Source organism: Curtobacterium sp. MCPF17_051, assembly GCF_003234595.1.
GTDB lineage: Bacteria > Actinomycetota > Actinomycetes > Actinomycetales > Microbacteriaceae > Curtobacterium > Curtobacterium flaccumfaciens.
In genome coordinates this window covers 55,099-111,975 of sequence record NZ_QKSE01000008.1, presented here as the reverse complement: position 1 = coordinate 111,975, position 56,877 = coordinate 55,099, and the positions used below count along the sequence as shown (strand labels likewise).

Here is a 56,877-nt window from a genome sequence, read left to right as displayed (position 1 = left end):
GTCGAGCACGCGGACCGTGTCGCCGTCGGCCGCCACGAGCTGCTCGCCCATCGGCAGCAGGACGCTCGCGTCGATCCGTGCGGTCTCGTCGACCTCGCCCTGGCCCAGTGCCTGGCGGTCGAGCACGACGGCCTCGGCCCGGTCCGGCCAGGTGATCGTCGTCATGGTCTCGGACGAGTGCACCTCGACCCGGCCGCCGCCGTCGATGGTGCCGACGGTGCGCGGTTCCGCGGCGTAGTAGTGCGTGTGGTCGCCGTGGTCGACCGTCCATGACCCGCCGTCGATGATCGTCGTGCGGTCGCCGTCGCTCGTCACGAGGAACCGGCCGTCGGTCGCCGAGTGCTCCGGTGTGTCCACGTCATCGAGTTCGGCGGTCTCCTCGGTGAGCAGGTCGTGCAGCGCGGTCGCGCCGGTCGCCGACACGGCCAGCAGGCGCACCTGGGGTTCCTGGGACTCGCTCGCGCCCGCCACGTAACCGTGCGGGCGGGTGGTGCCGGTCGAGCTGTCGGCCGACGGGGTGCCCGTGGAACAGGCGGTGACGGTGAGGGCCAGGCCGGTGGCGAGGCCGATGGTGGACAGGAGGCGCGCGGGGGCGCGGCTGGTGGTCGAGTGCTTCATGCTCCCTCTCGAGACGGTGCGGTGGATCGTGGTGCTGCCGGCGCGGCCGCGCGGGCCGGTGTGGGGATCGGGGTGCGCCGCAGGACGACGACGGCCAGGGCGCGCGAGACCACCACGCTGCCGACGGCGACCGCGGCGATGCTCGCGCCGGCGGCGGTGCCGGCGTGCCAGGAGACGAGCAGGCCGACGAGCACGGCGGCGGCACCGATGCCGGCGCCGAGGACCATCGTCGAGGCCACGTGCCGGGTCCAGGCGCGGGCGGCGGCGGCTGGCGCGAGCAGCAGGCCCACGACGAGCAGGGTGCCGACGGCCCGGTACGAGGCGACGACCGCCAGGGTGACGAGCCCGATGAGCACGACCTCGGCCAGGCGTGGGTGCAGTCCGAGCGTCGTGGCCTTGCGGGTGTCGAACGCCAGCGCGGTGAAGGGTCGGTGGAACGCCACGGCGACGGCCAGGGCCACGGCTGCGGCGATCGCGAGGCCGCCGACGTCGGCCCGGGTCACGGCGAGGACGTCGCCGAACAGGATGGCGGTGACGTCGGTGGCGAACGACCGCGAGGACGACACGATGATCACGCCGAGCGCGAGCATCCCGACGAAGAGCAGGCCGATCGAGGTGTCGTACGACAGCCGGGCACGACGTCGCAGTGCCCCGACGCCGAGCACCATCACGCCCGCGCTGACCGCGGCGCCGAGCACCGGCGGGATCCCGGTCAGGGTGGCGATCGCGACGCCGGGCAGCATGCCGTGCGAGAGTGCCTCGCCCAGGAACGCCATGCCCCGGACCAGCACCCACGTGCCGACCACGGCGCAGAGGACCGCCGCCAGGGAACCGCCGACCAGGGCGCGCACCATGAAGTCGACGGAGAACGGATCGGTCAGCCAGGTCACGGTCCGAGACGCTACATGAAAACGAGTATCGATACTGATAGCGTGCTCAGGTGCCTGCGACCGAGCCGACCGAGCCCCGATCCGCCGTCCACCTGGACCGCGTGACGGCCGTCCTCGGCGACCGGACCGTCCTCGACGCGCTCGACGTGACGTTCCCCGCCGGGGTCGTCACCGCGCTCACCGGACCGAACGGCTCGGGCAAGTCGACGCTGCTCGACGTGGTCGCGGACGTCGTGCGGCCGACCGCCGGGAGGGTGACGGGCCTCCCGTCCGACGGTGTCGCCTACGTGACCCAGTCCGTGCCGCCGACCACGCTCCCGCTCACCGTCCGCGCGGCCGTGACGATGGGGCGGTGGCGGCACCGCGCGTGGTGGCGGCCGCTCGGACGCACCGACCGTGTGATCGTCGACGCGCAGCTCGAGCGGATGGCGGTCCTCGACCTGGCAGACCGGCCGATCGAGGAGCTGTCGGGCGGGCAGCGTCAGCGCGCGCTCGTCGCGCTCGGGCTGGCACAGCGGGGCGGGGTGCTGCTGGTGGACGAACCGACCGCGGGGGTCGACGCCGAGTCGGCTGCGCTCGTGGTGGCGGCGCTCGCCGACGAGGCCGCGGCAGGGGTCGTGGTCGTGCACGCGGCCCACGACCCCGCCGCGATCGTCGCGGCCGACCGCGTCGTCGCCCTGACCTGACCGATTCCGCAAAACACCGGTGTTCGCCCGTTGAACCGCGGTCTGCACGTGTTCAACGCGCGAACACCGGTGTCTTGCGACCGGTCCCGACCGCCCCCGACCAGTCCCCGACCGGCGTCAGGGGCAGGCGACGGCCACGGGGGCGGTCGGCGTCGGGTCGGCCGCGACCGGCTCGGCGGCAACGTGGTCGGCCACGACCGGCTCGACCGCCGGCACCGCACTCGACTTCCGCAGCCCCATCGCGACGAGCACGACGGCACCGACGACCGCGACCCCGCCGGCCAGCCAGAAGTCGGCAGCCAGACCGAACGACGACACGGCGGCACCACCGAGCACCGAACCGGCGGCGATCGCGAGCTGGATCGTCGTGACGAACAGCGCGAGCCCGGTCTCGGACCCGGCCGGCGACGCCGTCGACATCCACGTCTGCATCCCGAGCGGCAGCGCACCCCACACCAGGCCCCACACGACGAGCAGCACGAAGACCCCCACGACGGAGTGGGCGAGCAGCGGCAGCAGCACGACGGCCGCCGCGAGCACGAACTTCGACGCCCCGATGGTGCCGAGGACACTGCGGTCGAGCGTGAAGCCCGCGGCGAAGTTGCCGACGATGCCCGCGACGCCGAACACCAGCAGCGCGATCGTCACGGTGTCGGGGCCGACGCCGACGAGCTGCTGCAGGTACGGCGCGATGTAGGTGTACGCGGCGAACTGGGCCGCGAAGACGAAGGCCGCGGCGATGAGTCCGACCCGGGCGCGGGGCACGCGGAGCAGCGACCCGAGCGTGGCGAACCGCACCCGCTGCTGCGCGGGGATCTTCGGCAGCATCGCCAGCTGCAGGACGAGCGCGACGAGACCGAGCGCCCCGCCGATCACGAAGCCGAGGCGCCAGCTGGCGAGCGACGACACCAGGGTGCCGAGCGGCAGGCTCACGACGGTCGCGACGGAGACGCCGGCCGTGATGAGCGAGGTCGCGCGGATCGTCAGCTCCGGCCGGACGAGTCGCCCGGCGATCCCGGCGCCGATGGCCCAGAAGCCCCCGATGCCGACACCGAGCAGCATCCGTGCGATGAGCAGCACCCAGAACGACGGCGCGATCGCGGCGAGGCCGTCGGCGACCACGAGCAGCACGGTCAGGGACACGAGCACCACCCGGCGGTCGAGTCGCGAGGTCAGGACGGTGACGACCGGTGCCGCGACGGCGCCGACGAGTCCGGTGGCGACGACCATCAGGCCGGCGGTGCCGATGCCGACGTCCAGGTCGTCGGCGATGGCGGGGAGCAGCCCGATGGGCAGGAACTCGGACAGGACGAGCACGAACGACCCGAGTGCGACGGACGTGACGCTGAGCCACCCGCGGCGCTCTGCTGACGATGTCATGGGGGCATCAAGCCGCGGAGTGCTGCGATCCATTCCCCTCGGTACCGAGTTCGCTCCACAGGTGCGCGATGGTCGCCGCGCCGTCGAGCAGGGTCCGCAGGTCGATGCTCTCGTCACTCGAGTGCCAGTGGTCCTCCGGCAACCCCGTCCCGACGAACAGGACGGGTGCGTCGAACACCCGGCCGAGCAGTTCCGCCGGACCGCCCCCGGCGTTTCCCATCCGCCCGGCGGTCTCGGTGCCGTGCCCGAGTTCCATCGCCCGCACGAGCGCGTCGAGCTCGGGGCCCGACGGGGTCACGTACGGATCCTGCCCGGTCTCCTCGGGGATCGTCAGCTCGTAGGTCACCCCGTCGGGCATCGTGTCCCGGACGAACCGGCGCAGCTGCTCGGCGACGGCCTGCACGCGCTGCCCCGGCACGGTCCGGATGCTGATCTCGGCGGTGGCCTCGCGCGGGACCACGGCTCGTGGGAACCCGGTGGGGTCGCCTGCCAGCAGGGTCAGCACCTCGATCGAGGGTCGTGCCCAGAGGCGCTCCTCGACCGAGTACCCCGCCTCGCCGGTGATCGCCCCGGTCTCGGTGCGCTCGACCCAGACGTCGGGATCGAAGTCGAGTGCCTGCAGCTCGGCACGGCGTTCGTCCGTGAGCGCGTCGACGTCGTCCAGGAACCCGGGGATCGTGATGCGGCCCTGGTCGTCGTGCAGGGCCGCGAGCACGGTGACGAGCGCGTGCACCGGGTTCGGCGCGGGGCCGGACACGGCGCCGCTGTGGACGTCGCGTGCGGGCCCGGTGACGGTGAGGGTCGCGCCCGTCATGCCACGCATCGACGTCACGACGGCGGGGTTGCCGGCCTTCCACTGCAGGGTGTCCGAGAACACGACGACGTCGCACGCCAGCCGCTCCTGCTCGGCGTCGAGCAGGTCGGCGAAGTGGCTGGAGCCGAGCTCCTCTTCTCCTTCGACGAGGAACTTGAGGTTCACGGCCGGGGTGCCGTCGGGTCGGGTGGCGAGGTGCGCGCGCAGCCCCCACAGGTGGGCGAGCACCTGTCCCTTCGCGTCGGACGCCCCTCGCCCGTACAGGCGTCCGTCGCGGAACGCGGGTTCCCACGGTGAGGTCTCGTGCCACTCCTCGGGCTTCGCGTGCCGCACGTCGTGGTGGCTGTAGACGAGCACAGTCGGCAGCGCCGGGTCGACGAGCAGTTCGGCGTACACGGCCGGTGCGGGACCGGCCTGCAGGATCTCGGTCTCGAGGCCGACCTCGCGCATCGCTCCGGCCAGCCAGTGCGCGGACCGGTCGACGTCGATCGCCCGTTCGGGTTGCGATGCGACGGACGGGATGCGGACCCACTCGCTGAGTTGCCGCACCAGGTGCTCGCGGCGCTCCTCGAGGAACCGCGCGACCTCGGCGCGACGGGTGTCGGGTTCGGTGCTGTCGGTCACGGGAGCGGACACGGTTCTCCGTTCGGTCAGGTGGTGTCGACCGTAGGAGCGGGTCCCTCCGGGTGGTCACGGATTGGCCTGGAGGCGCGGTGCGCGTCCGCCACGCGCCGCACCACCGACCCGGTGCGGGTCCGGAGCGCGGTGTGGGTCCGGGGACCCGGTGCGGGTCCGGGACGACTCAGGCGTCGAGCGCGCGCCGCGCGGCCGCGACGACCTCGGCGTCGGTGACGAAGTGCGCGGAGCCGTCGTCCCCGGCGCCCATCGGCACCCCGGCGTGCGCGCTGTCCGCGGCCGGTCGCTTGGCCGACAGGTGCACGGCGGCGGCACCGGTGGCGAGCAGCGCGCGGACGTCTGCGGGGGTGACCCCGGCGCCGGCCATCACCTGCACGGGCCCGGCGGCCTCGACCATGCGTGCGATCGTCTCGGCGCCGGCGACCGCGGTGGGGGCGGCCCCCGAGGTCAGGACGCGGGTGAACCCGAGCGCCGCGAGCGACCCGGCAGCGGCGACGGGGTCGGTCGCGTGGTCGATCGCACGGTGCAGGGTGACCTCGGCGGTGGCGCTGACCGAGCGGGCGGCGTCCACGAAGCGGCGGAGGGCGTCCTCGTCCAGGGTCCGGTCGGGGCGCAGGGCACCGACCACGACGCCGGCGGCCCCGGAGCGCAGGACCGTGCGGACCTCGCGCACCATGAGCTCGACCTCGTCGGGGGAGTGCACGAACCCGCCCGGGCGGCAGCGGACCAGCGCGTGCGCCGGGATCCCGGTCTCGTGGGTCGTCTCGACCAGGGCCTGCGACGGGGTGAGCCCGCCGAGCTCGAGCCCGACGCAGAGTTCGACGCGGTCGGCGCCGCCGTCCCGCGCGGTGGTCGCACCCGCCGGTGAGGTGACGGCGATCTCGAGTGCGGCGGTGGTGCTCATGCAGGGGCTCCGAGCGGTTCGTTGGAGGCGGGGACGATGCGGGCGCGGAGGTCCGGTGCCGTCGGGAACACTCGATCGTAGGGGAACATCGGGCGCTCGATCCTGTGGTGCCCGAGGCGCAGCAGGTCCTGGTCGACACCGCCCGGGGTGAGCGCGAGCATCCAGTCGGCGGACATGTCGAACAGCTCCGGTTCGAGGTACCCGATCTTCACGATGACGACGTCCGCCTGCCGCGGCGCCAGGTCGAGGTCGGTGAAGTCGTGCTCGTGGTGGTAGGGCTTCCGCAGCTTGGTCAGGATCGCGAAGACGCTGCCGACCTGCAGCACGACCTCCGTCTCGGCGTCGCGGTCACCGTGCTTGATCGCGTGCACCCGTCCGGTCATCGTGATCGGACCCGCGTGCACGTCGTCGACCTCGGCGCCGGCGGTCACGGTGATCGTCGCACCGACGCCGGCGTCCACCGCAGCGGCGACGGCGGCCGGTCCGGGCACGCTCGCGTAGATGACGGTCGGGCCCGACGGGTCCTGGAACTCCGGGCGGGCGAGCACCTGCGTCAGGCCCCAGGTCATGTCCCCGGAGCCGCCGGCCGTGGGGTTGTCGCCCGAGTCCGAGACGAAGTACGGCTTCGCGGCGCCCGGGGCGAGCGCGGCGTCGAGGCACTCCTCGAACGTGCCGGTGGGGGCGACGAACACGAAGTCCTCGCGGACGTCCCAGAACGCCGCCGCGAGCCGCTCGGCACCGGCGGCGACGGCGGCCTCGTCCCACCCGGTGACGACGGTGACGGCTCGGTCGCGGGGCTGGTCGGCCCACGCGTACCCGACCCAGATCGCGGCGTCGAGCACGCCCTCGGTCTGCTCGACGAGCGGGACCTGCGCGTACAGCGACTTCGCCGGCTCGAGACGGGTCGAGGTCTGCTCGCCCGGCAGCAGGACGGGGATCGGGATCCAGGCCTTCACGGGGCGCTGCGCACCGACGGGTCGTTCGGTGAGCACGTCGACGAGGTTCCGGACGGCACGCTCCTTCGTCTCGAGGGTGTCCTCGTGCGGGGCCATCCGGTAGCAGGTGACGAGGTCGACCCGGTGGGCGAGCTCGCGCGTGACGTTGCCGTGCAGGTCCATCGAGGCGGACACGATGACGTCGGGGCCGACGACCTGGCGGATGCGGCCGAGCAGGTCCGTCTCGGCGTCGTCGAGTCCCTCAACCACCATCGCGCCGTGGATGTCGTACCAGAGCCCGTCGACCGGACCCAGCGCACGCAGCCGGTCCACGATCTCGTCGGCCAGGGTTTCGTACGATGCCCGGTCGACGATCCCGCCGGGCAGCGCGTGCCCGATGAGCGCCCCGCGGAAGTCTGCCCGGTCCGCCATGGTCGCCAGGAACGGGTACCGGGCGACGGCCTCGTCCCCGCGGTCCGGGTGGAACGCGGGGGCGTGCGTCCGGGTCGGTGTGAACGTCGACGTCTCGATGGCGAGCCCGGCGATCGCGATGACCGGACGACGGGCGCCAGCGGGGGCGACGGGGACGGCGGGGGTGACGGGGCTGGTCTCAGACACGGACGCTCCTGTTCCTGGTGGTGGACTGGGGGATGGGTGCGGAGAGCTCCTCGAGCGAGGCGGCGAGGCCCCGCTGCAGGGCGAACTGCCCGGCGCCGACGAGCCCGGCATCGGCACCGAGCGACACCGGCTCGATGGCCAGGTGCTGGGTCATCAGCGGGTGGCAGCTCTCGTAGAGCTGGCTCCGCACGGCGGCGATGAACGGGTCGAGGGTCGACAGGATGCCGCCCAGGTACACGGCGTCCGGGTTGAAGAAGTTCACGTTGGCGGCGAGCACCTCGCCCAGGTACCTGCCCGCCATCCGCACGGCACGGGTGGCCTCGGGATGCGCGTCCGAGGCGAGCCGGACGACGTCGGCGGTCGAGGCGACGTCGACCCCGGCGTTCGACAGGATCCGGACCAGGGCGGCCCCGGACGCCACCGTCTCGAGGCAGCCGGTGTTGCCGCACGAGCACGGGGTGTCCCCGGCGGCGTCGATCCGCACGTGCGTGATGTCCCCGGCGGCCCCCGTCGACCCGCGGTAGAGCCGACCGTCGATGACGATGCCCGCGCCGATCGCCGATCCGGCCTTGATCGTGATGGTCTGGCGTCGAGCAGGGTCCTGCACCGTCTGTTCACCCGCCGCCATGCAGTTCGCGTCGTTGTCGACGATCGCCGGCAGGCCGAACCGGTCGCTCAGCCACGCGGCCACGGGGAACCCGTTCCACCCCGGCATCCGGCTGGGCAGGTCCACGACGCCGGCGACGACGTCGACGGGCCCCGGCAGGCTGAGCCCGACGCCCCGCAGTCCCTCGCGACCACGGTCGTCGGCGAGCCGCTCGAGCAGCGCGGCCAGGCGCTGGAGCCCGGCGGTCGGACCGTCGGAGAGCGCGAACGGGACGTTCGCGACCGACTCGAGCGCGCCTCCTGGCAGGACCACGCCGATGCGCGCGTGCCCGCCACCGACGTCCGCGGCGACCGCGTACTCGTCGACGCCGCCGATGCGGAGCACCTTGCGGGGGCGACCGCCGGTCGAGACGTCGGTGCCTTCCTCGGCGAGGATCCCGTGCTCCAGGAGCTGGCCGACGACGTGCGAGACGGTCGAGGGAGCGGCTCCGAGCACCTTCGCGATCTCGGTCCGGCTGGCGGCCTGCCCCGAGGCGACGAGCTCCAGGACGCGGGCGCTGAGATCGGCCACGACTTTCTCCAATCCGGGCGGAACGGGAACGGAACACCGGTCGGTGGTCCGTTCTGCCGCGAGCCTACGGGGCGGATCGAGCGGTCCACCCTTTCGTCCGTTCCGCAGTAACGCAGTTTTTACATCGAGATGTTTGTTTTTCCAATCGCTTTGGTCCTTGACTGTCCTCGTGCCGCTCGGCACCCGTGCTCCACCTCCCCGAAGTCCCTCGCACAAGGAGACACCGCATGTCCAAGCCCCGTCGCTGGGCGCTCCTCACCGGAGCTGCGATCGCCGTGAGCGCGCTGCTCGCCGGCTGTTCCGGAGGCGGCAACGCCTCGCAGGGATCGACCGACGAGATCGACTACGCGCTCCCCGCCAACTTCACGCCGAACTGGATCCTGCCGATCGGCACCGCCGCGCACCTCAACACGAACAACGGCTCCATCGCCCAGTCGCTGTACGAGCCGCTCGTCGCGTACGACGGGTCCACCGGCAAGATCGCGTGGAACAAGGCCGGCTCCGTCGCCACCGACGCGCAGTTCGCCGACGACGGCAAGAGCGTCACCATGACGCTCGGCGACCGGCACTGGTCGGACGGCGAGGCGATCACGAGCCGCGACGTCGGGTTCTGGTTCAACCTGATCAAGGCGAACAAGGACCAGTGGGGCTCGTACTCCAAGGGCAAGGCGCCGGACAACTGGACGTCGTTCAAGGCCGTCGACGACACGCACTTCACCATCACGTTCGACAAGGCCTACAACGCGGACTGGATGCTCGCCAACCAGCTGAGCCACATCATCCCGCTGCCCCAGCACGCCTGGGACAAGACCAGCGCGACCGCGAAGGTGACCGACGCCGACGAGACCACCGCCGGCGCGAAGCAGGTGTGGAAGTACCTCAACACCGCCGCCGGCAAGATCTCCGACTACGCCACCGACGACCTGTGGAAGACCATCTCCGGCCCCTACGGCGTCAAGACCTTCACCACGGCCGGCAAGGTCACCCTGACCGCGAACGAGAAGTACGACGGTGGTGAGAAGCCGTCGATCACCACGGTGAACCTGCTGCCCTTCACCACCGCCGACGCCGAGGTGAACGCCGTCCGTTCGGGCGAGGTCGACTACGGCTACATCAACGCCACCGACATGGACCAGAAGTCGTCCTTCACCGGGAAGGGCTACGAGGTCGAGCCGTGGACCGGCTGGGCGATCACGTACATGCCGTACAACTTCAACAACCCGACGATGGGCGCCGTCTTCAAGCAGCTGTACGCCCGTCAGGCCGTCCAGATGTCGATCGACCAGACGTCGCTGTCGAAGGTCGTCTTCAACGGCACCGCCACCTCGACGTACGGTCCGATCCCGCAGGCGCAGGAGTCCGACTACGTCTCCGACGTGCAGAAGTCGAACCCGTACCCGTTCAGCACCTCGAAGGCCAAGGACCTGCTGACCAGCCACGGTTGGAAGGAGCAGGGCGGCACGATGGTCTGCACCGACCCGGGCACGTCCGCCAGCCAGTGCGGCGAGGGCGTCGAGCAGGGCACGAAGTTCTCGATGCAGGTGCTGTCGCAGTCCGGTTCGACCGTGACCGACAACATGATGAGCGCGATCCAGTCCTCGCTCGCGAAGACCGGCATCGACTTCACCATCAAGACGGCACCGGTGTCGAGCGTGCTGTCGCAGACCCCGACCTGCACCTCGGACGAGGCCAGCTGCGACTGGGACCTGTCGTTCTTCGGCACCGCGGGCAGCTGGTACTTCCCGGCCTACCCGACCGGTGAGTCGCTCTTCCAGACCGGCGGTTCGGCGAACTTCGGCAGCTACTCGAACGAACAGGTCGACTCCCTGATCGACGCGACCACCACCTCGACCGACGCCACCGCCGTGCAGGACTACAGCGCAGCGGTCGCGAAGGACCTGCCGGTGATCTGGCTGCCGAGCCCCGACTACCAGATCTCGGTCGTCAAGAAGGGCCTGTCCGGCTTCGACCAGGACTCGCTCGCCAACTTCCACCCGGCCCAGTGGAAGTGGAACAAGTAAGACCGTGACCAGGGACGGGAGGCGCGGTGCGCGTCCGACGCGCACCGCGCCTCCCGTCCCTCGCACGTCTCCAATCCGACCATCGGAAGCCGCATGACCACAGCTCTCTACCTCACCAGGCGCGTCCTGCAGGCGCTCGCGGTGATCCTCATCGTCACCGTCGTGGTGTTCTGCCTGCTGCACGCACTGCCCGGCGGCCCCGCCCGCGGCGTGCTCGGCGTCTCCGCGACCCCGACGCAGATCGCCCAGTTCAACCAGGCGCAGGGGCTCGACCAGCCGCTGCCCGTGCAGTACCTGCGGTTCCTCGGTCGTCTGGTGACCGGCGACCTCGGCACCTCGTACACGCTCAACGAGCCGGTCTCGCAGCTCATCGCCGAGCGCCTGCCGAAGACCCTCGTGCTCACCGGCATCTCCGCGGTGCTCGGACTCGTCGTCGCGATCCCGGTCGGGATGCTGCAAGCGGCCCGCCGCAACGGTGCGGTCGACTACGCGGCCACCGCCCTGGCGTTCGTCTTCTACTCGACGCCGGCGTTCTTCCTCGGTCTCGTCCTGATCATCGTCTTCAGCCAGCAGTTGCCGTGGCTGCCGTCCCAGGCGCCGAGCGGCACCACCCTGGCCGAGGTGTTCCAGGACCCCGCCGGACTCGTGCTGCCCGTGGTGACCGGAGCCCTCGCGATGATCGCGGTGTTCAGTCGGTACATGCGCGCCTCGACGCTCGAGAACCTGCAGGAGGACTACGTCCGTACGGCCCGTGCCGGCGGCGCCTCGACCGCGACGATCCTGCGGCGGCACGTGTTCCGGAACTCGCTGACCCCGGTCGTCGCGATGCTCGGGTACTACCTGCCGGTGCTGTTCGGCGGCGCCCTGGTGACCGAGCAGCTGTTCAACTACCCCGGCATGGGGCTGCTGTTCTGGAACGCCGCACAGTCCTCCGACTACCCGACGCTGCTCGGCTGCGTGCTCGTCATCTCCATCGCGACCGTCATCGGCACCCTGCTCGCCGACGTCGCACAGTCCTTGATCGACCCGCGAGTGAAGGCGAGCCGCGCATGACCGCCGTCCAGATGGCCCCCGAAGCCCCGGGCGCCCCCGTCACCGTCGCGGCCACCGGGTTCCGGCTCGCCGCCCGCCGGTTCCGGGGCAACACCCTCGCCGTGATCGGCCTCGCCCTGATCGTCGTCATCGTGTTGTTCTGCTTCGTGGGCCCGTTCGTGTACACGACCGACCAGACCCACACGCTGCTCGAGCAGGCCAACCAGGGCCCGAGCGCCGCGCACTGGCTCGGCACCGACGCCGTGGGCCACGACGTCCTCGGTCGCCTGATGTACGGCGGCAAGGTCTCCCTGATGGTGGGCATCGCCGCCGGGGTCCTGGCCACCGTCGTCGGCACGCTGTGGGGCTCCGTCGCCGGGTACGTCGGCGGCTGGGTCGACGCGCTGATGATGCGCGTCGTCGACGCCGGCATCGCGATCCCGGCCCTGTTCATCCTGCTCGTCATCTCGGCGATCACGAACCCCGGGGTCGGCGGCCTCATCGTCATCCTCGGCCTGGTGTCGTGGCTCGTGCCGTCCCGCCTGATCCGCGCCGAGACCCTGACGCTCAAGAACCGCGACTACGTCCTGACGCTGCGCGCGATCGGCGGTTCGCACGCCCGAGCGATCGGCAAGCACCTGCTGCCGAACTCGGTGTCGACGATCGTCGTCGCGGCGACGTTCCAGGTCGCCGACGCGATCCTGCTGGTCGCCTACGTCTCGTACCTCGGGCTCGGCGTGCAGCCGCCCGCGACGGACTGGGGCGGCATGCTCTCGGCGGGTCTCACCGCCGCCTACTCCGGACGCTGGTGGCTCATCGTGCCGCCGGGTCTGGCCGTGATCCTGGTCGTCTGCGCGTTCAACGCGGTGGGCGACGGACTGCGGGACGCCTTCGACGTACGGGGCCGCTGATGACGACCGAACCGATCCTCGAGACGACCGACCTCGGCGTCACCTTCAGCACCGAGTCCGGCACCGTCGACGCCGTGCGGGGGGTGTCCCTGTCGGTCGCCCCCGGCGAGACCCTCGCCCTGGTCGGCGAGTCCGGCTCCGGCAAGTCCACCGTCGCACTCGCCGCGATGGGGCTGCTCTCCGGCAACGCGACGGCCTCGGGCAGTGCCGTCGTCGCCGGGCACGAGGTCGTCGGTGCACCCGAACCCGCGCTCCGGGCACTGCGGGGCTCGACCGTCTCGATGGTCTTCCAGGAGCCCGCGACCGCCCTCGACCCGCTCACCCGCGTCGGTGCGCAGATCGCCGAGGTGATCCGGAACCACCGTGACGTCTCCGCGTCCGCCGCCGCGGCCGAGGCCGTCGACCTGCTCCGTCGCGTCGGCATCCCCGACCCCGAGTCGCGCACCCGGTCGTTCCCCTTCCAGCTGTCGGGTGGGCAGCGCCAGCGCGTGGTCATCGCGATGGCGATCGCGAACGCGCCGAAGCTGCTCATCGCGGACGAGCCGACCACGGCCCTCGACGTGACCGTGCAGGCCGAGATCCTCGAGCTGCTCCGTGCGCTCGCCGTCGAGACCGGCACCGGCGTGCTGCTCGTCACGCACAACATGGGGGTCGTGGCGGACTTCGCCGACCGCGTCGCGGTCATGCTCCAGGGCGAGATCGTCGAGACCGGCGGGGTCGAGGACGTCCTGCTCCGCCCCGAGCACGAGTACACCAAGCGGCTGCTCGCCGCGGTGCCGCGGCTCGACGTGGCGGGCGATCGTCCGTCGGCTCCCGTCACCGACACGGGGACCGAGACGGCCGGGAGGCCCGGTGCGGCCCCGGTGGTCGACCTGCGGGACGTCTCGGTGACGTTCGGGCGCGGGGCGCGTGCCGTCCACGCGCTCGCGGGCATCGACATCGCGGTGCACGCCGGTGAGACCGTCGGCCTGGTCGGCGAGTCCGGCTCCGGCAAGTCGACCGCGGCCCGGGTGGCACTCGGGCTCATCAAGCCGACGTCCGGCACGGTGTCGCTGTTCGGGCAGGACCTGCGGACCGCGAAGGGCCGTGACCGTCGTGCCCTCCGCTCCGGCATCGGCGTCGTGCTGCAGGACCCGGTGGCGTCCCTCGACGCCCGGATGTCCGTGGCCGAGTGCATCGCGGAACCCCTCGCCGTGCACCGTCGCGGGATGTCCTCGGCCGACCGCCGTCGCCGCATCGACGAGGTGCTCGACGCGGTGCGGCTGCCACGGACCCTGGCGTCCCGTGCGCCGCGTGAGCTCTCCGGCGGGCAGCGGCAGCGGGTCTCGCTCGCCCGGGCGCTGGTGCTCGAACCGCGGTTGCTCGTCGCCGACGAACCGACCTCGGCGCTCGACGTCAGCGTGCAGGAGACCGTGCTCGAGGTCCTCGGCGAGCTGCAGGACGACCTGGGGTTCGCGTGCCTGTTCGTGTCACACGACCTGGCCGTCGTGCAGCACTTCGCCGAGCGCGTCGTGGTGATGCGCCAGGGCGTCGTCGAGGAGCAGGGCACCACCGGCACGACGCTGCTGCACCCCACCACCGACTACACCCGGCGGTTGCTCGCAGCGGTACCGGTGCCCGACCCGGTCCTGCAACGGCAGCGTCGGACCGCGCGCCTCGCCTCGCTCGCGGCGGTGACCGCGTGACCCGGGTCCTGGCCGGGGTCGACGTCGGCGGCACCAACACGAAGGTCGTCCTGACCACGCCCGACCTCGAGGTCATCGACCGCCTCGACCTGCCGACGCCCGCGCACGCGGGCGGGGCGGCGATCGTGACGGCCGCACTCGGGGCCGTGACGGGTCTGCTCGAGACGCACCGGGCCTCCTTGGCGGGTGTCGGGGTGGGCGCGGCCGGTGTCGTCGACCGGACCACGGGAACCGTCCTGGTCACCGGCAACTCGTTCACCGGCTGGGCCGGGTACGGCGTGACCCGGGCGGTGACGGACGCCCTCGGCGTCCCCGCGACCCTCGACAACGACGTGAACGCGTTCCTGCTCGGCGAGATCGCCACCGGCGCGGTCGTGGGGGAGTCCGACGTGCTCGGCATGACCCTCGGTACCGGCGTCGGCGGTGCGCTCGTGCTCGACGGACGGCTCTTCGCCGGCCCGCGCGGCGCCGCCGGTGAGATCGGCCACGTCCCCGGCTTCGGCGACGCCCGGTGCACCTGCGGACAGACCGGGCACCTGGAGACCATCGCGGGCGCACGCGGCATCGCCGACCGCTACGCCGAGCGCTCCGGGCGGATGCTCTCGGCACGGGACGTCGCCGTCGCCGCGCGCGGCGGAGATGCCGACGCGGCCGCCGTCTTCGCCACCGCGGGGTGGGGCCTGGCCCGTGCCGCACTGCTGACCGCGGGGATCCTCGACGTCACGACCGTCCTGATCGGCGGCGGGATCGCACGGTCATGGGACCTGCTCGAACCGGCCATCACGGCGGCGATCGCCGCGGAACCGCCGGTCAGCGGGGCGACGATCCGGCTCGCGCAGTCGACGCTCGGGTCCGACGCCGTCGCACTCGGCGCGGCGGCGCAGGTGCGAGCGCGCGTGCTGGAGCCGGAGACCGCGTAGCGGGGGACCGCCAGGGTCAGGGCACCCAGACGACGATGCCGCGCAGGTCGTGGAGCACGGCGGCGAGCCCGGCGCGCAGACCACGGGCCGCGCGGTCCTCGGTGAAGGTCTCGGGGTCGTAGTGGCTCGACGGGCCGAGGCCTTCGCCGCGGAACCCGCCGCCCGTCCAGTCCGCCGCCGTGACGTTCGACGTCGGCTCGGCGATCTCGGCACCGACGACCAGGAACTGCTGGTGGAGCGCGGTCGGCGAGACGGCCGCGAGCGGGTCGACCATGTGGTTGCCGACGGTGATGACCAGGTCGGGCTCGGCGTCGACGGCGCGCAGGACCGCGGCGATGCGGTCGTCGGCGTCCTTCGCCGAGACCGGGGTGACGGTGACGTCCTCGTCCGCGGCCCACGACTCGACGGCGTCGAGCAGGGTACGGGTCGGGGCGTCGGCGGCGTCACCAGCGTCGGAGAGCAGCACGACGTCGTAGCCGGTGGGGGCGTGCACACCGGACCACGAACCGGGCTCCGGGTGGATGGTGGCCTCGGGCGCCGGCGGCTGGTCGGGGTCGGAGAACCCGGCGCCCAGGACCCCGGCCGAGGCGTGCGCCGACGCGGTCGCCGTCGGGCCGGCGCCGCCGGTGGTGCCGTCCGACGCCCCGGAGCAGCCGGCCAGCAGGACGGCGCCGACACCGGCGAGGGCGACGGCGGTCAACAGGACGGTCGTCCGGGTGGCGATGCGGGTCACGGCACCATGCAAGCACGCCCGACGGCCGCCCCGGGCCGGTCGGGGGACCTGTCCAACACCCGTCCCGCCGCTGGTCACCGGTTGTTCACCTGCCGGTCGTCTGCGGGCCGGATCGTCTGCGCGTGCCCTCCGGAACCACCGCCGCGCTCCTGCGCGCCCGCCCTGCCCACTCGTCTCCCGCGTCCGCGCTCGTCGCACGGGTCGTCGCCGCGCTCGTGCTGCTCGGGGTGGTCGTGATCGGTGTGCTCGCGGGGGCGGCGCCGGCGTCGGCGCACGGCTTCAGCTCGGTCGTGTACGCCGACGTCACGTCCACGGAGCCGACGGTCGTGCAGGCGGAGCTCGGGCTCGAGTACGACCTGATGCTCGTCTCGGTGGCCACGAGCGAGCACGACGACACGCTGCACGAGCAGGGGCAGACGGCCTGGGACGATGGGGACTTCCCGGGGATGGTGACGGCTGCCGAGGCGCACACCGACGCGATCGGGAAGTACGTGTTCGACCGCTTCACGGTGACCGGAGCCGGCGGGCAGGCCTGCACGGGCACGCTCGACGACACCGTCACGGTCGATCTGCAGGACGAGGTGCCGTACGCCCACGTGACCGCGGACTTCACCTGCCCGGAACCCTCGGAGACGCAGTCCGGGCACGTGGTGTCGTCCGAGCTGTTCCCCGACGACGAGACCTTCGTGCGCGACACCAAGACGATCGTCACCTACGACGTCGACGACCGGACCGGTTCGGCCACCCTCGACGCCTCCCAGCGCACGTTCTCGACCGAGCAGTCGGCGGGCGAGCGCTTCTGGGAGTTCTTCCGCCTCGGCGCCGAGCACCTGCTGACCGGGATCGACCACATCCTGTTCCTCGTGGCGCTCATCGCCGGGTCGCGTCGACTGCGCGAGGTCGTCTACACGGCGTCCGCGTTCACGATCGCGCACTCGATCACGTTCATCCTCGCCGCCCTCGGAGTGGTCAGCCCGCCCGCGATCGTCGTGGAACCGCTCATCGCGCTGTCGATCGCCGCGGTCGCCGGCTGGTACCTGTGGCGGCTCTGGCGTCGTCGATCGCGGGCCGACGAGCTGGTGGTCGGTGAGCACGGACACTTCTCGCTCGATCGTGCCGGGTGGACCCGCCTGGCCGTCGTCTTCGCCTTCGGGCTCATCCACGGGCTCGGGTTCGCCGGGGCGCTGGGCATCCACGAGGCGTTCTCGTGGCAGCTGCTCGTCTCGCTCCTGATCTTCAACGTCGGCATCGAGGCCGTGCAGCTCGCGATCATCGTCATCGTGTTCCCGCCGCTCTCACTGCTGCGGCGGAAGGCACACCGGGCGTCGCTCTGGGTGACGGGCGCCGTGACCGCCGGCGTGTTCGTGATGGGGATGATCTGGTTCGTCGAACGGCTGGCGGCGGGCTGACGGTCGCAAGGGAACGTCGACAGGTCGAGCTCGTTCCTGAACAGCGACGAACCGTCACTCAGCGTTCACCAAGACGTTTTGCAGTGCATGCAGAGTCTTCCGTGCTGCACCATCCCACGTCTGAGAAACGGACCCACATGAGTCTCCTGTCCGGCGCCACTACCCGGCGCAGAACCACCACCCTCCGCGTCTGCGGAGCCGTCCTCGGGGCGGCGCTCATCGCCGGTGCCTCGATGGTCGGGACGAACGCCGCCACCGCTGCGACGAACACCCCCACCACCAACATCTCGACCGGTGGCCCGATCCACATCCTGCTCGGCGTCGGCGCGACCGAGAGCCAGCGCATCGCCTCGTGGTACTTCCCCACCAACGTCGCGCAGTCGCTCGAGATCCAGAAGACCGCGTCCATGACGGACGGTGGCTTCACCGACGCCAAGCAGACGATCGCCGCGTCGAAGGCCGCGAACACTGCAGCCGACACGAGCGCGACCGACTCGAACACCAAGAGCATCCCCGGCATCGCCGCCGAGTCGGGCTACATCAACGCCCACGCGACCATCTCGGCCCTCGAGCCGAACACCTCGTACACGTACCACGTCGGTGCGGCGGACGGTTCGGCCTGGTCCGCGTCGTACACCTTCACCACGAAGAGCTTCTCCGGCGACTTCGACTTCCTGTTCTTCGGCGACCCGCAGATCGGATCGTCGGGCTTCACCGACGACGACGGCGCGGGCTGGGCGGACACGCTGAAGTACGCCACGTCGACCGAGCCGGACGCCGAGCTCCTGGTCTCCGGTGGCGACCAGGTCGAGCACGCCAACAACGAGTACGAGTGGGGCGCCTTCGCCGACAGCAGCGACGTGCTGAAGCGCTACCCGTGGGCCTCGACCATCGGCAACCACGACGTGGGCGGCAAGGCCTACGAGCAGCACAACCAGGTGCCGAACTCCCTGAAGGTGCCGGACTTCTACCCGGGCGGCAACACGACCGCGAACTCGGGTGGCGACTACTGGTACATGTACAAGGGCGTCCTGTTCATCGACATCAACTCGAACGCCTACGCGGCCGGTTCGGACGCTGCCCACGTGAACTACGTGCGCGACGTCATCACCCGTCACGGCGACGACGCGAAGTGGACCACGCTGGTCTACCACCACTCGATCTACTCGCCCGCCGACCACGCGAACGACCGTGACAACCAGCAGCGCCGGTTCGACTTCACGCGTTCGTTCTCGGACATGGGCGTCGACCTCGTCCTGCAGGGCCACGACCACTCCTACTCGCGCAGCTACGCGATCAAGAACGGCAAGAAGGCCAACGTCAACGAGCAGCCCGCTGCTCCCGACGTCTTCTCCGGCCCCGGCGGCGTCATCTACATGACGGCGAACTCGGCCTCGGGCTCGAAGTACTACGACCTCACCACCCCGGACGCCACCCAGGGCGGCTACGGCGCGGACCCGCTCGACCCGACGGGTCAGCGTCACTTCGCCAACTCGGTCGAGAACCAGGAGCACGTCCGCACCTTCGTGAAGGTCTCGGTCACCGACGACAAGCTCGCCGTCGAGAACATCCGTGCCAGCGACTGCACCACGCTCAACTCGGCGGTGCAGCACGGCAAGGTCGACAGCTGCGGCGTGACGCTCCAGCCGACGGCCACCGCCGACCCGGCCGCGATCGGTTCGACGGTCGACAAGTTCAACCTGCACGCCACGCTGCCGACGACGACCACCACGCTCTCGGTGTCGGCTGCGACGCAGACGTACCGCACCAAGACGCCCGTCACGGTCACCGCGACCATCGGCGGCGGGGTCGGTGCCCAGCAGGGCACCGTGACCTTCCGTGACGGCAAGACGGTGCTCGGCACAGCTCCGGTGAAGAACGGCACGGCCAGCACCACGCTGCCGAGCGCCCTCGCCATCGGCAAGCACTCGGTGACGGCCTCGTTCGCGAACGCCGACACGACCTACTCGGGCACGGACTCGACGACGGCCAAGGCGACGACGGTGACCGTGTCGAAGGCCCCGTCCCGTGCCGTCCTGAAGTACAGCGGCGGGAAGGCGAGCGTGCAGGTCGGCGCCACCGGCTTCCGTGTCGACGGCACCGTGCGGATCTACGAGGGCTCGAAGCGCCTCGCCGACGTCAAGGTGTCGCACGGCACGAACACCTCGGCGCTCAAGCTGAAGAAGGGCACGCACAAGCTGCACGCCGTTTTCCTCGGCACCTCCGAGATCGCCACGAGCACCAGCCCGACCATCACGGTCGTCATCAAGTAGCACCAGGCACCAGCAAGGGCCCCGCGATCTCCATCGCGGGGCCCTTCGCCGTGTGGCCGGGGGCGGGCGACCGGTCCTACCCGGGACCGGTGCCACACCGGCTGACGGGAGACCCGAACTCCCTACCCGTCCGCTGGTGAGAGCGACCGGTCAACCTGTGGTGAGCATGCGCCAACAGGCCGGGATCGCCTAGACAGCCAGGCCAACTGCCAGGCTTTGAGCGAATGTTCAGACATTCCTAGGTGATCGCTGTGCGGAGGGCCATACTTCGAGCCACTGAGAATGCGCGCTCGTCGCCGACGTCACCCCGCCTCTCCTTGCAGGAAGAGGCCGGACCATGCACGCTCGCCATCTCAGACGCAGTTCCCTCCTGGTCGTGTCGGCGGCCGCCGCCGCCGTGTTGATCACCCTCGGTACCGGTGGTGGGGCATCGGCCGCCACGGTCATCGACGGCCCCGTCAACCTCGGAACGGCCTCGACCTACGGCGTCCTCGGGGCGAGCGCGGTCACGAACACCGGCCCCTCCGTGATCAACGGCGACCTCGGCTTGTCGCCGGGCACGTCCATCACCGGCTTCGGCGGCGCACCCGACGGTGTCGTCAACGGCACCACGCACCAGACCGACGCCGCAGCCGCACAGGCCCAGCGCGACACCACCACCGCGTACAACGTCGCCGCGTCGCTCTCCCCGACCCAGACCGGTCTGACCGAGCTGAACGGCCTCTCGCTCTCACCCGGCGTGTACTCCGGCGGCGCCCTCGCCCTGGCGAACAACGGTGCGCTGACCCTGGCCGGCAGCGCGGACTCCGTGTGGGTGTTCCAGGCCGCGTCGACCCTGACCATCGGGTCCGCCAGCCAGATCGTGATCACCGGCGGTGCCAGCTCGTGCAACGTGTTCTGGCAGGTCGGCAGCTCCGCCACCGTCGGCACCGGCGCCCGGTTCCAGGGCACCGTCCTGGCGCAGCAGTCCGTGACCGCCACCACCGGCGCGACCGTGCAGGGCCGACTGTTGGCCCGCACCGGCGCGGTCACCCTCGACACGAACACGATCACGGCATCGAACGGCTGCCCCGCGCCGGGCACCCCGTCCGAGTCGCCGACCATCACCTCGGGCACCCCGTCCGACGGCACCGTGGACGTGCCCTACTCGTCCACGGTCACCGCGACCGGCACCCCGAACCCGACCTTCACAGCCACGGGCCTGCCCGACGGCCTGACGATCGACAGCACCACCGGCGTCATCTCCGGCACCCCGACCACCCCGGGCACCTCGACCGTGACGATCACCGCGTCGAACGGCACCAGCCCGGACGACACCAGCGTCGTCACGATCACCGTCCGCGCCCCGGCTCCGGTGCCGACCGCGACGCCCACCCCGACGGCACCCGCAGTGGCGCCCACCGACACCCCGAGCGGCCCCGCGACCGCAGGCACCGGCGGTGGTGGCGGCGGAACCGACCAGCCCACCGGTGAGCTCGCGTTCACCGGCTCGGACCCGACCGTCCCGCTGAGCATCGCCGCCGCGCTGCTCGCCGCGGGTGCAACCCTCATGGTCCTGCTGCGTCGTCGCCGTCGCACCGTCGGCCGCATCTGACGAACCCCGAAGGACCCCGTGACCCCGGTCGCGGGGTCCTTCGCCGTTGCCAGCACCCCGCGAGCAGTGCACATCCGGCGACGGTGCGCAGGCGCCTCGACACGTCTACGCTCCACTGCAACGGGGTCAGGGGCGGCCTCGCAAGGGGAGCAGGGGTACGCCATGACGACTCGACGACGCACGGTGGTCGGCATCACGACCGTGTTGACGCTGGTCGGGGTGATCCTCGCACCGACGACCGCGGCCCTGGCAGCACCGGACGACGGCGCGCTCACCGTGATGCTCACCCACCCGGAGAAGCGCCCGCTGCCGATGTCGGGGGTGGTGGTCGACCTGCGGACCCCGGAGGGCGCGACCACGGCCTCTGCCTCGAGCGACGCACGCGCGCGGCTGACGTTCGACGCCGTCCCGTCCGGCACGTGGAGCCTGCACGGCGAGCGCGAGGGCTCGTACGGCTTCGACGACGTGCTCCCCGCCGAGCGCACCGGCATCACGGTCGGCCCCGGAGCGCACGAGACCGTCGTCCTGGTCGTGCGTCGCGGCGCATCGATCGGTGGGACCGCACACAACCCGTACGGCGCCGACCTGTCCGGCGCGGCCGTCGTCGTGCGCGGCTGGAACACCGGAACGGTGCGTCGCACCGTCACCGCCCGAGACGGGCACTACTGGGTGCACGGCCTGCCGAGCGACGACTACAGCGTGCAGGTCAACGCGCACGACGAGTCCCTCGACTCGTGGCCGGCGCTGCGCGGTCAGTCGTGGGGGTTCCACCGCGACCCCGGCTCCACCGCGCCGCGCTCCTACGTCCGCGTCGCGAACCAGGCGGGCGGCCGGGCCGAGACCGTGCTGGACGACGTCGGCGCGAGCTCGACCGTCGGGGTCACCCTGTCCGCCATCGTGAACCCGCAGCTCGACACCGACTTCACCGGGGCCACGGTACACGTGTACGGCGAGTCGATCGGCAGCACCTTCGACACCCGCCTGGTCTACTGGTCGCCGGGGCGCGGCGGCATCTTCGGCGTGGTCCTGAGCCCCGGCCGGTATAAGGTCGAGGTGGTCGGATGGTCACCCAGCCAGAACCGGTACGTCTCCTACTGGTACGGCGGCGAGGGCAACCGCCCGGTCGCCGACCGGGCGTCGTCGCACACCGCGGTCGTGCGGGACGAGAGCCGGACCATCTCGTTCTGGAGCACGCGCTGATCCCCGAACCCGACGCCCGAGACCGTGACGACGCGCTCACCGGATGCGTCTTCGACAACGTGCCACGGGCCTCCCGGCTCGTCGAGGACGACCTGGTCGTGGCGTTGCTGGACGCGAACCCGGTCTCGACCGGGCACAGCCTGGTCGTCCCGAAGCGCCACGTGGTGTCGTGGTTCGACGCCACCGCGGACGAAGTCGCCGCGATGACGCGGCTCGTCCGCGCACTCAAGCTGGTGCTCGACGACCGGTACCGACCTGACGGGTACAACGTCGGGTTCAACGACGGCGCGGCAGCCGGGCAGACGGTGTTCCACGCCCACCTGCACGTGATCCCACGGTACGGCGGCGACGTGCCGGACCCGGCCGGGGGCATCCGGCACACGATCCCGGGCCGGGGCCGCTACCCGACCGGCACCCGCGCGTCGCACCGGTGAGGACCGTCCCGAGGGAACCCTCAGGACACTCCGGCCCCGATGAGGTCGGCGAGCGGGACGTCGTCGCGTGCCACGGCTGCGGCGACCTGGCTCAGGGAGCGCTGGTGTGTGCGGGCGTAGCGACGGATCATGCCGAAGGCCTCCTCGACGTCGACCCCGGCCGCACGTGCGAGGTACCCCTTGGCCTGTTCGATGGCGACCCGGCTGTCGAGCGCACGCTGGAGCTGCTCCGCGGTGAGTGTCGCGTGCTCGAGGGTCCGTTGCTGCAACAGGCTGATGGTCGCGACGTCGGCGAGGGCCTGCGCGGCTCGGGCGTCGGCACCGTTCAGCGCTCCCTCCGTCTCGCGGAACAGGTTCAGCGACCCGACGGTGGTGTCCCGCAGCCGGAGCGGGATGGCGTGGACGCCCGCGTAGCCGCGAGCCCTCGATGCCTCGGCAAACCGGGGCCAGTGCTGCCGCAGGTCGTCGGCGTTCTCCGAGGTCACCAGCCGGCCGGTGGTCACGGCGGTGATGCAGGGCCCCTCACCGGCGTTGAGCTGGAGCAGACCGATGAAGCTGCTGCGCTCGCTCGTCGACGCGACGACGCGCAGCTCGTCCTGCTGGTCGAGCAGGTGGATCGCGCCCGCGGCGGCGTCGAACAACTCCACTGCCCGGTCGACCAGCGTCTGCAGGACGTCGACCACGTCGTAGTCCGCCACCAGGCTGTCGGTGAGGGTCACGAACGTCTCGACCAGTCGTGCTTCGCGTACCTCGGTCATGTGGAGCGGTCCTTCCGTCGAGCAGGCGGGACAACCGTAACCGAGCAGCGGACACGCGGACCTGTGGCTTGCACCCGGGAGCGCGGCGGCTCTAGCGTTGGAGCAGCTGCCCCAGACCCCGGCCGCCGGAACGTTCCGCCATTCCGATGACGACCAGGGAATCCATGACGACGCAGCACGCCGGTACCAGCCCGCAGCGGGAGACCAGCTCGAAACCCCTCGCCAGCGGCTACCGGAAGACCGGCTCTCCGGTCGGACCGCGGACCGGCGGCACCTCGTCCTACTCCGCGCTGCTGGCGCAGGTGAAGGAAGCCGGGCTGCTCGAGCGCCGTCGGGGCTTCTACTGGGCGCTGTTCTCCGCGCTCGTCCTGGCCACGGCCGCGTGCTGGGTCGTGTTCGCGTTCCTCGGTGACTCGTGGTTCCAGCTCATCGTGGCCGGTGCGCTGGGCGTGCTGTTCACACAGTTCGCGTTCCTGTCGCACGAGGCCGCGCACCGTCAGGTGTTCGAGTCCCAGAAGTGGAACGACCGCGCGGGCCGCTGGCTCGGCACGTTCCTGGTGGGCCTCAGCTACTCGTGGTGGATGAACAAGCACACGCGCCACCACGGCAACCCGAACACCGTCGGCAAGGACCCGGACATCGCGCCGGACGCGATCCGGTTCCTGCCGGAGGACGCCGCCGCCGTGACGAACAGGCCGCTCCGGGTGTTCGTGCAGTACCAGGGCTGGTTGTTCTTCCCGTTGCTCACGCTCGAGGGGATCAACCTGCACCGGGCTGCCATCATGTCGGTCCTCCGGGGCACCGGTGGCCGCAGCGACACCCGGGGTCGGGTCCTCGAGGGCATCCTGCTCGTGGCGCGTTTCGCCATCTACCTGACGGTCGTGTTCTGGTTCCTGCCGTTCGGGATGGCGTGTGCGTTCCTCGGGGTGCAGCTGGCCGTGTTCGGCGTGATGATGGGTGCCTCGTTCGCCCCGAACCACAAGGGCATGCCGACCATCGCGCACGACGCGAAGGTCGACTTCTTCTCCCGTCAGGTGCGCACCTCGCGCAACATCCGTGGCGGCTGGTGGGTGTCGTTCCTGATGGGCGGGCTGAACTACCAGGTCGAGCACCACCTGTTCCCGTCGATGCCGCGTCCGGCGCTGAAGCAGGCCCGCCTGCTCGTCCGTGACCACTGCGACACCCTCGACGTGCCCTACACCGAGACGACGCTGCTGCGCTCCTACGGCATCGTCGTCCGCTACCTCAACCGCGTCGGCCTCGCCGCCCGCGACCCCTTCGTCTGCCCCATGGTGACCGAACTCCGGATCCACTGAGCCCCGCCCCGCCCTGCCCCGTGCCGAACCTCCCGAACGACGCCCACCAGCTGCGGGCAGCGGTGGTCGTGAACCCGACCAAGATCGACCAGGCGCGCCTCCGAGCGGTGCTCGCCGCCGAGGAGCGCGCCCACGGATGGGCCGAGTCGCTCTGGTTCGTCACGAGGGCCGACGACGACGGACGGGCTGCCGCACGGGCCGCGCGCGACGCCCGCCCGAGCGTCGTCCTCGTCGCCGGCGGGGACGGCACGCTCCGGGTCGTCGCCGAGGAACTCCGCGGCACCGGGACGCCGGTCGCGCTCGTCCCCAGCGGCACCGGCAACCTGTTCGCACGGAACCTCGGGCTGCCCCTCGGCGACCTGGTGCGCTCCGTCCGTGCGGGCTTCGGCGGGACGGACCGCCCGATCGACGTCGGGCTGGCCGACCTGACCGACCCGTCGGGCACCACGACGTCGCACGCGTTCCTGGTGATGACCGGCATCGGGCTCGATGCGAGCATGGCCGCGGACACGAACGCGTGGGTGAAGAAGCGGTTGGGGTGGGTGGCCTACTCGGATCCCATCGCCCGGTCCGTGATCGGCAACCGGCAGATCCCGGTGCACTACGGGATCGACGACGGCCCGCTCCGCAGCATGAGCGCGCACACGATCATCGTCGGGAACTGCGGCACCCTGACCGCGGGCATCCTGCTGCTCCCCGCTGCCCGCCCGGACGACGGGATCCTCGACGCCGTGGCGTTCCGGCCGGCCGGGTGGTTCGGGTGGACCAAGGTCGGGTACGCCCTGACGCTCAACCGGTTCTTCGCGCGCACCCGGTTCGGGCGGCTCCTGGCCCGGGTGCTGCCGAACTCCCGCGCGCTCCGGTACACCCGGGCACGGACGCTACGGCTGACCGTCGACACCCCGGAGCGGGAGCAGCTCGACGGCGATGCGTTCGGCGAGGTGGTCGCGGTGTCGCTCACCACGCACCACCACGGGCTGGTCCTCCGGACGGAACCGCTCTAGCCGGTGCTGCCGAGGTCGGCACCCCGGTGCACGACGTCCTCCGCCATGGCCCGGATCCCGCGGCCCGCACCAGCAGCAGCACGTCGCAGGATCTGGAACGCCTCGTCCATGCGGATGCCCCGGCGGTAGGCGAGTGCGCCCTTGGCCTGTTCGAGGAGCACCCGGGCCTCGAGCGCGTCCTCGACCTGTTCCTCGATCGTGGTCGACACCCCGCGGTCGCGCTGTCGGACCAGGGCAGCCGAAGCCGCGTCAGCGAGCAGCTGGAGCAGTACGACGTCCTGGTCGCTGTGCCCGCGGGTATGGTCGGCGAAGACGCACAGGGAGCCGATGGTCCGGTCCCGCAGACGGATCGGCTCGGCGAACGTGCCCTGCAGCCCCCGTTCGCGCATCGTCGCCGCGAACGTCGGCCACTCCGACTCGTGCGTGGACACGTCGGGCACGTCGATCGTCTTTCCGGTCCGGTAGCAGTCGAGACACGAGCCCTCGTTCGTGCCGAGCTGCGCTTCCTCGGCCTCGCTGCTGCGCTCGCTCGTCGAGGCGATGACCTGCAGTACACCGGACCGGTCGGCCAGCACGATCCCCGCCTCCGTCGCCGAGGTCCCCTCCACGCACGCCGCGATGACACGGTCCATGGCGTCGAGCACCTCGAGGTCGGTGTCCAGGGCCGGAGTCAACCGATCCGGCAGGTTGATCGCGTCACTGGTCGTCATGCTTCGACGCTACGACCAGACCGATGGCGCACGGCTCAGCCAGTTCGCGTACCGGATCACGGCTCTCGAGTCCGCAAGCAGGCGCGTCCGTCGAAGTGCGGACTGGTGCGACCCCCGGACAGGGGGTCAGGATGACGCATCAGTTGCACAGAGCAACTGGCAGGTGCTTCACCGACAGAGGAGTCGTCATGAAGAAGTCCATCGCAGCCGCGTTCGCCGCGGTCGCCGTCATCACCGCCGGCGTGTTCGCCGCTTCGCCCGCGTCCGCGTTGCCCGTCAGCACGAAGGTCGTCGGCGGCGAGAAGGCCCCCACCACCTCGTGGGCGGTGCAGCTCGAAGCCTCGGGCGGGAGCATCCCCGCAGGCTACGTCAGCAACTGCACCGGCGAGCAGCTCAACGCCTCGTGGATCCTCACCGCCCGGCACTGCATCGACGGCATCGGTGCGATGAACGTGTACCACTCCAACTCCACCGTCAACCGCGGCGCGGCCGTCGCCGTCGACCGGGTCAGCACCTCGCCGGCGGGTGACATCGCGCTCGTGCACCTGCGGACCGCCTACTCGCTGTCCACCTACGCACCCCTCGACCTCACCGCGATGGCCAAGTCGAGCGGCACCGGCACCATCCAGGGCTACGGCCTGCGCGCCAACGCGACCCAGTCCGACGGCCTCTACCAGGCCACCGTCTCGCTCACCGGCGCGAGCACCGACGCCTTCAACGGTCGTGCCCAGCACCTCACCGGAGTGACCGGCGCCTCGAACCACGGTGACTCGGGCGGCCCACTGCTCGTGAACGGCAAGGTCGTCGCCGTCTGCTCCACCGGCGACAGCGCCGACCCCGGCGCGAACACCAAGGCCGGCTCGAACTACGCCCTGCTGTCGCAGGCCTCGTCCTGGATCCGGACCACGGCCGGCGTCTGAACCACCTGACGGACTGGAGGCGCGGTGTCAGCTGGCACCGCGCCTCCCGTCCGTCCCCACCCGTCTCCAGAACCGGGGTCGCCTGCTCGGCGTCCGTCACCCACCAGCTGAGCGCCCGTGCGGGCGCTGCGACGACAGTGGGGCCATGAGCCAGTACGAGAAGCGCGACCCGAACACCCTCTACCCGGCACCGCCGTACCCGAAGCAGGAGCAGTCGCTGCCGGGCGCCGCGTGGAAGATGGACCCGAAGCCCGACCACGGCGAGGAGAGCTACGTCGGGCTCGGACGGCTGAAGGGGTACCGCGGCATCGTCACCGGTGCCGACTCCGGCATCGGCCGTGCCGCCGCCATCGCCCTGTCGCGCGAAGGCGCGGACCTGGTGCTCTCGTACCTGCCGGACGAGCAGGAGGACGCGGAACAGGTCCGCGACCTGCTCGAGTCCGAAGGCCGTCGCGCCGTGCTGTTCCCCGGGGACATCTCCGACGAGCAGTACTGCACGGACCTGGTGCAGAAGGGGGTCGACGAGTTCGGCGGCCTCGACACCCTGGTCATGGTCGCGGGGCGCATGGAGAGCAACGAGGACATCCTGACGCTCGACACGTCGATGTTCGACTCCACCTTCAAGACCAACATCTACTCGCTGTTCTGGCTGACCAAGGCTGCGGTGCCGCACCTCGAGCCCGGCTCGACCATCGTGACGACCGGTTCGATCCAGGCGTCGACGCCCTCGCCGGACAAGATCGACTACGCCGTGTCGAAGGGCGCGATCAAGCTCTTCACCGAGGCCGTCGCGCAGCAGCTCGCGCCGAAGGGCATCCGTGTGAACTCCGTCGCGCCGGGGCCGGTGTGGACGCCGTTGCAGCCGGGTTCCGACGACGCCGAGACGGTGTCGCACTTCGGCGAGAGCTCGCCGTTCGGCCGCCCCGGGCAGCCCGCCGAGCTCGGCGCCGCCTACGTGCACCTGGTCAGCCCGGAGTCGAGCTACCAGTCCGGTTCGACGATCACGATCGCGGGCGGCACGCCGGCGTTCTGATCTGGCGTTCTGACGTTCTGACGTTCTGCCGTTCTTGCGTTCGAGGAAGGGGACCACGTGTCCGGAGTGACGCACACCGTGCTGGTCGAGTGGGACGGGGAGGACCGGTCGTCCGAGGCATCGGCCCTGTCGCGCGAGCACCTGCCACGGATCGAGGGGGTCGAGTCGGTGCAGTCCGGCACGAGCGTGAGCACGGAGGGACTGGAGGGCGGGTTCCACTGGATGCTCGTCGTCCGGTTCCGCGATCGTGCCGCGCTCGCCGAGTACTTGCCGCACCCGGAGCACCGGCCGGTGGCCGAGTTCATCGGTGCAGCGAGTGCCCGGGTCGTCGTGTTCGACGTCGAGGACGCCGAGCAGCCCGAGGAGCGCCAGGGCATCCGCGTCGGGTGAACCGACCGGGGCCGTGCAGAGCACCAGGTGCTGGTCTCTCTCGGCCTGGCTGCTCAGCGATCGCGGGCAGGATGGGGCGATGGCCAGCGCTGTCCGTCTCATCCGGTCCGACGTCCTGAGCGACGTGGCGCAGTACGCGTACGCGTCCACCGTGCCGGCTGGGACGCGGCTCGTGTTCCTTGCCGGGGCCTGCCCGCTCGCCCCGGACGGGTCGACCGTCGCGGTCGGGGACCACGCGGGCCAGGCCGCCAGGTGCATCGAGACCATGCAGGAGGCGCTGCGTGCGGCAGGTGCCTCCATCGAGGACGTCGTGAGCACCCGGGTGCTCGTGGCGTCCTCGCGGCAGGCTGATCTCGTCACCGCCTGGCAGGTGGTCCGCGATGCCTTCGGCACTCACGACGTGCCGAGCACTCTGCTCGGGGTCACGGTCCTCGGGTACGACGACCAACTGGTCGAGATCGAAGCCGTCGCGGCTGTCGCCGACTGAAGCCGGCGGGGTCACTGCGGACCCGCACCGCACAACCACAGTGACTTCGCCTCACTCCACCAACGACTGCGTCCCCACCACGATCGCCAGCGCCAGCCGCTCCGCGTCCACCGACCCGGGCACGGCCGTGTACGCCAGGATCCGCAGGTCCTCCGGCCCGACGACCAGGGTGTCGCAGTCGAGCGTGATCAGCCCGACGTCCGGGTGGTCGATCACCTTCCGGCGGGCGGTCTCGCCGAGCGCGGTCGCGCCCGAGTCCCACAGCTCGACGAACCGCGGACTCGCCGCCCGCAGGTCCCGCACGAGCTGCTGCAGCTGGCGGTCGAGCGGGTAGCGGGCCGCGGTCATCCGGAGCCCCGCCACCAGGTTCGCCTCGAACGCCGCCTGCTCCTCGGGCGTGTGCACGGCTCGGCTGCCGGATCCGACCAGGTGCCGCCACGCCGTGTTCCGGTCGTTCCCGCGGAGTGCCCCGATCGGCCCCATCAGCGCGTCGTACGGGGCGTTGGCGACGAGCAGGTTCCCCGCGGCGTCGAGCACCGCGACGGGGGTGTCCGCCAGTCGGTCGAGCAGTCGCTGCACGCTCGGTGGGATCCGCGACGGAACCACATCAGCTCCGGGGACCGCGTGCCCGGCGAGCCGGTAGAGCAGCTCGCGGTCGGCATCGGCGACCCGCAGCGCCCGCGCGAGCGCCTCGACCACCTGGGCGGACGGTGAGGTCGCCCGCCCCTGCTCGAGCCGGGTCAGGTAGTCGGCCGAGATCCCCGCGAGCTGCGCCAGTTCCTCGCGCCGCAGCCCGGCTGCGCGTCGACGCGGCCCGACGACCATGCCGGCAGCGTCGGGGGAGACGTGGTCGCGCAGCCGCCGCAGGGTGTGCCCGAAGTCCGTGTCCGCCATGTCCCCAGTCTGCGCGCGTCGAGCGGTCGAGTCCTGGCCCTGACGGTCCTACGACAACCGGGCGACTCCCTGAGGTCGGCGCCGAGCGTGACGCTGGACCCATGACAACGACACTCATCACCGGGGCCACCCGCGGTCTCGGCAAGGAAACCGCCCGCCAGCTCGTCGAGGCGGGCCACACCGTCTGGATCGGCGCCCGCGACGCCGACCAGGGCGCCGCCGTCGCCACCGAGGTCGGCGCCCGCTCCGTCCAGCTCGACGTCCGCGACGACGACTCGGTCGCCGCGGCCTTCGCCCACGTCGACGCGAACGGCGGCCTCGACGTCCTGGTCAACAACGCCGGCATCGCCGTCTGGGGACAGAGCGGCCCCGAGGCACTCGCCGTCTTCGACACGAACGCCGTCGGCACCATCCGCGCGACCGAGGCCGCGCTGCCGCTCCTGCGTCGCTCCGCGAACCCGATCGTGGTGAACCTGTCGAGCGCGCTCGGATCCTTCACCGCCACCCACGACCCGTCGAAGCCGGCGTTCACCGTGCCGGCCGTGGTCTACGGCGCGTCCAAGGCGGCCGTCTCGATGCTGACGGTGCAGTACGCCCGCGTCGTGCCCGAGGTGCACTTCGTCGCGATCGAGCCCGGCTACACGGCCACCGAGTTCGGTGGCATGCCGAACCCGCACGGTCGCCCCGTCGAGGTCAGCGCCGCGACGATCGCGGCCGCCGCGAACGCGGGCCCGGAGGGCCCGACCGGTGTGTTCCTGGAGGACGGCCAGCCGCTCGGGTGGTGACGCCGTGACGGCCAGGAGGCCCGTGGCGGCGCCGCCACGGGCCTCCAGGCCGTCGTCCGGTCGCGTCTACAGCAGCTGGCGCGCGTTGGTGGACGCGAGGTCCAGCAGCTCGTCGCCGCGGCCCGACAGCACCGTGCGGATGGCGTAGAGCGTGAAGCCCTTCGCCTGCTCCAGGGTGACCGCCGGGGGCATGGACAGTTCCTGGCGGTTCGCGCGGACCGACACGAGCGCGGGGCCGTCGTGCGCGAGCGCGGCGGCCATCGCGTCCTCGAAGTCGTCGGACACGTCGACGTGGAACCCCTTGATGCCGATCGCCTCGGCGACGGCGGCGAAGTCCGGGTTCTGCAGCTCGGTGCCGTAGTTCACGAAGCCGGCGGCCTTCATCTCGAGCTCGACGAAGTTGAGCGACGAGTTGTCGAACACGACGATCTTCACCGGGAGCTTGTTCTGCACGATCGTGATGAGCTCACCGAGGAGCATCGTCAGCCCGCCGTCACCGGCAAGAGCGATCACCTGCCGGTCCGGGTACGCCGTCTGCGCACCGATCGCCTGCGGGACGGCGTTCGCCATCGTGCCGTGCACGAACGAGCCGATCAGTCGGCGCTTGCCGTTCATGGTGAGGTAGCGCGAGGCCCAGACGACGGGGGAGCCGACGTCGGGGATGAAGACGGCGTCCTCGGCGGCGAGCCGGTCCAGCACCCGGGTGACGTACTGCGGGTGCAGCGGCTTCTTCCTGCCGGCGGGCACGGCCAGGTCGTCGAGCTTCTCGCGGGTCTTCCGGTAGCGCCCGAGCGAGTCCTCCAGGTGCTTCGTCGGGTGCGAGCCGGTCAGCAGCGGGAGGAGCGCGAGGGCGGTGTCCTTGACGGTGCCGACCAGCCCGATGTCGACGGGGTGCCGCCGGCCGAGCTGCGAGCCACGGATGTCGACCTGCACGTGCTTCGCCTCGGCCGGGAAGAACTGCTGGTACGGGAAGTCCGTGCCGAGCATGAGCACGACGTCTGCGTCCTCCATCGCGCGGTAGCCGGAGGCGAAGCCGAGCAGCCCCGTCATGCCGACGTCGTAGGGGTTGTCGTACTCGATGTGCTCCTTGCCGCGCAGCGCGTGCACGATCGGGGCCTGCAGTCGCTCGGCCAGGGCGACGACCTCGTCGTGGGCGTCCGCGACGCCGGCTCCGGCCAGGATCGTGATCCGGTCGGCACCGTTCAGCAGGTCGGCGGTGCGCTGCAGCTCGGCCTCGCTCGGCACGATGCGCGGGGTGGCCCGCTCGATGCGGGTGGCGCGGTCGTCCTTCGCCTCGGCGAGCAGGACGTCGCCCGGGATCACGAGGACCGCGACGCCGCGCTTCTCGATCGCCTCGCGCATCGCGATCTCGAGCAGGCGGGGCATCTGCACCGGGTCGGCGACGTACTCGACGTAGACGGAGCACTCACGGAACAGCTCCTGCGGGTGGGTCTCCTGGAAGTAGCCGGAGCCGATCTCCGCCGTGGGGATGTGCGCCGCGATCGCCAGCACGGGCACCCGCGAACGGTTCGCGTCGTACAGGCCGTTGATCAGGTGCAGGTTGCCGGGCCCGCAGCTGCCGGCGCAGACGGTCAGGTCACCGGTCAGGGCGGCCTCGGCAGAGGCGGCGAACGCGGCCGCCTCCTCGTGACGGACGTGCTCCCACCGGATCGTGCCGTCCTTGCGCAGGGCGTCGGTGAAGCCGTTCAGGGAGTCCCCGGGCAGACCGTAGACCCGGTGGATGTCGTTGGCCCGGAGGGTGGCGACGATGTTCTCGGCAACGGTTGGCATGTGCCCTGTCTACTCGCGACCGCTGTGCTGAACGCTTTCGGATCATCGTGAGGCCCGCTCGCCCCTGCGTGTCGGGCTTGGGCTGCGACGATGACCGGATGACCGACGACGCGCCGCTCCTCCGTCCCCGCCGACGGGAGCCCGCCGAGTACGGGATCCTGGAGCGCTCGCCGTACCCGCTCGTCTCGGTGGCGATCGCCGTCATCGCGGTCGTCGTCATCACCATCGTCGGGTTCACCCTCGGCACGGTGGACCTCGGGCTGTCGAAGGCCCTCAACGCGCTGCACACCGGGTTCGTCGGGGCGTTCAGCACGGCGGTCTACCACGTGATCAGTCCGGCACCGGCGATCGGGATCACGGTCGTCGTCGTCGCCGTGGTCTGGTGGCGCACGCGAGACCTGCGACCCGCCCTGGCGTTCGGCGGAACCATCGCGATCACGTGGGTGCCGTCCGCGATCGTGAAGGAGATCGTGCACCGCGCCCGGCCCGACGTCGCCGTGCTGCCGCACCCGTTCCCCGTGCAGCCCGACCCCGGGTACCCGAGCGGGCACACCGTCTACATCACGGCGTTCGTCATCGCCCTGATCTGGCTGCTCCGCGAGACCCGGTGGCACCGGCTCGCGCTGACGCTCGGGGTCGTGGCCATCGTGGTCGTGTTCTTCGCGGTGTCGATCGACGCGGTCCACTACCCGACCGACGCTGCCGCCTCGATCCTGTGGGCACTGGCCGTGGCGCCGGGGGTCCGGGTGGTGTGGGTCGACTGGCTCATGCCGCGGGTGCCGTTCCTGCGGCCGGGGCGGGGCTGACGCCGGGCGGTGCCGTTCCGGATCAGCGGAGCGTGCTGGTCCGGCCCCGCGCCGCGAGCAGCGCTACGACGGCCACCACGGCGGCGGCGAGCATCACGATCGCCAGCGGCGCCGCGGTGTCCGAGCCGCCGATGCTGACGAGCGGGGACACGAGCGCCGCGAGCCCGAACTGCAGGGCACCGAGCACGGCCGAGGCGCTGCCAGCGGCCGACGGCACGGCACCGAGAGCGAGTGCCGTGGCGTTGCCGAGCACCAGGCCGAGCGAACCGACCGCGGTGAACAGCGGCACGGCGAGCCAGATGACCGGCGCCCCGGAGACGACGAGCAGCGCGAACGCCACGGTCGACGCGAGCACCAGCACGATGCCGAGCGACAGCACGCCCGTCACCGAACGGGTCGCGGTGAGCTTGGCGGACAGGATGCTGACGCCCATGAGCGCCAGGGCGTTCAGCCCGAAGGCCAGGCCGTAGCCGACCGTGCCGAAGCCGATCATGTCCTGGTACAGGAACGGCGACGCGGAGATGTAGGCCATCATCACGGCGAACGCGAAGCCGAACACCGCGGTGTAGCCGAGGAACGTGCGGGAGCGCAGGGCACGCAGGGCCGAGCCGGAGCCACGGCGTTCCGCACGCAGGGCGTCGCGGTGTTCCTTCAGGTGGGTCTCGCGGATCACGGCGAGGACCGCGATGAGCATGACGACCGACAGGCCGAGCACGATCGAGAGCAGGCCGCGCCAGCCGATCGGGCCGGTGAGCAGGCCGCCGAGCAGCGGTGCGACGACCGGGGCGACCCCGCCGACGATCATCATGAGCGAGAACGCGCGGGCTGCGGACTTGCCGGTCGCCAGGTCGGAGATGACCGCACGGCTGATCACCATGCCGGCCGCGCCGCCGAGGCCCTGCAGCAGGCGGGCCGCGATGAGCACGCCGATGTTCGGCGCGAGCACCGCGGCGATGCTGGCGAGCACGCACACCGCGGCACCGGCGATGAGCGGCGGCACGCGGCCGAACCGGTCGGACAGCGGACCGAACACGAGCTGGCCCGCGGTCACGCCCACCAGGAACGCGGTGAGGGTGAGCTGGACGGCGGTGGCGCTCGCCCCGAGCTCGGTGGTCATCTGCGGGAACGCCGGCAGGTACAGGTCGGTGGCGAAGGGGGCGACGGCACTGAGCAGGCCGAGCACCAGGAGCAGCGCGGTCGTGATGCCCTGCTGCTTGGTCGTGGGTGTCGCGATCGTCGCGCGGATGGTTCCGGTGTCCGTGGTCATGGTTATGAAAGCATAACTCATCGCCGGAGATCGGTACAGTACGGTCATGCACTCCGCCGTGTCCGACCACGTCCTCGCCGAGTTCGCGGACGTCCTGCTCCGGATCGCGCGTGACATCGATCCACACGGCTCCGAGACCCTCGACATCGTGCCGCTGACCGGCACCGAAGCGCTCGTGATGCGCTGGATCAACCGCAATCCCGGCACCTCGCCCAGTGCCACCGCCGAGGCGACCGCCCTGCAGCGCAGCAACCTCAGCGTCGCACTCCGGTCGCTCGTGTCGAAGGGCATGGTCGAGCGGCGCCAGGACCCGGCGGACGCCCGGACCGTGCAGCTGCACTCGACCGCCCTGGCCCAGGAGAGCGTCGACCGGCTCCACCGGCACTGGTCCGGCAAGCTCCGCACGGCCCTCGGCGGCGACGAACGGGGTGCGGTCGAGGCGCTGGAGCTGCTGCAGCGGATCGACGACGGGCTCCGCGCGGGCTAGGCGACGGCGTCCGCGGCGGCGTCGGCGGCAGCAGCTGCGTCGTCGGCAGCGGTGTCGGCATCGTCGGCCGCCTCGTCCTGGATCGGCAGCAGGCGACGCGCTCCGTGCCCCTCGTCGCCCAGGGCATCGCCCGGGTTCACCACCGAGCAGGCCCCGAGCGAGACGCACCCGCAGCCGATGCACTGCGTCATCTCCTGCTGCAGGCGCTCGAGCTCGAGCTGGCGGGCCCGCAGCCGTGCGCGCCACCGTTCGTTCAACCGGTTCCAGTCGCGCAGCGAGGGCATGCGGTCGGCGGGCAGCGCCTCGAACTGCTCGGCGACCTCGCTGAGCGGGATGCCGAGGCGTTTGGCCACCTGGATGATCGCGATCCGCCGTTCGACGTGCCGCGGGTACATCCGCGTGCCGCCGTCGGTGCGCTCCGGGTGGATCAGGCCCTTGCGCTCGTAGAAGTGCAGGGCCGAGGCAGCGACCCCCGTGCGGCGGACGATCTCGCCGATGGGCAGCAGGTCGGTCGGCCGCGGCGCCGGGATCTCGACCGTGGTGGAGATCCTACTGCTGGAACGACTCCCAGAGCAGGAACCCGGTGAACAGCACGAACGGCGTGCAGGCGACCACGTTGAGCCAGCGGTGCTCGACGATCACCGCGGCGAACTCCCGCAGGAACGCACTCGGCACGTAGTAGGCCGCCGTGCGAGCACCGACGACCTGGGCGGGCAGGTCGAGGCGACGGGCCAGGGTCGCGGCCCGCAGCACGTGGTAGTTGTTCGTGACCACGACCATCTGGCCGTCCCGGCCGGCGGCCGTCTGCACGTCCCGCGAGAACCGGAGGTTCTCACGGGTGTTGCGCGACGCGGTTTCCGCGACGACGTCGTCCGGGTCGGCACCGTGCGCCACCAGGTACTCGGCCATCGCGGTGCCCTCGGGGCGGGGTTCGTCGTCGCCCTGTCCGCCGGACGGCACGAGGAGCGGGCGGCGTCCGGCCGCCCGTTCGGCCCGGTAGACGCCGAGCGCCCGGTCGAGCCGGCTCTGCAGCAGGGGCGGGACCTCGCCGTGCACGAGCCCGGAGCCGAGGACCACGATCGTGTCGGGCACGATGCCGTGCCGCGTCCGCCCGTAGACCACGGAGTACAGGGCGAACGCGACCAGCGACAGCGCGAAGTACCCGCAGACGAACACCATCAGCACGGCGATCGCGATCTTCGTGCCGTCCCACAGCGTGAAGCCCTCGCCGCTGCCCGAGACGAGCAGGGCGATGGCGACCGCCGGCAGCACGAACACCGCCACCCCGGCAGCGAGCGACAGCAGGTTGCCGACGCTGCGCCCCTCGGCCCGGAGCATCTGCAGGCCGTTCGCGACCAGGGCGACCCCGAGCACCACGACGGCCAGCGGCACGAGCAGCAGCACCACGGCGACGAGCAGGCTGAACCCGGGGACCACCCTGGTCAGCACGGCCACGACCGTCGCGAGCCCGAACAGCACGGCCGCCGTCAGGAACACCCCGTTGCGGAGCATCCGCGGGTCACGTCGCCGCCCCAGGACGTACAGCACCAGGAACAGCAGGGCGAAGACCGGAGCGGCGCCCAGCCCGAGCACCGTCAACCGACCGCGCGACGGATCAGGTCGGCCACCCGTGCCTCGTCGGCCTCGGAGAACTCGGGGCTGATCGCCCACGACGTCGGCCAGAACGTGCCGTCGTCGAGCGCGGCCGAGTCCTGGAACCCGAGCGTCGCGTAGCGGGCCTTGAACTTCGCGGCGTCCTGGAAGAAGAACACCGCCTTGCCGTCCCGTGCGTAGGCGGGCATGCCGTACCAGAGCTTCGGCGCGAGCTCGGGCGCGACCTCGAGCGCGATGCGGTGGATGCGCTCCGCCAGCCCCCGGTCCGACTGGGACATCTCGGCGATCTTCGCCTCGACCGCAGCCGCGTCGGCCGCTGCCTTCTCGGCCTTGGTGCCCCTCGTGCCGCGGGCGCGCTTGACCTCCGCGGCGTGCTCCTGCATCGCCGCACGCTCCTCGTCGGTGAAGGTGGTCTCGGTCTTCGTCGTCCGTGCCATCGTCGTCTCCTCGTGGTCTCGTGCACCCATCATGGGTCCGCGAAGCGAAGCATGCGAGGCCGGGGCCCGATCGAGTGCCAGGCTCGTCCCATGACCTACATCGCCAGTGACGACCGCTACGACTCGATGACGTACCGCCGGACCGGCCGCTCGGGCCTCGACCTGCCGCTGCTCTCCCTGGGGTACTGGCACAACTTCGGGGACGACATGCCCTTCGAGAACCAGCGTGCCATCAGCCGCCGGGCGTTCGACCTCGGGATCACCCACCACGACCTCGCGAACAACTACGGCCCGCCGTACGGAGCCGCCGAGGTGAACTTCGGCCGCCTGATACGTGAGGACTTCCGGCCCTACCGCGACGAGATGGTCATCTCGACGAAGGCCGGCTGGGACATGTGGCCGGGGCCGTACGGGCAGGGCGGTGGCTCGCGCAAGTACGTGCTCGCCTCGCTCGACCAGTCGCTGCAGCGCACGGGCCTGGACTACGTCGACGTCTTCTACTCGCACCGTCTCGACGCCTCGACCCCGCTCGAGGAGACGATGGGCGCCCTGCACACCGCGGTCCAGCAGGGCAAGGCGCTGTACGTCGGGATCTCGTCGTACGACGCCGAGCGCAGCCGTCAGGCAGCCGAGATCCTCCGCGACCTCGGCACGCCGCTCCTCATCCACCAGCCCTCGTACTCGATGCTCAACCGCTGGATCGAGACCGAGGGGCTGCTCGACGCCGCCGGCGAGCTCGGCTTCGGCGTCATCGGCTTCACCGCGCTGGCACAGGGGCTCCTGACCGGCAAGTACCTGAACGGTGTGCCCGAGGACTCCCGGGCGGCAGCGGGCAAGTCCCTCGACGCGTCGAGCATCACGCCCGAGGTCGTCGAGCACCTCCGTGCCCTGAACGACGTCGCGGCCGCGCGCGGACAGTCCCTCGCGCAGCTCGCCCTCGCCTGGGCGCTCCGCGACGAGCGGGTGACCTCACTCGTGATCGGTGCCTCGCGGGTGTCGCAGCTCGAGGACAACGTCGCCGCGCTGTCGAACACCTCGTTCACCGACGAGGAGCTCCGTGTCATCGACGAGCACTCCGTCGGCATCACGGACGTCGACCTGTGGGCGGGAGCCCGCGCGGGCGAGGTCTCCTGACCCGAGCGCCACGGGGCGCGGCGGCCCGGTCACGACACGTCGCGGGTCGCGTGCCGACCGGTCACGAAGTGTCGGCTGGCCGGCCCGCGCTGGCCGGTCGCGACGCGTCGTGGGTCGCGTGCCGACCGGTCACGAAGTGTCGGCTGGCGGCGCCGCAGGCGACGGTCTGCGACCGCACCGCGGACGGCCGACGGGGTGTCGTGACCGGTGCGGGGTCCTGGGCGCGGCGCGGCGGCCGGGAGGCACGGGGCGCCCCGTCACGCGCCTCCCGTCCGTCGGCCGGTCGCGACGCGTCGTGGGTCGCGTGCCGACCGGTCATGAAGTGTCGGCTGGCGGCGCCGCAGGCGACGGTCTGCGACCGCACCGCGGACGGCCGACGGGGTGTCGTGACCGGTGCGGGGTCCTGGGCGCGGCGCGGCGGCCGGGAGGCACGGGGCGCCCCGTCACGCGCCTCCCGTCCGTCGACCGGTCGCGACACGTCGCGGGCCGCGTGCCGACCGGTCATGAAGTGTCGGCTGGCGGCGCCGCAGGCGACGGTCTGCGACCGCACCGCGGACGGCCGACGGGGTGTCGTGACCGACGGGACGGCGCCCGGAGCGAACTCCTCCGGTGCGCGGCGGCCGATTGGTACCATCGACAGCGTTCGACAACACGCAGTGTGTATCTACCGGCCGCCGGCTCCCCGGCGGACAACGGCGGCACCCGATGGGTCCGCCGCCACCGAACCGGGCGGGCCGAGAAGGCACACCCCAATGCTCCAGACCCGTTCCACCGGCGACACCCTGCCCACCGGCGACACTCCGCCAACCGGCGACACCCCGCCCACCGGCGACACCCTGCCCACCAGCGACGCCCCGCCCGCTCCGGACCGCTCGCTCGTCTCGCTCGCCGGGCGCTGGTACTTCCCCGTGGCGTTCATCGCCCGGCTCCCGTTCGCGATGATGGTGGTCGGCGTCCTGACCCTCGTCGTCGCCGCCCGTGACTCCGTCGCCCTCGGCGGCATCAACTCCGCCGCCGTCGGCATCGGATCCGCGATCTTCGGCCCGATGGTCGGCGCCGCGGCGGACCGCTTCGGCCAGCGGGCGGTGCTCGTCCCCGTCGGCCTGGTGAACGCGGCGCTGCTCGGGTTCTTCCCGTTCGTCGTCAGCGGCACCGCGCCCGACCTCGCCGTGCTCGCCGTCGCGTTCTGCATCGGCGCCTCGGCCCCGCAGGTCGCCCCGATGTCCCGCACGCGGCTCGTCGCGATCATCCGGCAGCGAATGGCCCCGGCGCGGCGCGAGAAGACCCTCAGCGGCACCATGGCCTACGAGTCCGCCGCCGACGAGACCGTGTTCATCATCGGCCCGTTCCTGGTCGGCATCCTCGCCAGCGCGATCGCCCCGTGGGTGGCCGTCGCAGGCGCCTCGGTCCTGACGTTCGTGTTCGTCACGGCGTTCGCGCTGCACCCGACCGGCAAGCTCGTGGTCGGCCAGCACGCGGAGTCGACCCAGGCACCCGCACGGCAGCTGCTGCGCCCGCGGCTCGTCGTCGTGGTCGTCGGCATCCTCGGCATCGGCCTGTTCTTCGGCTCGACCCTCACCTCGCTGACGGCGTTCATGGAGACCCACGGCGAGGCCTCGCAGGCCGGCCTGCTCTACGGCCTGATGGGCATCGGTTCCGCCGGGTTGGCACTCGGGTCCGCGGCGTTCCCCCGGGCCTTCGGCCTCGGCTGGCGCTGGCTCGTCTTCGGCGTCGTGCTCCTCGCCGGTGCGGTCGCGTTCGCCGGCGCCGACTCCGTCGTCGCCGCGGGCGTCGTCCTCGCGGTCATGGGCATCGGGATCGGACCCACCCTGGTCGCCCAGTACAGCCTCGGTTCGGACCGGTCACCCGTCGGCCGGTCCGCCACCACCATGACGATCCTCGGGTCCGCCGTCATCGTCGGCCAGTCGATCGCCTCCGCCATCACCGGTGACGTCGCCGAGCACCACGGCACCGCCGCAGCGATGCTGCTGCCGGCGGTCTCCGCCGCGATCGTCGTGGTCGCCGCCGTCCTCAACCTGCTGCTCCCGCGTCGGGTCGCGACCGCCTGACCGCGAACGTGAGCGCCTGACGGACGGGAGGCCCGTGGCGACGCCGCCACGGGCCTCCGGTCCGTCACGGGAATGGACGAGGCGTGCGAACGCTCAGGACTCGGTGTCGTCGACGAGCAGGTCCTCGTGCCGGTAGTCGTCGGCGCGCAGCCCGGCGCGGGCGATCATGTGCGTCGACACCGGCACCAGGAACAGCTGGAACACCATGATCGGCAGCACGACCCAGAACGCCGTCCACGTCCACACCGCGACGACGATGGCGGCCAGCGCGAGCGCGAGCCCGAGCACCTGCGGCTTCGCCATCGCGTGCAGACGGACGAGCGGGTCCGGGAACCGGACGATGCCGACCCCGGCGCCGAGCGACAGCAGCGACCCGACGAGCAGCAGCCCGATGGCGATCCAGGCGCGGATGCCGGCGTCGTCGACGAACGACTCGATGATCTCGATCACGGCTGGTCCTCCTCGGCACGCTCGGGGGTGGTGACGGTCAGTCCCTCGTCGGACGGGTCCGCTGAGGGGGTGACGGCCCGGGCCACGGCGACCGTGGCGAACACACTCGTCGCCGAGATCACCACGAGCACGGGGATGCCGGTCAGGTCCTGGCGGATGACCATCGCGGCGGCGATCACCACGAGCACGGTGGTCAGCACCATGTCCGACCCGATCATGCGGTCGAGGATGGTCGGCCCGCGCACGATCCGGTAGACCGCCAGGGCCAGCGTGGCACCCAGCAGGGCGAGGACGAGCACGATCGCGATCCCCATCACGACGACGGCGGGGCTCACCGGGTCACCTCCGGCAGCGGCTCGGACAGCTCGGAGACGTCCTGCTTCGACCCCAGTGCGCGGATGACCATGGCCTCGATCCGGAGTGCGACGCGGCGTTCGTCCTCGACCTGATCCAGGCGCTCGGTGTCGAGCACGTGGATCAGCAGGCGACGGCGCCGCAGGTCCACGTCGGCGACGTACGAGCCGGGCACGAGCGAGATCGCGAGGGTGGCCAGCGTGAAGGTCATCTCGGACGTGGAGTGCAGCTGCACGAGCGTGATCGAGCTGCGCCGCACACCGCGGGGACGGAACGCGACCCACGCGACCCGGAAAGACGCCACGACGACGAGCCCGGACCACACGACCAGGAACCGCAGCACGTGCACGATCGAGAACCGTGCGGACAGCGGGACCGGCGGGAGCGGCAGCGCCTGGGTGACGAGGAGCGCCACGACGATGCCGCACAGCAGCGTCAGCGGGGTCCACGACCCCCAGAGCAGCGCCCAGAGCACGGTGAGCCCCGCGACGAGGGGCACGTCGTAGCGCCACGCCAGCGCGATCCGCCTGGCGTTGGAGATGCGGCGGACGTCGGTCATCGTTCACCTCCGAGCACGGCCTGCACGTAGCGGTCGGGCGACTCCAGCGACTCCGCTGCGCGGGTCGCGTAGCCGTAGAGCGGGCCGGCGACGACGGTCAGGGCGACGGACCCGAGCACCGCGACGGTGGTCACGCCGACGAGCATGCGCGGCAGGCGCACCTTCTCGGGAGCCTCGCCGATCGCCTCGGTCGCACCGGTGGTCGGACTGGAGGCACGGGTCGCGTGCGGTGCGTCGGTGACCGCCACCGAGCCTCCCGGGTGGTACGCCTCGCCCGTGTCCTCGGAGACGGTGAGCGGAGCCGGTTCCGGCGACCGCAGGTGGGCGTGCGGTTCGGCGCTCGTCGCGTGCGGGGCGGCGGCCTCGGCCGCCGGCTTCGGCCGCCAGAAGGCGGCGTCCCAGACCCGCATGAGCGCGTACAGGGTGAGCAGCGAGGTGACGACGCCGGCGCCGATGGTGACGTACGCCATCGGGGAACCGTCCTCGGCGGCGGCGCGGAACAGGCCGAGCTTGCCGATGAAGCCGGAGAACGGCGGGATCCCGCCCAGGTTGAACGCGGGGATCAGGTACAGGGCGGCCAGCAGTGGTGCAGCCTTCAGCAGTCCGCCGAGCGACCGGGTCGAGGTCGTCCCGCCGACACGTTCCATCAGGCCGGACACCAGGAACAGCGTGGTCTGCACGACGATGTGGTGCACCGTGTAGAACACCGCGGCCGCCGTACCCGCGACGGTGCCGAGGCCGACGCCCATCACCATGAAGCCGATGTGGCTGATCAGCGTGAAGGACAGCAGCCGTTTCACGTCGGTCTGCGACACCGCGCCGAGCACCCCGACGACCATCGTCAGTGCGGCGACGACGAGCAGCACCTCGTTGAGTTGTGGTCGCGGGAAGATCACCGTCTCGAGCCGGATGATCGCGTAGATGCCGACCTTGGTCAGCAGGCCCGCGAAGACCGCGGTGACCGGCGCCGGGGCCGTCGGGTACGAGTCCGGCAGCCAGAACGCCAGCGGGAACACGGCCGCCTTGATGCCGAACCCGATCAGCAGCATCGTGTGCAGGAGCAGCTGGACGTGCTCCGGCAGGTCGGCGACGCGCTCGCTGATCTGGGCGATGTTCACCGTGCCGGTGGCGCCGTAGACCAGACCGATGGCGGCGAGGAAGATCGCCGATGCGATCAGGCTCGTCACGATGTACGTCGTGCCGGCCCGGACGCGCTGCTCACTGCCGCCCAGGGTGATGAGCACGTAGCTCGCCACCAGCAGCATCTCGAACGCCACGTACAGGTTGAACAGGTCACCCGCGATGAACGAGTCGAGCACGCCGGCGGCCAGCACCAGGTACGTCGGGTAGAAGATCGTGACCGGGGCGTCCTCGTCGTCGGCGGCCAGGCCCTGCCCGATCGAGAACAGCAGGACGAGCAGCAGGACGCTCGCGCTGACGGTGAGCAGCAGTGCGCTCAGCCGGTCGACGACGAGCGAGATGCCGTACGGGGCGTCCCAGCCGCCGACCTGCACCACGATCGTGCCGTGCCGGTCGACCAGGACCATGAGCGTGGCGGCGACGGCCAGGGCCACGACGAGCACCACGACGGTGATCGCACGCTGGAGCTTCTGGTGGCGGAGGAGTCCGAGCGCGACCGCGGCACCGAGCAGCGGGACGAGGACGAGGAGCGGGACGAGCCAGGTCATCGGGTCGCCTCCTGTTCTGCGTCGGTGGTGGTCTCCGGGTCCTCGTCGGCCGGCTCGTCGCGGTCACGGCCGATGGCGGCGTCGGCCTCGTCGACCTCGACCTCGTCGGCGCGGGACAGCTGCCACGACCGGTGGATCAGGGCCAGCAGGAACGCGCTCACGGCGAAGGTGATCACGATCGCGGTCAGGGCGAACGCCTGGGGGAGCGGGTCGGTGATGCCCTCGGCGCTCGTGCCGATCGGCGGGTCGCCCGCGGCGCCGGACATCACCAGCAGCAACAGGTTGAGGGAGTTACCGAGCAGCAGGAAGCCGAGGAGCATCCGGGTCAGGGAGCGTTCGAGCAGCAGGTAGACGCCGCACGAGAACAGCACCGCCATGGCGATCACGAGGACGAGGGTGACGGTCATGTGGCGCTCCCTTCCGGGGTGGGGGCATCGAGGGCGTCGCTGACGGACTCCTCGGTGGTGTCGCGGGTCGGGGTCGAGGCGTCCTCGAGGCGCTGCCGGTCGACCTCGGCGCCGAGGCTGCGGAGGACGTCGAGCACCAGGCCGACGACGACCAGGTACACGCCGATGTCGAAGAACGTCGCGGTGACGAACTCGACGTGTCCGAGGATCGGGACGGTTGCCTCGAAGAACTCGGAGTACAGGGCTTCGCGACCGAAGAACAGCGGCACGATCGCCGTGATGGCGGCCGTCGCGACACCCAGGCCGAGCAGGCGACCGGCGCGCACCGGGGCCGCGGCGCCGAGTTCGGCGGGACCGCCGGCCAGGTAGCGGGCCGCGAGGGCGATGCCGGCGACCAGGCCTCCGGCGAACCCGCCACCTGCCGAGTTGTGGCCCGCGAACAGCAGGTAGAGCGACAGCACGATCAGGCCGTGGAACAGCAGTCGGACGACCACGTCGAGCAGGGCCGAGCGGCCGGTCGGGATCGCGGCGCTCGTCGGTAGCCAGGCGCGTGGCTCACCGTCGGTGCGCTCGCCGTTCGCGGTCAGGGTCTCCGGCAGGTCCCGCAGCCGGGGCAGGGTGTCCTCGCGCGAGTTCACGAAGATCAGGCTCGCGACGCCGGTGGCTGCGGCGACCACGACGGTGAGCTCACCGAGGGTGTCCCAGCCGCGCAGGTCGACGAGGGCGACGTTCACGACGTTCAGACCGTGCCCGAACGAGCTCGTCAGCGCGGGCAGGTCGGGCCAGAGGGGGCGTGCCGTGCGGGCGGAGGCGGCCACGACGACGACGATCGCCAGGGTCAGCCCCGCCAGACCGGCGAAGAGTGCCCGCACGACCCGGAACCGCGACGGGTTGGTCGTGGCGATGCGCGGGGGCAGCCGTCGGAGGACCAGGACGAAGGCGATCAGGGTGACCGTCTCGACCACGAGCTGCGTCAGGGCGAGGTCGACGGCGCCGTGCAGGACGAACAGCACCGAGAGGCCGTAGCCGGTGACGCCGACCAGGACCGCGGCGGCGAACCGGGTCTTCGCCGTGAGCACCGCGATGCCGGCGATCGACATCACGATCATCACCGGGATCTGGCCCCACGTGTCGGCGAACCGGACGTGGAACTCCCACGGCCCGCCGAGCACCAGGTTGGCGAGCGCCCCGGCGACGAAGACCGACAGGATCACCGTCAGGTAGTAGGGGAGCGAGCCGCGTTGCAGGCTCGCGGTGAGTCCGGTCGCTCCGCGGTCGAGCAGTCGCATGCCGTGCCGGTAGGTGCCCGCGGCACTCGGGAACCCGGCGAGCCGGTGCTGGAGCGCCTCGACCGGACGCCGCAGGGCGAACAGTGCGAGGCCCCCCACGAGGGTGATCGCGGACAGACCGAGCGCGGGCTCGAGGCCGTGCCAGAGCGCGAGGTGCGGGACCTCCTCGCCGCCGAGCGCTGCGGTCGTCGCCGCGGGCTCGATGCCGTGCGCGACCACCGGGGTGAGCAGGCCGAGTGCGAGCCCGGCCAGCGCGAGCACCGAGGGCACGACGGCGAGGCCGTGCAGGGCGTGCGGCTCGGTGGTCGCGACACCGGGCTTGCGGGCGAAGGCGCCCCACAGGAACCGCAGCGAGTAGGCCACGGTCAGCACCGAACCGACCGTCACGCCGATCAGGGCGAACCAGGCCCAGCCGGCGTCGGGGCCGTGCAGGGACTCGGTGAACCCGGTCAGCACGGCTTCCTTCGCGACGAACCCGATCGTCGGCGGGATCCCCGCCATCGACACCAGCGCGAGCACCGCGACGACCGCCAGCCACGGGCGGGCGCGCCCGAGTCCGCTGAGCCGGCCGAGGTCACGCGTGCCGGTGACGTGGTCGATCGCGCCGACCACGAGGAAGAGCGTCGACTTGAAGGCGGCGTGGGCCACGAGGAGTGCGACCCCTCCGAGGGCGACCGCGGGGGCACCCCAGCCGGCGGCGAGCACGAGGAACCCGAGCTGGGCCACGGTGCCGTAGGCGAGCAGGAGCTTGAGGTCGGTCTGCCGCAGTGCCCGGTACCCGCCGACGAGCATCCCGGCGACGCCGAGCAGTGTGATCGTCTCGCGCCAGCCGTCGAGCAGCGCGAACGCGGGCGCGAGCCGGGCCACCAGGTAGATGCCGGCCTTCACCATCGCCGCGGCGTGCAGGTACGCGCTGACCGGGGTCGGTGCGGCCATCGCGGCGGGGAGCCAGAAGTGGAAGGGCACGATCGCCGACTTCGTGAGCGCTCCGAGCAGCACCAGGACCACCGACACCGAGACGACCGTGCCGCTCGGGGGATCGGCGACGATCGCGGACAGCGAGGTCGTGCCCGCCGTGACCGAGAGCATCACGAGGCCCGCGAGCATCGCCAGACCACCGGCGGTGGTGACGACCAGGGCCTGCATGGCGGCGGCGCGACTGGCACGCTTCGCGGCGTCGTGCCCGATGAGCAGGTAGGAGAAGACCGTCGTGGCCTCCCACAGGACGAACAGCACGATGACGTCGTCGGCGATCACGAGTCCGTACATCGAGCCGGCGAAGGCGGTCAGGACCCCGGCGAACCGACCGAGCCCGGGTTCGTCCCGCTCGAAGTACGAGGCGCAGTAGACCAGCACCAACGCGCCGACGATCGACACGACCAGTGCGAGCACCCACGACAGGGCGTCCATCCGCAGCGTGACGTCGAGGTCGAGCTGGGGGACCCACCGGTGCCGTTCGACGACGCTGCCGTGCAGGGCGGCGTCGGTCTGGGCGATCGTCAGCACCGCCGCCGCGGCGGGGGCGAGGGCCGCGACGTAGAAGACGCGGCGGCCGAGGACGGGGGTCAGGGCGGGGACGATCAGGGCGACGATCGCGAACGCGACGAGGACGAGGACCATCGGGCACCTCCTCGGGGTCGGGCTGCAGTCCGGCTCACTGGGCTCTCACAGCTTACGAAGCGACCCATGTGGAGAACCTGTGCGGCCGGACAGCAGTCCGCTCAGGTCCGGCCGTGCGCTCGGGCGGGGATCTGCGTCGCGAGCTTGCCGCCGGAGACGTCGAGCAGGGTGCCGGTGATGTACCCGGAAGCGTCGCTCGCCACGAAGACGAGCAGGTCGGCGACGTCGTCCGGCGTCTCCCACCGGCGGAGCGACAGCGTGTCGAGCAGGCGGTCCTGCGCCTCGGTCGGCATCGTCGCGAAGCCGTTCATGGCCGTCGGCACCATGCCCGGTGCGTAGGCGTTCACGGTGATCCCCCACGGGCCGAGCTCCGACGCCAGGACCCGGGTGAACGAGACGACGGCGGCCTTCGACGCCGCGTAGGCCGCGCTCCCGACGCTGGGCACGATCGCCGCGAACGAGGCGGCGTTGATGATCCGACCGCGCCCGGCCGCCTGCATCACCGGAGCAACGGCCTGGCTCATCAGGAACGTGCCGCCGAGGTTGACGTCCATGCAGCGGCGCCAGGCGTCCCACTCCAGTTCGGCGACCGTGCCCGTGACGTTGATGCCGGCGTTGTTGACCAGCACGTCGATGGTGCCGTGCAGCCGGACGACCTCGTCCACGGCGTCGTGCACCGACTGCGGGTCGGCGACGTTGCACACGACGTGGTCGAGCGGGAAGTCCGGCTCGAAGGACAGGTCGAGCGCGACGACGCGGCACCCCTCGCCGACGAAGCGATCGGCGAGTGTGCGGCCGATCCCGCGCGCCGCGCCGGTCACGACGACCACTCGGTCGGTCAGGTCGAGGTGCATCGTTGCTCCCGTCGTCGGTGCCTTCAATAGGCATACTATTCGAGCATGACGGATCAGCGTGTGCTCTGGGTCACGGGTGGGGGCAGCGGCATGGGAGCCGCGAGCGCCGAGGCGGCGGCGCGGGACGGCTGGACCGTGGTGCTCAGCGGACGTCGTGCCGACCGGCTCGAGCAGGTCGCACGCACCATCCGTGACGCCGGGGGAACCGCGGACGTCCTGCCCCTCGACGCGAGCGACCCCGAAGCCGTCACAGCCGCGCGGGACGCCGTGCTCGAGCGGCACGGCCGGCTCGACGGGCTCGTGCTGGCGGCCGGACTCAACGCCCCGCGACGCCGGTGGGACGACCAGTCGCTCACCGACTTCCGCGCGATCGTGGACACGAACCTCACCGCCGTCGTCACGCTGGTGGACGCTTCGCTGCCGGCACTCCGCGTGGCCGGCGGCGTGGTCGTCGTGGTGTCGTCGTACGCCGGGTGGTCCTTCCAGCCGGGAGCGGGTGTCGCGTACTCGGCGAGCAAGTCCGCGCTCGCCTCGGTCGTCCGCACGCTCAATCAGCAGGAGGCCGAGCACGGCGTCCGTGCCACGCACCTGTGTCCTGGTGACGTGGCGACGGACTTCCTCGACCAGCGGCCGGAGGTCCCCGATGCGGCCGCCCGGCAGCGCATGCTCCAGCCGGAGGACGTGGGGCGGACGGTCGCGTTCGTGCTCGGGGCGCCGGCGCACGTGCGCATCGACGAGCTCGTGCTGTCGCCTGTCTCGCAGCGGTGACGAGCACCTTCGAACGGGTCCTCGACCAGGTCGGTGCCGCCGTCGTCTCCGGTGCCGTCGCCGTGGGCAGCCGCCGGAGCATCGACGACCTGGTGGCCTGGACGGGTGCCAGTCGCAGCATCGTCCGCGAGGCCGTCCGAGTCCTCGTCGCCCTCGGCCTGCTCGCCGCGCGGCAGCGGGTCGGCGTGACCGTCCTCGGCATGCGGGAGTGGGACGTCCTGGATCCGCGCGTGGTGCGGTGGCGGCTGCGGGGCCCGGATGGTGACCGCGTGGCGGCCGAGCTCCGTGAGCTGCGTGCGGCGGTCGAACCCGCCGCTGCTGCCGCAGCAGCCCGGCGGGCAGCGCTCGACGAGTTCGCGGACCGACGGGAGGCCCTCCGCACCACCGCCGACGAACTCGCCGCCGCCGCGACCCGCGACGACCGCCTCGACTTCGTGATCGCGGACGTGCGGTTCCACGCGCTCGTGCTCGACCTGTCCGGCAACGCGCTGTACCGACGACTGCACCAGGTCGTCGGCCAGGTGCTGCGCGAACGCGGGAGCGTCCGCCCGGACCGGCACGACGTCGGCCTCCACCTCGCTCTCGCCGATGCCGTCCTCGACGGTCGTCCGGACGAAGCGGCCTCGACGATGCGGGCGATCGTCGACCGCACGTGAGTGGAGCGCCCCGGACCTGCGAGGATGGACCCCGGTGTGCCCCTCCGGTGCCCGTGGAGGGTGAGTCGTGGACGCAGCACAGGACCTGGTCGTCCAGCTCGTCGGGACCCCGTGGGCGTTCTTCGTGGTCGGCCTCGTGCTCGCCGTGGGCAGTGTCGCGGTCTTCCTGCCCAGTCAGGCACTCGTCGTCGCGATCGGCACGCTCCTGGTGGGCGGTGACGGCGGTCTCCTGCCGGTCCTCTTCCTCGTCGTCGCGGCGTCGATCGGCATGGTCCTCGGCGACCTCGGGCTCTACCACCTGGCGCGTTCGGTCGACCTCGGCTCGAGGTCGTGGTTCTCGCGTCCGAAGGTCCGCGCGGCCCGGGACGCCATCGACGGCCGCTACCGTGCAGCTCCCGGGCGCATCGCGGTGCTCGGACGCTTCATCCCGATGGGTCGGTTGACGACGAACCTGGTCGGCGCGGACAGCGGGCTCGACCTCCGGCGGTTCCTGCTCAGCTGCGTGCTCGCCGACGTCGTCTGGGCGGCGTACTGCGTCGGCATCGCCTCGGCCACCGGGCGTTGGAGCCGCGAGCAGCCCTTCCTCGTCACGACCCTCGCGGTCGTGGCGTCGATCCTGCTCGGCCTCGCGATCTCCGCGATCGAGAAGGCCCTGCGACGACGCAGCGAGGCGGCGGCCGCGGCCTGACGAAAGTAGGGTGGGCACCCCGTTCGAAGGAGAACCCCGTGCTGCTCGACGACCTCGTGCCGGACCGCGATGCGCTCGAGCGCATCGCCACCGGCAGCACCTGGGCCGAGGGGCCCTGCTGGATCCCGTCGACGCGCACGCTGCGGTGGTCCGACATCCCTGGTGACCGGATCCTGCAGTGGCACGCCGACTCGGGGGAGACCTCGGTGTACGCGGACGGTGTCGAGTTCACCAACGGCCGCACGCTCGATCGGGACCGCAGCGTCGTGCAGTGCTCGCACGGCCTGCGTCGGGTCGAGCGTGACCGCGACGGAGTCGTCACGCCGATCGTCGACGTGTGGGACGGGGGCCGCTTCAACTCCCCGAACGACGTCGTGGTCGCGCGGGACGGCGGCGTCTGGTTCACCGACCCCGCCTACGGCATCACCCAGCCGCGTGAGGGGCACCCGGGCGTGCGCGAGTACGGCGACCACTGGGTGTTCCGGTGCGGACCGGAGGGCGGGGACCTGCGACCCGTGGCGACCGACCTGGACGAGCCGAACGGCCTGGCGTTCGCCCCGGACGAGCGGGTGCTGTACATCGCGAGCTCGTCGGGCGATGAGCCGGTGATCCGTGCCTACGACCGCCGTGGCGACCTGCTGAAGAACGGCCGGGTGTTCGCGCGGCTCGAGCCCGGAGAGGGAGCGCCGGACGGCATCCGGGTCGACGTGCACGGCAACGTCTGGTCGTCCTCCCACCGCGGCGTCGTCGTGTTCGACCCCGAGGGAGCCCGGATCGGAGAGGTCGCCGTGCCGGAGGTCACGTCGAACCTGTGCTTCGGCGGCGACGACGGCACGACGCTGTTCCTGACCGCGACGACGTCGGTGTACCGGATCGCCACGACGACGCGGGACGCTGCCGTATCCTGACTCGGCCATGCAGTGCGACTACTTCGACCGCGGGGTGTGCCGGTCGTGCACGCTCATGGGTCAGCCCTACGCCGACCAGGTCCTCGACAAGGAACTCCGGACGCGCGAGCTCCTGCACGACGCGGTCGAAGCTGCCGGGGGTCCCGGAGCGGTCTCCTGGTCGCCCGCGATCACCAGCCCGGAGTCGGGGTACCGGAACAAGGCGAAGACGGTCGTGGGCGGATCCGTCCAGCACCCCACCGTCGGGATCCTCGACCACCGGCAGCGCGGCGTGGACCTGCGGCACTGCGGGATCTGCACGCCCGGCATCCGGCACGCGTTGCCCGTGCTGGCCGAGTTCGTCTCGACCGCGGGGCTGATCCCGTACGACGTCGCCGCGCGCCGGGGCGAGCTGAAGTACGTCCTGGTCACCGAGTCGCCCGACGGCGAGCTGATGATCCGGTTCGTGCTGCGCTCCGAGGGACAGCTGCCACGGCTCCGGCAGCACCTCGACGCCCTGCGCGCCGCACTGCCGAACGCGGTCGTGGTGACCGTCAACCTGCTGCCCGAGCACAAGGCCGTCACGGAAGGCGACCGCGAGATCGTGCTGACCGAGCAGGAGACGCTGCCGATGCGGCTCGGCGGGATCACGATGCACCTGCGGCCACAGAGCTTCTTCCAGACGAACACCGGCGTCGCGACCGAGTTGTACGCGCAGGCGACGGCCTGGATCGACGAGCTCGATCCCGCGTCGATGTGGGACCTGTACTGCGGCGTCGGCGGGTTCGCGCTGCACGCAGCCCGCCCCGGCCGCGTGGTGACCGGCATCGAGACGAGTGCCGAGGCGATCCGCTCCGCGCGGCAGTCCGCTCGTGAGGCCGGCCTCGAGGGCCTCCGGTTCGCCGCCGACGACGCGACCGAGCACGCACTCCGGGCCCGTCCGGACGCGGTGCCCGAGCTCGTCGTCGTGAACCCGCCGCGTCGCGGGATCGGCGAGCGGCTGTCGACCTGGCTTGAGGAGTCGGACGTGCAGCACGTCGTGTACTCGAGCTGCAACCCCGTGACCCTGGCGAAGGACCTGGCACGCATGCCGTCGTTCCGGCTGCGTCGGGCCAGGGTGCTCGACATGTTCCCGCAGACCGGTCACCTCGAGGCCGTGACCCTGCTCACACGGGGTTGATCCCGAGCGCCGATCGGCATTGCCAGGGAATTGCCAAGGACACGTACCCGGGTACGGCTCGATCACCATGCCCATGGGAATGTGCCCGTTCAGGTTCGGGGTAGGGGTACATAGCATCTACGGGTAGAACCGTTTGTCTCGGTTTGATAACGGTCAAGAGTTTCCTATGGTTGCCGACCGAGGTGCCGCCGGCCCGATGACCACTGCCCCCGGTGGCGCACCCCACAACTGACCGCGATCGGTCGGGGTGGGCAGTGGATTCCGCAGCAGATGCGGCTCGTGACCCCGGTGGAGCAATCACATGAAGAAGCTTTCCCGTACCCGCACCATCGTCGGTGGCCTGGCGTTCGCCGGCATCGCAGCGACCGGTGTCGGCCTCGCGGCAGCCCCCGCGAACGCAGCGTCCGGTTCGACCTGGGACCAGCTCGCGCAGTGCGAGTCCGGCGGCAACTGGGCCATCAACACCGGCAACGGCTACTACGGTGGCCTGCAGTTCAACCTCGGTACCTGGCAGGCGAACGGTGGCGCGGGCAACCCCGCCTCCGCCAGCCGCGAGGCCCAGATCGCCGTCGCCGAGCGTGTCCTCGCCTCGCAGGGCTGGGGTGCATGGCCCGCCTGCTCCGCCCAGCTCGGGCTGAGCGGCACCAGCGGTGCAGCCCCCGCCGCGGCCGCTCCGGCCCCCGCACCGGCTCCGGCGCCCGCACAGCAGGCTGCCCCGCAGCCTGCCGCTCCGGCACCGGCTCCTGCCGAGCAGGCCGCCCCGCAGCCGAGCACGACCGAGTCGACGCCCGCCCCGGCAGCGACGACGCCGAGCAAGCCCGCCCCGGTCGAGACGAGCGGCAAGACGTACACGATCGCCTCGGGCGACACGCTCGACACGATCGCGACGAAGCTCGGGGTCGACGGCGGTTGGAAGCAGCTCTGGGCCGCGAACACGTCGACCATCGACGACGCGAACCTGATCTACGCCGGCCAGGAGCTCCAGCTCCCCGCCTGATCTCTCCGCAGACCGGACACGACGACGCCCCACGACCTCGAGTCGTGGGGCGTCGTCGTGCGTGCGGCCTCGCGGTACTGGACTACTGCAGGTTGTCGGCGAGCCAGCCGGCGACGTCGTCGGACCGGAGCGCCTGGGACAGGGAGCCGACGGCGAGCTCGTTCAGGTTCACGATCGACTGCCCGTCCGGTGCCGTCCCTGAGCCCGCGGTCGGCACGGTGAAGGTCACGAGGTCGTCTGCCCGGACCGCTCGGAGCGACCACCCGAGTTCCGCCATCCGTGCGAACGAGAACCCGGCGTCGACCGACAGGTGCGCACTCGTCGCCGCGACGAAGTCCTGGATGCGACCGGGGTTCGTGACGGTGCCGCGGGACAGCAGCCCGTTCACGACGCCGCGCATGAACGCCTGCTGGTTGCGGACGCGGGTGTGGTCGGCGTCGACGAAGGCGTAGCGCTCCCGGACGAAGGCGAGTGCTGCGGCCCCGTCGAGCCGGTTCGCCCCGGCCGTGAAGTCGTGGCCGCGTGCTGAGAACGCCCGGGGGGAGTCGACCGTGACGCCGCCGAGGGCATCGGTCATGTCCTCGAACCCGGCGAAGTCGATCTCCGCCACGTGGTCGATCCGGATGTCCAGGAGCTGTTCGACGGTCTCCGTGGTGAGGGCGACCCCACCCCAGGAGTAGGCCGCGTTGATCTTCGCGCGCCCGTGTCCGGGGACCTCGACCCAGGAGTCGCGCATGATCGACATGAGGTACACGTGCTGTCGGTCGGCGGGGACGTGCGCCAGCATCAGGGTGTCGGAGCGCCCGCCGAGCTCGGGCCGCGCACCCTCGGGGCCGCCCTGCGCGCGAGTGTCGGACCCGATGAGCAGGATGTTCTCACCGCCGGACGTGCTCGGTCGCGCACCGCTCGGGAACGGGTCGGCGATGGTGTCGCGACCGGCGTCGAAGCTCCGCGCGAGTCCGCCGACGAACACGCTCGCCACGACGGCGATGACCAGGGCGACACCGACGAGCGAGCCGAGCGTCGCGATCAGGGCGACCAGGAACGGTCGCCGTCGCCGCGTGCTGCGACCGGGTGCGCGGAGAGTGTGTGCTGCGGCCGCCCGGGCGGCTCGGCGTTCGGACATGCGGGGCTCCTGTGGTCAGGTCGGCACGGACCGACCACGGGATCTTACCGCATGTGGTATTTCACGAACAGTGTTTCACTCGAGCTGTGGCTTGGCGAGCAGCTCGCCAAGTGCCGTGCGGAGTGCCGGGTCCTCCGGCAGGACCTCGCGCTCGATGTGCCGCGCGGTCTCCCACGCGGACCGGCCGGCGGGTGTCACGCTGACCACCCGGCGTCGACGGTCGGCGGCGTGCGGCGTCCGCTCGACGAGACCGTCCCGCTCCATCCGCTCGAGGGTGCGGGACATCGTCTGCGGCTGGACCCGGGCCGTGCGGGCGATGGTGTCGGCGCCGGTCGGTCCGGTCCGGATGAGGATGTCGATCGCGACGACCGCGGCGTGCGAGAGCCCGATGGCGCGGAGGCGTTCGTCCCAGTCTCGTTCGACGGACCGTGCGGCCGCGGACAGCAGGCGTCCGAGGGGCCACTGCTCGGTCATGTCCTGCATGTCGTGATTCTACGGTCGGCAGGTGCGCTCGACCGTCAAGTATTCAGCATGCTGACGATCGGTGTACGCTCACCGACGTGTCCCGCTTCCTCCGCATCGTCCTCCCCGCGCTCGTCATCGTGGTCTGGCTCGGCATCGCCTCCGTCGGCGGTCCGTTCTTCGGCAAGATCTCCGAGGTCTCCACCAACGACCAGACCTCGTTCCTGCCGGCCTCGGCCGACGCCACCAAGGTGCAGGAACGGTCCTCGGAGTTCCGCGACGAGTCGGGGGCTCCCGCGATCATCGTCCTCGAGCGTGACGGTGGCCTGACGTCGACGGACCTCGCCGACGCGAAGACACTGGTCACGACGCTGTCCGACCGCGCCGACGTCGAGGCCGTCAGCCCGGTGATCCCGAGCGAGGACGGCGACGCGGTCGAGATCGTCGCCACGCTCACGCAGGACGCCGAGACCGGGGACGCGGTCGAGGCCATCCGGGCCGACGTCGACGATGCGCTCCCGTCCGGTGTGAGCGGCTACGTCACCGGTCCCGCAGGGTTCACCGCGGACCTGACCGAGGCCTTCGCCGGCATTGACGGACTGCTGCTCGGGGTGGCGCTCGCCGCGGTGCTCGTGATCCTGATCATCGTCTACCGATCACCCCTGCTGCCCGTCCTCGTGCTCGGGACCGCCACCTTCGCCCTGTGCGCCTCGATCCTCGTGGTCTGGTGGCTCGCCGAGGCCGACATCGTGACGGTCAACGGGCAGGTGCAGGGCATCCTGTCGATCCTGGTGATCGGCGCGGCGACGGACTACGCGCTCCTGTACACCTCGCGCTTCCGTGAGGCGCTGCGCGACCACCGCACCGGTTGGGACGCGACGAAGGCCGCCCTGCGGGGGAGCCTCGAGCCGATCCTGGCCTCGGGCGGCACGGTGATCGTCGGGGTGCTCTGCCTGCTGCTCTCCGACCTCAACTCGAACAAGGCGCTCGGCCCCGTCGCGGCCATCGGCATCGCGTTCAGCCTGCTCGCTGCCCTGACGCTCCTGCCCGCGCTGCTGCTCGCGTTCCGCCGCGCGGCGTTCTGGCCGCTGCGTCCGGCGTTCGGCAGCGCCCACCCCGAGCTCACCGGTCCGGACGCCCGCGGCATCTGGGCGCGCGTCGGCCGGCTCGTCGCTCGGCGGTCCCGGGTGGTGTGGATCGTCTGCACGGTCGGCCTGCTCGCGATGGGCGCCGGCCTGTTCGGACTCAAGGCGGACGGGGTGCCGCAGAGCGACCTGATCATCGGGTCGTCCGAGGCCCGTGACGGTCAGGACGTGCTGGCCGACCACTTCCCGGGCGGTTCCGGCAGCCCGGCGCAGGTCATCGGTGCGGAGCGCGACCTCGACCAGCTCGTCGACGCGATCACCGCGGTGGACGGGGTCGACGGTGTGGTCGCTGCAGCGAAGGACAGTCCCGCCGGTACCGTCCCGGTGACCGGGGACGCCGCCGGCAGCGGCACGCCGACCGTCTCCCGCGGTGATGTCCTGCTCGAGGCGACGCTGTCCGACGCCGCCGACTCGGACGCCGCCGAGCAGACCGTCCGCGACCTCCGCACCGCCGTCGAACGGGTCGACCCCGGAGCGATCGTCGGAGGCGTCACCGCGACGGCGGTCGACACGAACGACACCGGGATCCGCGACCGCACGCTCATCATCCCCGTGGTGCTCGTCGTCATCCTGCTGATCCTGATGCTCCTGCTCCGCAGCATCGTCGCGCCGCTCGTCCTGATCGGCAGCGTGATCGTGTCCTTCGCGGCGGCCCTCGGTGTCGGAGCGCTCGTCTTCGACCACGTGTTCCACTTCCCGGGCGCGGACCCGAGCGTGCCGCTGTACTCGTTCGTGTTCCTGGTGGCCCTCGGCGTCGACTACAACATCTTCCTCATGACACGAGTGCGCGAGGAAGCACTGCGACACGGTCCACGCGAGGGCGTCCTGCGCGGACTCGGAGTGACCGGCGGGGTGATCACGTCGGCGGGCGTCGTGCTCGCCGCCACGTTCGCCGCCCTCGGCGTGATCCCGATCCTGTTCCTGGTGCAGATCGCGTTCGTCGTCGCGTTCGGCGTCCTGCTCGACACGATCGTG

Annotated in this window: 54 protein-coding genes (2 of these 54 cut by a window edge); 29 read left to right on the top strand and 25 right to left on the bottom strand. The window is 71.6% G+C overall.

What is annotated here, in order from left to right; translation table 11 throughout:
- Positions 1–618, bottom strand: partial view of an ABC transporter gene (locus DEJ35_RS08015; protein WP_111192527.1) — the 5' portion only. The gene continues 582 nt to the left of window position 1, outside the view; 618 of the gene's 1,200 nt are visible here — the first part of the coding sequence; the start codon lies at positions 616–618; the stop codon falls past the left edge of the window.
- Positions 615–1,508, bottom strand: coding sequence for a zinc ABC transporter permease AztB (aztB, locus tag DEJ35_RS08010; RefSeq protein ID WP_111192526.1), 894 nt, complete (start codon positions 1,506–1,508; stop codon positions 615–617). Before aztB ends, DEJ35_RS08015 begins: the two co-directional genes overlap by 4 nt.
- Before the next feature lie 50 nt (positions 1,509–1,558).
- On the opposite strand from aztB, the gene DEJ35_RS08005 reads away from it, so the two are divergent.
- Positions 1,559–2,194 (top strand): ATP-binding cassette domain-containing protein, encoded by a 636-nt coding sequence (locus tag DEJ35_RS08005; RefSeq protein WP_258378448.1) that lies wholly within the window; start codon positions 1,559–1,561, stop codon positions 2,192–2,194.
- A gap of 117 nt (positions 2,195–2,311) precedes the next feature.
- Here DEJ35_RS08005 and DEJ35_RS08000 read toward each other — a convergent pair whose 3' ends face one another.
- From DEJ35_RS08000 to DEJ35_RS07980, 5 genes are all read right to left on the bottom strand, one after another.
- Complete coding sequence (locus tag DEJ35_RS08000; RefSeq protein WP_111192525.1) at positions 2,312–3,574, bottom strand: MFS transporter; 1,263 nt, start codon at positions 3,572–3,574, stop codon at positions 2,312–2,314.
- Positions 3,575–3,581: 7 nt separating this feature from the next.
- Entirely contained in the window at positions 3,582–5,012 is a 1,431-nt protein-coding gene (locus DEJ35_RS07995; RefSeq protein WP_111124098.1) for a M20/M25/M40 family metallo-hydrolase, read from the bottom strand.
- A gap of 178 nt (positions 5,013–5,190) precedes the next feature.
- Positions 5,191–5,928: a copper homeostasis protein CutC gene (locus DEJ35_RS07990; protein ID WP_111192524.1), complete on the bottom strand. Its 738-nt coding sequence runs from the start codon at positions 5,926–5,928 to the stop codon at positions 5,191–5,193.
- Positions 5,925–7,481, bottom strand: coding sequence for a M81 family metallopeptidase (locus DEJ35_RS07985; protein WP_111192523.1), 1,557 nt, complete (start codon positions 7,479–7,481; stop codon positions 5,925–5,927). The genes DEJ35_RS07990 and DEJ35_RS07985 overlap by 4 nt, the downstream gene beginning before the upstream one ends.
- A complete protein-coding gene (locus DEJ35_RS07980; RefSeq protein WP_027467220.1) occupies positions 7,474–8,658 on the bottom strand; it encodes an ROK family protein in 1,185 nt (394 codons plus the stop codon). The genes DEJ35_RS07985 and DEJ35_RS07980 overlap by 8 nt, the downstream gene beginning before the upstream one ends.
- A 227-nt stretch (positions 8,659–8,885) precedes the next feature.
- On the opposite strand from DEJ35_RS07980, the gene DEJ35_RS07975 reads away from it, so the two are divergent.
- The 5 genes from DEJ35_RS07975 (at position 8,886) to DEJ35_RS07955 (ending at position 15,227) form a co-directional block, all read left to right on the top strand.
- Positions 8,886–10,679 (top strand): peptide ABC transporter substrate-binding protein, encoded by a 1,794-nt coding sequence (locus DEJ35_RS07975; protein WP_110858555.1) that lies wholly within the window; start codon positions 8,886–8,888, stop codon positions 10,677–10,679.
- Between the two features lie 93 nt (positions 10,680–10,772).
- Positions 10,773–11,732: an ABC transporter permease gene (locus tag DEJ35_RS07970; RefSeq protein WP_111192522.1), complete on the top strand. Its 960-nt coding sequence runs from the start codon at positions 10,773–10,775 to the stop codon at positions 11,730–11,732.
- Positions 11,729–12,622: an ABC transporter permease gene (locus tag DEJ35_RS07965; protein WP_111192521.1), complete on the top strand. Its 894-nt coding sequence runs from the start codon at positions 11,729–11,731 to the stop codon at positions 12,620–12,622. Before DEJ35_RS07970 ends, DEJ35_RS07965 begins: the two co-directional genes overlap by 4 nt.
- Positions 12,622–14,307, top strand: a complete 1,686-nt coding sequence (locus tag DEJ35_RS07960; RefSeq protein WP_110858557.1) for an ABC transporter ATP-binding protein — start codon at positions 12,622–12,624, stop codon at positions 14,305–14,307. Before DEJ35_RS07965 ends, DEJ35_RS07960 begins: the two co-directional genes overlap by 1 nt.
- The gene (locus DEJ35_RS07955; protein WP_027467215.1) at positions 14,304–15,227 is read left to right on the top strand and encodes an ROK family protein; all 924 of its coding nucleotides are present in this window, start codon (positions 14,304–14,306) and stop codon (positions 15,225–15,227) included. Before DEJ35_RS07960 ends, DEJ35_RS07955 begins: the two co-directional genes overlap by 4 nt.
- A gap of 16 nt (positions 15,228–15,243) precedes the next feature.
- Here the strand turns inward: DEJ35_RS07955 and DEJ35_RS07950 are convergent, their stop codons facing one another.
- Positions 15,244–15,960 carry a hypothetical protein gene (locus DEJ35_RS07950; RefSeq protein WP_110858558.1) on the bottom strand — a complete coding sequence of 239 codons (717 nt, stop codon included), beginning with the start codon at positions 15,958–15,960 and terminating at the stop codon, positions 15,244–15,246.
- Positions 15,961–16,082: 122 nt separating this feature from the next.
- On the opposite strand from DEJ35_RS07950, the gene DEJ35_RS07945 reads away from it, so the two are divergent.
- The 5 genes from DEJ35_RS07945 to DEJ35_RS07925 all read left to right on the top strand — a co-directional run bounded on the left by DEJ35_RS07945 (position 16,083) and on the right by DEJ35_RS07925 (position 22,870).
- Positions 16,083–17,369, top strand: a complete 1,287-nt coding sequence (locus tag DEJ35_RS07945) for a HupE/UreJ family protein (RefSeq protein ID WP_110858559.1) — start codon at positions 16,083–16,085, stop codon at positions 17,367–17,369.
- A gap of 137 nt (positions 17,370–17,506) precedes the next feature.
- A complete protein-coding gene (locus DEJ35_RS07940) occupies positions 17,507–19,642 on the top strand; it encodes an Ig-like domain repeat protein (RefSeq protein WP_111090111.1) in 2,136 nt (711 codons plus the stop codon).
- A gap of 337 nt (positions 19,643–19,979) precedes the next feature.
- A complete protein-coding gene (locus DEJ35_RS07935; protein WP_111090112.1) occupies positions 19,980–21,236 on the top strand; it encodes an ice-binding family protein in 1,257 nt (418 codons plus the stop codon).
- Between the two features lie 162 nt (positions 21,237–21,398).
- Positions 21,399–22,436, top strand: coding sequence for a carboxypeptidase-like regulatory domain-containing protein (locus DEJ35_RS17445; protein WP_111192520.1), 1,038 nt, complete (start codon positions 21,399–21,401; stop codon positions 22,434–22,436).
- Positions 22,437–22,495: 59 nt separating this feature from the next.
- Positions 22,496–22,870: an HIT family protein gene (locus DEJ35_RS07925; RefSeq protein ID WP_220032908.1), complete on the top strand. Its 375-nt coding sequence runs from the start codon at positions 22,496–22,498 to the stop codon at positions 22,868–22,870.
- A 20-nt stretch (positions 22,871–22,890) separates the two neighbouring features.
- On the opposite strand, the gene DEJ35_RS07920 is transcribed toward DEJ35_RS07925, so the two are convergent.
- A complete protein-coding gene (locus tag DEJ35_RS07920) occupies positions 22,891–23,628 on the bottom strand; it encodes a GAF and ANTAR domain-containing protein (protein WP_110858563.1) in 738 nt (245 codons plus the stop codon).
- A gap of 164 nt (positions 23,629–23,792) precedes the next feature.
- Between DEJ35_RS07920 and DEJ35_RS07915 the strand changes: the two genes are divergently transcribed.
- Complete coding sequence (locus DEJ35_RS07915) at positions 23,793–24,944, top strand: acyl-CoA desaturase (protein ID WP_111192519.1); 1,152 nt, start codon at positions 23,793–23,795, stop codon at positions 24,942–24,944.
- Positions 24,945–24,964: 20 nt separating this feature from the next.
- Entirely contained in the window at positions 24,965–25,948 is a 984-nt protein-coding gene (locus DEJ35_RS07910) for a diacylglycerol kinase family protein (RefSeq protein WP_111192518.1), read from the top strand.
- Here DEJ35_RS07910 and DEJ35_RS07905 read toward each other — a convergent pair.
- Complete coding sequence (locus tag DEJ35_RS07905) at positions 25,945–26,658, bottom strand: GAF and ANTAR domain-containing protein (protein ID WP_111192517.1); 714 nt, start codon at positions 26,656–26,658, stop codon at positions 25,945–25,947. The genes DEJ35_RS07910 and DEJ35_RS07905 overlap by 4 nt on opposite strands.
- Positions 26,659–26,846: 188 nt before the next feature.
- Here DEJ35_RS07905 and DEJ35_RS07900 point away from each other — a divergent pair, with 188 nt between their 5' ends.
- The 4 genes from DEJ35_RS07900 to DEJ35_RS07880 all read left to right on the top strand — a co-directional run bounded on the left by DEJ35_RS07900 (position 26,847) and on the right by DEJ35_RS07880 (position 29,488).
- Positions 26,847–27,578 carry a trypsin-like serine protease gene (locus DEJ35_RS07900; protein ID WP_111192516.1) on the top strand — a complete coding sequence of 244 codons (732 nt, stop codon included), beginning with the start codon at positions 26,847–26,849 and terminating at the stop codon, positions 27,576–27,578.
- 145 nt (positions 27,579–27,723) lie between these two features.
- Positions 27,724–28,611, top strand: coding sequence for an SDR family oxidoreductase (locus DEJ35_RS07895; protein ID WP_110858568.1), 888 nt, complete (start codon positions 27,724–27,726; stop codon positions 28,609–28,611).
- A gap of 57 nt (positions 28,612–28,668) precedes the next feature.
- A complete protein-coding gene (locus tag DEJ35_RS07890) occupies positions 28,669–29,001 on the top strand; it encodes a Dabb family protein (RefSeq protein ID WP_111123817.1) in 333 nt (110 codons plus the stop codon).
- 79 nt (positions 29,002–29,080) lie between these two features.
- Positions 29,081–29,488: a RidA family protein gene (locus DEJ35_RS07880; RefSeq protein ID WP_110858570.1), complete on the top strand. Its 408-nt coding sequence runs from the start codon at positions 29,081–29,083 to the stop codon at positions 29,486–29,488.
- A gap of 51 nt (positions 29,489–29,539) precedes the next feature.
- Here DEJ35_RS07880 and DEJ35_RS07875 read toward each other — a convergent pair whose 3' ends face one another.
- A complete protein-coding gene (locus DEJ35_RS07875) occupies positions 29,540–30,382 on the bottom strand; it encodes a helix-turn-helix transcriptional regulator (RefSeq protein ID WP_110858571.1) in 843 nt (280 codons plus the stop codon).
- A gap of 101 nt (positions 30,383–30,483) precedes the next feature.
- On the opposite strand from DEJ35_RS07875, the gene DEJ35_RS07870 reads away from it, so the two are divergent.
- Complete coding sequence (locus tag DEJ35_RS07870) at positions 30,484–31,167, top strand: SDR family NAD(P)-dependent oxidoreductase (protein ID WP_110858572.1); 684 nt, start codon at positions 30,484–30,486, stop codon at positions 31,165–31,167.
- A 66-nt stretch (positions 31,168–31,233) separates the two neighbouring features.
- Here the strand turns inward: DEJ35_RS07870 and poxB are convergent, their stop codons facing one another.
- Entirely contained in the window at positions 31,234–32,958 is a 1,725-nt protein-coding gene (gene poxB, locus DEJ35_RS07865) for a ubiquinone-dependent pyruvate dehydrogenase (protein WP_111192515.1), read from the bottom strand.
- A gap of 98 nt (positions 32,959–33,056) precedes the next feature.
- Here poxB and DEJ35_RS07860 point away from each other — a divergent pair, with 98 nt between their 5' ends.
- Positions 33,057–33,764: a phosphatase PAP2 family protein gene (locus DEJ35_RS07860; RefSeq protein WP_111123815.1), complete on the top strand. Its 708-nt coding sequence runs from the start codon at positions 33,057–33,059 to the stop codon at positions 33,762–33,764.
- Between the two features lie 22 nt (positions 33,765–33,786).
- Here the strand turns inward: DEJ35_RS07860 and DEJ35_RS07855 are convergent, their stop codons facing one another.
- On the bottom strand, positions 33,787–35,031 hold the full coding sequence (locus tag DEJ35_RS07855; protein ID WP_111032645.1) for a multidrug effflux MFS transporter: 1,245 nt from the start codon (positions 35,029–35,031) through the stop codon (positions 33,787–33,789).
- A 46-nt stretch (positions 35,032–35,077) separates the two neighbouring features.
- Here DEJ35_RS07855 and DEJ35_RS07850 point away from each other — a divergent pair, with 46 nt between their 5' ends.
- Entirely contained in the window at positions 35,078–35,518 is a 441-nt protein-coding gene (locus DEJ35_RS07850) for a MarR family winged helix-turn-helix transcriptional regulator (protein ID WP_258369754.1), read from the top strand.
- Here DEJ35_RS07850 and soxR read toward each other — a convergent pair.
- From soxR to DEJ35_RS07835, 3 genes are read right to left on the bottom strand one after another with little or no spacing between them, the layout of a single operon-like run.
- Complete coding sequence (soxR, locus tag DEJ35_RS07845) at positions 35,515–36,015, bottom strand: redox-sensitive transcriptional activator SoxR (RefSeq protein ID WP_309147147.1); 501 nt, start codon at positions 36,013–36,015, stop codon at positions 35,515–35,517. The two genes, DEJ35_RS07850 and soxR, sit on opposite strands and share 4 nt — an antisense overlap.
- Positions 36,016–36,067: 52 nt before the next feature.
- Entirely contained in the window at positions 36,068–37,111 is a 1,044-nt protein-coding gene (locus tag DEJ35_RS07840; protein WP_258376362.1) for a YdcF family protein, read from the bottom strand.
- A gap of 2 nt (positions 37,112–37,113) precedes the next feature.
- Entirely contained in the window at positions 37,114–37,569 is a 456-nt protein-coding gene (locus DEJ35_RS07835) for an iron chaperone (protein WP_220032909.1), read from the bottom strand.
- Between the two features lie 90 nt (positions 37,570–37,659).
- On the opposite strand from DEJ35_RS07835, the gene mgrA reads away from it, so the two are divergent.
- On the top strand, positions 37,660–38,703 hold the full coding sequence (gene mgrA / locus DEJ35_RS07830; RefSeq protein ID WP_111123811.1) for an L-glyceraldehyde 3-phosphate reductase: 1,044 nt from the start codon (positions 37,660–37,662) through the stop codon (positions 38,701–38,703).
- A 752-nt stretch (positions 38,704–39,455) separates the two neighbouring features.
- Positions 39,456–40,772 (top strand): MFS transporter, encoded by a 1,317-nt coding sequence (locus tag DEJ35_RS07820; RefSeq protein ID WP_258378447.1) that lies wholly within the window; start codon positions 39,456–39,458, stop codon positions 40,770–40,772.
- Between the two features lie 93 nt (positions 40,773–40,865).
- Here DEJ35_RS07820 and mnhG read toward each other — a convergent pair whose 3' ends face one another.
- From mnhG to DEJ35_RS07785, 7 genes are all read right to left on the bottom strand, one after another.
- Positions 40,866–41,222, bottom strand: a complete 357-nt coding sequence (gene mnhG, locus DEJ35_RS07815) for a monovalent cation/H(+) antiporter subunit G (RefSeq protein WP_071245814.1) — start codon at positions 41,220–41,222, stop codon at positions 40,866–40,868.
- Positions 41,219–41,557, bottom strand: coding sequence for a sodium:proton antiporter (locus DEJ35_RS07810; protein WP_110894112.1), 339 nt, complete (start codon positions 41,555–41,557; stop codon positions 41,219–41,221). The genes mnhG and DEJ35_RS07810 overlap by 4 nt, the downstream gene beginning before the upstream one ends.
- A complete protein-coding gene (locus DEJ35_RS07805; protein ID WP_110858581.1) occupies positions 41,554–42,135 on the bottom strand; it encodes a Na+/H+ antiporter subunit E in 582 nt (193 codons plus the stop codon). The genes DEJ35_RS07810 and DEJ35_RS07805 overlap by 4 nt, the downstream gene beginning before the upstream one ends.
- Positions 42,132–43,823: a Na+/H+ antiporter subunit D gene (locus DEJ35_RS07800; protein WP_111123809.1), complete on the bottom strand. Its 1,692-nt coding sequence runs from the start codon at positions 43,821–43,823 to the stop codon at positions 42,132–42,134. The genes DEJ35_RS07805 and DEJ35_RS07800 overlap by 4 nt, the downstream gene beginning before the upstream one ends.
- Positions 43,820–44,230 (bottom strand): Na(+)/H(+) antiporter subunit C, encoded by a 411-nt coding sequence (locus tag DEJ35_RS07795; RefSeq protein WP_111192514.1) that lies wholly within the window; start codon positions 44,228–44,230, stop codon positions 43,820–43,822. The genes DEJ35_RS07800 and DEJ35_RS07795 overlap by 4 nt, the downstream gene beginning before the upstream one ends.
- Positions 44,227–47,139: a Na+/H+ antiporter subunit A gene (locus tag DEJ35_RS07790; protein WP_111192513.1), complete on the bottom strand. Its 2,913-nt coding sequence runs from the start codon at positions 47,137–47,139 to the stop codon at positions 44,227–44,229. The genes DEJ35_RS07795 and DEJ35_RS07790 overlap by 4 nt, the downstream gene beginning before the upstream one ends.
- Positions 47,140–47,240: 101 nt before the next feature.
- Positions 47,241–47,993, bottom strand: coding sequence for an SDR family NAD(P)-dependent oxidoreductase (locus DEJ35_RS07785; RefSeq protein WP_111123807.1), 753 nt, complete (start codon positions 47,991–47,993; stop codon positions 47,241–47,243).
- Between the two features lie 45 nt (positions 47,994–48,038).
- On the opposite strand from DEJ35_RS07785, the gene DEJ35_RS07780 reads away from it, so the two are divergent.
- The 6 genes from DEJ35_RS07780 (at position 48,039) to DEJ35_RS17655 (ending at position 53,169) form a co-directional block, all read left to right on the top strand.
- Positions 48,039–48,761 (top strand): SDR family oxidoreductase, encoded by a 723-nt coding sequence (locus DEJ35_RS07780; protein ID WP_181435543.1) that lies wholly within the window; start codon positions 48,039–48,041, stop codon positions 48,759–48,761.
- Positions 48,758–49,417, top strand: a complete 660-nt coding sequence (locus DEJ35_RS07775) for a FadR/GntR family transcriptional regulator (RefSeq protein WP_110858587.1) — start codon at positions 48,758–48,760, stop codon at positions 49,415–49,417. Before DEJ35_RS07780 ends, DEJ35_RS07775 begins: the two co-directional genes overlap by 4 nt.
- Positions 49,418–49,484: 67 nt before the next feature.
- On the top strand, positions 49,485–50,105 hold the full coding sequence (locus tag DEJ35_RS07770) for a DedA family protein (RefSeq protein WP_110858588.1): 621 nt from the start codon (positions 49,485–49,487) through the stop codon (positions 50,103–50,105).
- Between the two features lie 38 nt (positions 50,106–50,143).
- Positions 50,144–51,013: an SMP-30/gluconolactonase/LRE family protein gene (locus DEJ35_RS07765; RefSeq protein WP_111192511.1), complete on the top strand. Its 870-nt coding sequence runs from the start codon at positions 50,144–50,146 to the stop codon at positions 51,011–51,013.
- 7 nt (positions 51,014–51,020) lie between these two features.
- The gene (gene rlmC / locus DEJ35_RS07760) at positions 51,021–52,172 is read left to right on the top strand and encodes a 23S rRNA (uracil(747)-C(5))-methyltransferase RlmC (protein WP_111192510.1); all 1,152 of its coding nucleotides are present in this window, start codon (positions 51,021–51,023) and stop codon (positions 52,170–52,172) included.
- A 301-nt stretch (positions 52,173–52,473) separates the two neighbouring features.
- Entirely contained in the window at positions 52,474–53,169 is a 696-nt protein-coding gene (locus DEJ35_RS17655) for a transglycosylase family protein (protein WP_111123803.1), read from the top strand.
- Between the two features lie 82 nt (positions 53,170–53,251).
- Here DEJ35_RS17655 and DEJ35_RS07750 read toward each other — a convergent pair whose 3' ends face one another.
- Together DEJ35_RS07750 and DEJ35_RS07745 are read right to left on the bottom strand one after the other, a co-directional pair.
- Entirely contained in the window at positions 53,252–54,295 is a 1,044-nt protein-coding gene (locus DEJ35_RS07750) for an LCP family protein (RefSeq protein WP_111192509.1), read from the bottom strand.
- Positions 54,296–54,370: 75 nt separating this feature from the next.
- Complete coding sequence (locus tag DEJ35_RS07745) at positions 54,371–54,778, bottom strand: MarR family winged helix-turn-helix transcriptional regulator (protein WP_111192507.1); 408 nt, start codon at positions 54,776–54,778, stop codon at positions 54,371–54,373.
- Positions 54,779–54,855: 77 nt separating this feature from the next.
- On the opposite strand from DEJ35_RS07745, the gene DEJ35_RS07740 reads away from it, so the two are divergent.
- Positions 54,856–56,877, top strand: the 5' portion of a protein-coding gene (locus tag DEJ35_RS07740) for an efflux RND transporter permease subunit (protein WP_111192505.1). Its footprint extends 93 nt past the window's final position; the window shows 2,022 of its 2,115 coding nt (coding positions 1–2,022); its start codon is at positions 54,856–54,858; its stop codon lies off the right edge, out of view.

Coding starts and splice junctions, on each gene's coding strand:
- DEJ35_RS08000 (WP_111192525.1), bottom strand. CDS start 3,574: ATGACATCGTCAGCAGAGCGCCGCGGGTGGCTCAGCGTCACGTCCGTC.
- DEJ35_RS07990 (WP_111192524.1), bottom strand. CDS start 5,928: ATGAGCACCACCGCCGCACTCGAGATCGCCGTCACCTCACCGGCGGGT.
- DEJ35_RS07975 (WP_110858555.1), top strand. CDS start 8,886: ATGTCCAAGCCCCGTCGCTGGGCGCTCCTCACCGGAGCTGCGATCGCC.
- DEJ35_RS07970 (WP_111192522.1), top strand. CDS start 10,773: ATGACCACAGCTCTCTACCTCACCAGGCGCGTCCTGCAGGCGCTCGCG.
- DEJ35_RS07965 (WP_111192521.1), top strand. CDS start 11,729: ATGACCGCCGTCCAGATGGCCCCCGAAGCCCCGGGCGCCCCCGTCACC.
- DEJ35_RS07960 (WP_110858557.1), top strand. CDS start 12,622: ATGACGACCGAACCGATCCTCGAGACGACCGACCTCGGCGTCACCTTC.
- DEJ35_RS07940 (WP_111090111.1), top strand. CDS start 17,507: ATGAGTCTCCTGTCCGGCGCCACTACCCGGCGCAGAACCACCACCCTC.
- DEJ35_RS07935 (WP_111090112.1), top strand. CDS start 19,980: ATGCACGCTCGCCATCTCAGACGCAGTTCCCTCCTGGTCGTGTCGGCG.
- DEJ35_RS17445 (WP_111192520.1), top strand. CDS start 21,399: ATGACGACTCGACGACGCACGGTGGTCGGCATCACGACCGTGTTGACG.
- DEJ35_RS07920 (WP_110858563.1), bottom strand. CDS start 23,628: ATGACCGAGGTACGCGAAGCACGACTGGTCGAGACGTTCGTGACCCTC.
- DEJ35_RS07915 (WP_111192519.1), top strand. CDS start 23,793: ATGACGACGCAGCACGCCGGTACCAGCCCGCAGCGGGAGACCAGCTCG.
- DEJ35_RS07905 (WP_111192517.1), bottom strand. CDS start 26,658: ATGACGACCAGTGACGCGATCAACCTGCCGGATCGGTTGACTCCGGCC.
- DEJ35_RS07900 (WP_111192516.1), top strand. CDS start 26,847: ATGAAGAAGTCCATCGCAGCCGCGTTCGCCGCGGTCGCCGTCATCACC.
- DEJ35_RS07895 (WP_110858568.1), top strand. CDS start 27,724: ATGAGCCAGTACGAGAAGCGCGACCCGAACACCCTCTACCCGGCACCG.
- DEJ35_RS07880 (WP_110858570.1), top strand. CDS start 29,081: ATGGCCAGCGCTGTCCGTCTCATCCGGTCCGACGTCCTGAGCGACGTG.
- DEJ35_RS07875 (WP_110858571.1), bottom strand. CDS start 30,382: ATGGCGGACACGGACTTCGGGCACACCCTGCGGCGGCTGCGCGACCAC.
- DEJ35_RS07870 (WP_110858572.1), top strand. CDS start 30,484: ATGACAACGACACTCATCACCGGGGCCACCCGCGGTCTCGGCAAGGAA.
- poxB (WP_111192515.1), bottom strand. CDS start 32,958: ATGCCAACCGTTGCCGAGAACATCGTCGCCACCCTCCGGGCCAACGAC.
- DEJ35_RS07860 (WP_111123815.1), top strand. CDS start 33,057: ATGACCGACGACGCGCCGCTCCTCCGTCCCCGCCGACGGGAGCCCGCC.
- DEJ35_RS07855 (WP_111032645.1), bottom strand. CDS start 35,031: ATGACCACGGACACCGGAACCATCCGCGCGACGATCGCGACACCCACG.
- DEJ35_RS07850 (WP_258369754.1), top strand. CDS start 35,078: ATGCACTCCGCCGTGTCCGACCACGTCCTCGCCGAGTTCGCGGACGTC.
- DEJ35_RS07835 (WP_220032909.1), bottom strand. CDS start 37,569: ATGGCACGGACGACGAAGACCGAGACCACCTTCACCGACGAGGAGCGT.
- mgrA (WP_111123811.1), top strand. CDS start 37,660: ATGACCTACATCGCCAGTGACGACCGCTACGACTCGATGACGTACCGC.
- DEJ35_RS07820 (WP_258378447.1), top strand. CDS start 39,456: ATGCTCCAGACCCGTTCCACCGGCGACACCCTGCCCACCGGCGACACT.
- DEJ35_RS07805 (WP_110858581.1), bottom strand. CDS start 42,135: ATGACCGACGTCCGCCGCATCTCCAACGCCAGGCGGATCGCGCTGGCG.
- DEJ35_RS07800 (WP_111123809.1), bottom strand. CDS start 43,823: ATGACCTGGCTCGTCCCGCTCCTCGTCCTCGTCCCGCTGCTCGGTGCC.
- DEJ35_RS07795 (WP_111192514.1), bottom strand. CDS start 44,230: ATGACCGTCACCCTCGTCCTCGTGATCGCCATGGCGGTGCTGTTCTCG.
- DEJ35_RS07790 (WP_111192513.1), bottom strand. CDS start 47,139: ATGGTCCTCGTCCTCGTCGCGTTCGCGATCGTCGCCCTGATCGTCCCC.
- DEJ35_RS07785 (WP_111123807.1), bottom strand. CDS start 47,993: ATGCACCTCGACCTGACCGACCGAGTGGTCGTCGTGACCGGCGCGGCG.
- DEJ35_RS07780 (WP_181435543.1), top strand. CDS start 48,039: ATGACGGATCAGCGTGTGCTCTGGGTCACGGGTGGGGGCAGCGGCATG.
- rlmC (WP_111192510.1), top strand. CDS start 51,021: ATGCAGTGCGACTACTTCGACCGCGGGGTGTGCCGGTCGTGCACGCTC.
- DEJ35_RS17655 (WP_111123803.1), top strand. CDS start 52,474: ATGAAGAAGCTTTCCCGTACCCGCACCATCGTCGGTGGCCTGGCGTTC.
- DEJ35_RS07750 (WP_111192509.1), bottom strand. CDS start 54,295: ATGTCCGAACGCCGAGCCGCCCGGGCGGCCGCAGCACACACTCTCCGC.
- DEJ35_RS07745 (WP_111192507.1), bottom strand. CDS start 54,778: ATGCAGGACATGACCGAGCAGTGGCCCCTCGGACGCCTGCTGTCCGCG.